The organism is Variovorax sp. KK3, from assembly GCF_001984055.1.
Lineage (GTDB): Bacteria > Pseudomonadota > Gammaproteobacteria > Burkholderiales > Burkholderiaceae_C > Variovorax.
In genome coordinates this window covers 1-49,797 of record NZ_LYVO01000051.1, presented here as the reverse complement: position 1 = coordinate 49,797, position 49,797 = coordinate 1, and the positions used below count along the sequence as shown (strand labels likewise).

Here is a 49,797-nt window from a genome sequence, read left to right as displayed (position 1 = left end):
ACGCAGGCGCGGGGCTGGCTCAGTCGCCGCCTCCGCCGCAGCCCGACCCGCCGTCGCCGCCGCCATCCCCACCGTCGCTGCTCGACTCGCTGCCGCCGAATCCGTCGGCATCGCCTGAGCTGCCTCCGTCCGATTCGCCGAAGGCACTGCCGCAGTAGGCATCGGAGCTGGAGCGGGCGTCGATGTCCTTGCAGTCCGGCACGTAGCGGAAGCCGCCCTCGATGCCGAATTTGGCGTCCAGTGCAAACAGCAGCGGCAGCCGTGCCGGCTGGCGCGGATCGATGCTCTCCTCCTTGCACGACCAGTACCAGGTGCGGCGCAGCCCGTCGTTGCGGCGTGCGTCGCGGCCCAGCACCTCGGCCGGCGTGTGGTGCAGCAGGCCGCCGAAGGCCGCGGCGCACCATCGCTGGTAGCCCTGGGTATGCAGGATGAACTCGTGCCACGCCGCATCGACCACCTTGGACGGCATGGCCACGAACTGGCGCTTGCTGCGCAGGTGCGCCATGAAAAACTGGCGCAGGCCGCGCAGCACCAGGTCGGTGTCGCGATCCTGCAGTTGCGGGTAGGCGGCCCGCAGCTTCGCGCCCAGGAAACGCGGGAAATGCGCCTCGCGCACGAACCGGCGTCGCTCGCTCATCTCCCACGCCTTGAGCGCGGCGGCCAGCACCAGGCCGATGAGCACCGATGCGATCAGCGCGCCGGAGGTGCGGTAGCGCAGCACCACCAACAGCCCGACGACCCAGATCGACCGCCGGCTCCACACCAGCGCCTGGATGCGGCGCCTGAAGTTGAGCTGCAGCAGCTCCGTCACACCACCACGGGCTCGGGCTCGAGCCGGATGCCGAAGCGCTCGTACACGCTGGTCTGGATGGCCTTGGCCAGGGTCATCACCTCACCGCCCGTGGCCGGGTGTGCCTTGCCGCCGCGGTTGACCAGCACCAGCGCCTGCTTCTCGTAGACGCCCGCATTGCCCATGGTCTTGCCCTTCCAGCCGCAGGCATCGATCAGCCAGCCTGCCGCCAGCTTGATGCTGCCGTCGTCCATGGGGTAATGCACGATCTTCGGGTCGCGGGCGATGATGTCGGCGCACTGCTCCGGCGTCACCGTGGGGTTCTTGAAGAAACTGCCGGCATTGCCCAGCACCCGCCAGTCGGGCAGCTTGGCCGTGCGAATGGCACAGATCCAGTCGAATATCTGCTGCGCGCTGGGCGCCTGGTTGCCGGTCTCGGCCATCTTGCGCTCGAGGTCGAGGTAGCCCAGCACCGGCTTCCACGGCCGCGGCAGCCTGAAGCGCACGCGCGTGATCAGCGCCCGGCCCGCCAGGCCGAAGCCGTTCGGGCCGCTGGCGCTGTGCTTGAACACCGAGTCGCGGTAGCCGAAGGCGCACTGGGCCGCATCGAGGGTGAACTGGCGGCCGGTATCGAGGTCGACGGCATCGAGCGACTCGAAGCGGTCTTGCAGCTCGACGCCATAGGCGCCGATGTTCTGCACTGGGGCGCCGCCCACGGTGCCGGGGATCAGCGCCATGTTCTCGAGGCCGGGGTAGCCCCCGTCGAGCATCCAGCGCACGGTGTCGTGCCAAACCTCGCCGGCACCCACCTCCACGATCCAGGCGCGGGGCGATTCTTCGATGAGGCGGCGCCCCTTGATCTCGACCTTGACCACCAGCGGCTTGACGTCGCCGGTCAGCACGATGTTGCTGCCGCCGCCGAGCACGAATTTGGGCGCCGCGTGCCAGTGCGCATCCGCCAGAAGCGCCGCGATGTCGGCCTCGTCGGCAATGCGCACCAGATGCTGGGCGCGCGCGACGATGCCGAAGCTGTTGTGCGGCTGCAGCGGTACGTTGTGCTCCACGATCATGGGAGAATTGTCGCATCCGTACCGTGCCATCCAGGAGAGGCGTCCATGCCGTCATTCGATACCGTCTGCGAACCCAATCTGCCCGAAGTCAAGAACGCCGTGGAGAACACGGCCAAGGAAATCGGCACCCGATTCGACTTCAAGGGCACCGCAGCCGCCGTCGAGCTCAAGGACAAGGAAATCACGATGATCGGCGACGCCGAATTCCAGCTCGTGCAGGTCGAGGACATCCTTCGCAACAAGCTGACCAAGCGCAGCGTCGACGTGCGTTTCCTCGACAAGGGCGACGTCCAGAAGATCGGTGGCGACAAGGTCAAGCAGGTCATCAAGATCAAGAACGGCATCGAGAGCGAAACCGCCAAGAAGATCCAGCGCCTCATCAAGGACAGCAAGCTCAAGGTACAGGCCGCGATCCAGGGCGACGCGGTGCGGGTGACCGGCGCCAAGCGCGACGACCTGCAGGCTGCCATGGCGCTGATCAAGAAGGACGTGCCGGACACGCCCCTCTCCTTCAACAACTTCCGCGACTGAGCCACGCGCCCGATGAAGGCCCAGGCCCATCTGGTTACTGTGCTGCTGGCTGCGGCATGCGGCTTGGCGCAGGCCCAGTCGGTGATGCTGACCGGCACCATCGGCAGCCGCGCCATCCTGATCGTCGACGGCAGCGCGCCCAAGACGGTCGCCGTCGGCGAAAGCTTCAAGGGCGTCAAGCTGCTGTCGCTGACGCCCGAGCAGGCCACGGTCGAGGCGGGCGGCAAGCGGGTGGCGCTGCGCATGGACCAGCCGGTCAGCATCGGCGGCGGCGGTAGCAGCGGCGCAGGTGGCAGCCGCATCGTGCTGCCGGTCGACAGCGGCGGCCACTTCCTGACCCAGGGCAGCATCAACGGCCGTACCGTCAGCTTCATGCTCGACACCGGCGCGACCGCCGTCGCGCTGTCGGCGGCCGACGCCCAGCGCATCGGGCTGGACTACAGCAAGGGCCAGCCGATCCGCATCAACACGGCCAACGGCGTCACGCAAGGCTGGCGGGTGCGGCTCAACTCGGTGCGGGTGGGCGATGTCGAGGTCTACGACGTCGAAGCCGTGGTCTCGCAGCAGCCCATGCCCTTCGTGCTGCTGGGCAACAGCTTCATCAGCCGCTTCTCGATGCGGCGCGATGCGGACCAGATGGTCCTGGAAAAGCGGTTCTGAGAAGGCCCTTCGGCCTTTGACGCGTTTCGCACGCGTAGTGCCCCCTGGAGAGGCGCCGCGGCCGGCTCAGGCAGCCGCAGCCGTCACCACGATCTCGATCTTGTACGCCGCATTGGCCATGGCCGCCTGCACCGTGGCGCGTGGCGGCGTGTTGCCCGCCGGAATCCACGCGTCCCAGACTTCGTTCATGGCGCCGATGTCGCCGATGTCCGCCAGGAAGATCTGCGTCATCAGCAGGCGCGACTTGTCGCTGCCCGCTTCGGCCAGCAACCGGTCGACCATGGCCAGCACCTGCGCCGTCTGGCCGCGGATGTCCTGGGTCGTGTCGTCCGGCACCTGGCCCGCGAGGTAGACGGTGCCGTTGTGGACGGCGGTTTCCGACAGTCGAGGGCCGACGTGGAAGCGTTGAATCTGGGCCATGAAGTTCCTTTCAAGTCTTGGCTTTGGAGCCCAGCCGGGACTCCGTGCCGGCCGCGAGGCGGCGGATGTTTTCGCGGTGGCGCCACACGAGCAGCAGGCTGATCGCGATCAGCGCCAGCATCACCTCGCGGTTCAGCGGCCAGGCGATGCCGCCACCGATCAGGTAGTAGGCCGGTGCAAAGAAGGCGGCCACGATGGACGCGAGCGATGAATAACGGAAGAACACGGCGATGATCAGCCAGGTCACGCCGGTCGCCAGCCCCAGCAAGGGCTCGATGCCCAGCAGCGCGCCAGCGGCGGTCGCTACGCCCTTGCCACCCTTGAAGCCGAAGAACACCGGGTACAGGTGACCGAGAAACGCCGCCAGCCCCGCCAGTGCCGCCGTGCCCTCCCCCAGCCCGTAGGTATCGCCCACGCGATGAATCAGGAACACCGGCAACCATCCCTTGATCGCGTCGAGCAGCAGCGTCGCGAGCGCTGCGCCCTTGTTGCCCGAGCGAAGCACATTGGTGGCGCCCGGGTTCTTGCTGCCGTAGCTGCGGGGATCGTCCATGCCCAGGGCCTTGCTCACGATCACGGCGAACGACAGCGAGCCCAGCAGGTAAGCCAGGACGATCGCGATCAACGAGGGCAGGTACGAACTCACGGTGTCTCCAATCGAGCCGGTCGACGTGGGGGCCGCCGGCGGCCGGCTATTCTGCCAGCGCGCACTGCACCGCCTTGGCGTCCAGCAGGCGCATGCAGACTTGCGGGTCGATGCCGACCAGGTAGCCACGCCGCCCGCCGTTGATGGCGATCTTCGGCAGGTCGAGGATGGTCGACTCGATGTACACCGGCATCGCGCGCCGGGTGGCGAAGGGCGAGGTGCCGCCCACCATGTAGCCGCTGTGCCGGTTCGCCACCTCCGGCTTGCAGGGCTCCACCGACTTGGCGCCGATCTGCCGCGCCAGGTTCTTGGTCGACACCGTGCGATTGCCGTGCATCAATACGATCAGCGGGCTGGCGTCCTGGTCCTGCATCACCAGCGTCTTGACGACGGAGAACGGGTCCAGGCCCAGCACCTCGGCGCTATGCTGTGCACCGCCGTGCTCCAGGTACTCGTACGGATGCTCGGTGAATGCGACGCCTGCCGCCCGCAAAAGCTGGGTGGCGGGTGTCTCGCTGATGTGCGCCTTCTTCCTGCTCATGAAGCCGTCGCAGTGCCCGCGTCAGATCGCCGGGTCGCGCATTTCCCAGCGAAGCTTGTCGACTTCGGCCAGCAGGTCCGCCGACAGCTTGTGCCCCCAGGTGTCGATGTCCTCGTCGAGCTGGGCCAGCGAGGTCACGCCGATGATCGTGCTCGCCACCTGCCACTTGCTGTAGCAGAAGGCCAGTGCGAACTGCACCGGCGTCATGCCGGTCGCGCGTGCCAGCGCGTTGTACCGCCGGGCCGCGGCCAGCGCTTCCGGACGACCCCAGCGCTGTTTGCGGACCGACTCGTAGCGCGTGATGCGCGCGTTCTGCGGTGCACCGGACCCGGTGATGCCGCTGTCGTCGTACTTGCCCGTCAGCAGCCCGAAGCCCAGCGGCGAATAGGCCAGCAGCGAGACGCCGAGCCGGTGCATGCTTTCGTCGAGCCCGTTCTCGAGCCCACGGTGCAGCAGGTTGTAGACGTTCTGCACCGAGGCCACGCGGGGCAGCCCGTGCTGCTCGGCCAGGCGCACGAACTCGTGCACGCCGTAGGCCGTCTCGTTCGACAGCCCGATCGCACGCACCTTGCCCGCCTTCACCAGCCCGGCAAAGGCGTCGAGCTGCTCGTGGATCGAGGTCTTGGAAGTCTCGCGCGACGGGTCGTAGTACATGTTGCCGAAGTTCGGCACATGGCGTTCGGGCCAGTGGATCTGGTAGAGGTCGATCACGTCGGTCTGCAGGCGCCGCAGGCTGGCATCGCAAGATGCCACGATGTCGGCCGCCGTCATGCCGCTGCCTTCGCGCACCCAGGGCATGCCGCGCGAGGGGCCGGCCACCTTGGTGGCGAGCACGACCTTCTGGCGCACGCCGGGGTTCTGGGCGAACCAGTTGCCGATGATGGTTTCGGTGGCGCCGCAGGTTTCCTTTCGGGCCGGTACGGCGTACATCTCGGCCGTGTCGATGAAGTCGACGCCGCGTTCGAGCGCCCGCTGGAGGATGGCATGGGCCGTGGGCTCGTCCACCTGCTCGCCGAAGGTCATGGTGCCGAGGCAGACCGGCGCGACGCGCAGCTCGCTCTGCCCGAGTTGAATCTTTTGCATGCGCGGAATGCTAACGCGGGTCACACTTTGACGGGCGCTGTCCGCTGCCGGACTGCGCCGCGGCCGCGGGCTCCGTATCATCGATCGGTCATGTACCAAGCCCTTCGCCCCTCCCGCAGCGAGTTCGTTCCCGTGCGCACGCTGCGCTACCACGTCCGCACCTGGGGCTCGCCCTCCCCGACGCGCCCGCCGCTGGTGCTGCTGCACGGCTGGATGGACGTGGCCGCATCGTGGCAGTTCGTGGTCGATGCCCTGGCCACCGAACGCCACGTCATCGCACCCGACTGGCGGGGCTTCGGCCTCAGCGACGGCGGCCCGGTCGACAACTACTGGATGCCCGACTACCTGGCCGACCTGGACTGGCTGCTCGACCACTACGCCGGAGACGCTCCGGTCGACCTGGTCGGTCACAGCATGGGCGGCAACATCTCGATGCAATACAGCGGCGTGCGGCCCCAGCGCATCCGGCGCCTCGTCAACCTCGAAGGCTTCGGCATGCCCTTGCTGGAGCCAGCCGAGGCACCCGGCCGCTATGCCAAGTGGATCGACCAGCTCAAGAAGCTGGACCGTGGCGAGATGGCCCTGGCCAGCTACCCCGGACCCGAGGGCGTGGCACGCCGCCTGATGAAGACCAACCCGCGCCTGTCGCATGACAAGGCCGACTGGCTGGCGGCCCACTGGTCGGTGGCGCGGCCGCAAGACGGCGGTACCGAGCGCTGGGAGATCCTGGGCGACCCCGCGCACAAGATCATCAACGCCAACCTTTTCCGGGTCGACGAGGCCCTGGCCCTCTACGCTGCGATCGAGGCGCCGGTGCTGGCCATCGTGGCCTCCGACGACAGCCTGGGCGGCTGGTGGAAAGGCCGCTACACGCTGGACGACTTCCGGGACCGCCTGAAGTCGGTGCGCGATGCGCGCCTGACCCGGGTCGAAGACTGCGGCCACATGCTGCACCACGACCAGCCGCAACGGGTGGCCGCGCTGATCGAGGCTTTCCTCGCATCCGAAGGGCCTTGACGGACCATGAGAAAATCCGCGGTTTCCCCCGAACATCGTCAGGATTCCCCATGGATGCAGAGCAAATCAATCAAATCGGCGCCACCTTCGCGGACCTGAGCGCCAGGGCGGTCGATTTACGGAGGTATCTTTGACTACGATGCCAAATCCGAACGTCTGAGGACGGTCAACGCATCGCTCGAAGATCCCGCGGTCTGGAACGACCCGAAGAAGGCCCAGGAACTGGGCAAGGAAAAGAAGGCGCTCGACGACGTGGTGCTCACGCTCGATCGGCTGGGCAGCAGCCTGTCCGACAACACCGAGCTGTACGAGATGTCCAAGGAAGACGGCGACATCGACGGCCTGCAGGCCCTGCGTGACGACGCTGCCAAACTCGAAGCCGACATCCAGCAGCTCGAGTTCCGCCGGATGTTCAGCAACCCGGCCGACCCGCTCAACGCCTTCGTCGACATCCAGGCCGGCGCCGGCGGCACCGAGGCTTGCGACTGGGCCAGCATGCTGCTGCGCCAGTACCTCAAGTACTCCGAGCGCAAGGGCTTCAAGACCACGGTCGAAGACGAAACGCCCGGCGACACGGCCGGCATCAAGAGCGCCACCATCAAGGTCGAGGGCGAATACGCCTTCGGGCTGCTGCGCACCGAAACCGGCGTGCACCGCCTGGTGCGCAAGTCGCCCTTCGACTCCTCCGGCGGCCGGCACACCAGCTTCGCCAGCATCTTCGTCTACCCGGAAATCGACGACTCGATCGAGATCGAGATCAACCCGGCCGACGTGCGTGTCGACACCTACCGCGCGAGCGGCGCCGGCGGCCAGCACATCAACAAGACCGACTCCGCGGTGCGGCTCACGCATATCCCGACCAACATCGTGGTGCAGTGCCAGGACAGCCGCAGCCAGCACAGCAACCGCGACGTGGCCTGGAAGCGGCTGCGTTCGCGCCTGTACGACCACGAGATGCGCAAGCGCATGGAAGAGCAGCAGAAGCTCGAGGAAGGCAAGACCGACGTGGGCTGGGGCCACCAGATCCGCAGCTACGTGCTGGACAACAGCCGCATCAAGGACCTGCGCACCAACGTCGAAATCTCCGCCACCCAGAAGGTGCTCGACGGCGATCTCGACGCGTTCATCGAAGCCTCTTTGAAGCAGGGGGTGTGATGGGTGCTGCCAGCCAGAGGAGCCTCAGGACCGAGGCCTTCATCTTCGACATGGACGGCACCATGGTCGACTCCATGCCCTGGCACGCCAAGGCCTGGGTCGAGTACGGGCGGCGCAAGGGCCTGTCGATCGACATCCCCGACTTCATGCGCCGGACCACCGGCCGCACCGCCTTCGAATGCGCTTGCGAGCTCATGGGCCGCGAGGTGACGCAAGCCGAAAGCCTCGAGATCACCGACGCCAAGGAATCCATCTACCGCGAGCTGTTCCGCGCGGACTTCCGCGAGGTGGCCGGCTTCAGCGTGTTCGCCCAGGCCGCCGCGGCGCGCGGGTTCAAGATCGCGGTCGGCACCGCGGGCGACAAGCACAACATCGCCTTCGTGCTGTCGCAGTTGCGCATGAACCCGGCGCCGCTCGCCATCGTCGGCGGCGACGAAGGCCTGCCCGGCAAGCCGCAACCCGCCATCTTTCTCGAAGCCGCGCGCCGCATCGGCGTCGCGCCCGAACGCTGCATCGTCTTCGAAGATGCGCCTTTCGGCATCGAGGCCGCACGCCGCGGCGGCATGCGCGCGGTGGCGGTCTGCAGCAGCCATTCCGCGTCCGAACTTGCAGGGCCGCACGTCATCGCGGCCGTGCGCGACTACGACGAACTCGTCAAAACAAACTTTCTGGAGACGCTCGATGTTGTTTCGTGATGCCCAAGCCGAGCCCGTCGCGATCCGTCGCGAGGACTACCGCGCCCCGGCCTACTGGATCGACACGGTCGACCTGACCTTCGACCTGGACCCGGCCAAGACCCGCGTGCTGAACCGCATGCGCCTGCGCCGCAATCCCGAGGTGGCGGCCGAGCCGCTGCGCCTGGACGGCGACGAGCTCAACCTGGCGCGCGTGCTGGTCAACGGCCAGGGCGCCTCGTTTCGCATGGAAGCCGACCAACTCGTGCTGGACAACCTCCCCTCCGCCGAGGAGGGCGCCTTCGAGCTGGAGATCTTCACCACCTGCGCACCGGCCAAGAACACCAAGCTCATGGGCCTGTTCGTGAGCGAAGACACCTTCTTCACCCAGTGCGAGGCCGAGGGTTTCCGCCGCATCACCTATTTCCTCGACCGGCCGGACGTGATGGCCAGCTACACGGTGACCCTGCGCGCCAACCAGGCCGCGTATCCCGTGCTGCTGTCCAACGGCAACCTGGTCGAGCAGGGCGAGCTGCCCGAGGGCCGCCATTTCGCGAAGTGGGTCGACCCCTTCCGCAAGCCCAGCTACCTGTTCGCGCTGGTGGCCGGCAAGCTCGTGGCGCGCGAGCAGCGCATCAAGGCGCGCAACGGCAAAGACCACCTGCTGCAGGTCTACGTTCGCGCCGGCGACCTCGACAAGACCGAGCATGCGATGAACTCGCTGATCAACTCGGTCGCCTGGGACGAAGCCCGCTTCGGCCTGCCGCTCGACCTCGACCGTTTCATGATCGTCGCCACCAGCGACTTCAACATGGGCGCGATGGAGAACAAGGGCCTGAACATCTTCAACACGAAGTACGTTCTGGCCAACCAGGCTACCGCCACCGACGCCGACTACAGCAACATCGAGAGCGTGGTCGGCCACGAGTACTTCCACAACTGGAGCGGCGACCGCGTGACCTGCCGCGACTGGTTCCAGCTCTCGCTGAAGGAAGGCCTCACCGTCTTTCGCGACCAGGAGTTCAGCCAGGATCTCTGCGCCGAGCCCTCGGCCCGTGCCGTCAAGCGCATCGAGGACGTGCGCGTGCTGCGCACCGCCCAGTTCCCCGAAGACGCGGGCCCGATGGCGCACCCCGTGCGGCCCGACAGCTACATCGAGATCAGCAACTTCTACACCGTCACCATCTACGAAAAGGGTGCCGAGGTGGTGCGCATGATGCTGACGCTGGTCGGCCGCGCCGGCTTCGCGCGCGGCATCACGCTGTACTTCGAGCGCCATGACGGCCAGGCCGTGACCTGCGACGACTTCGCCCAGGCCATCGCCGACGCCAATCCCGACTCCGAACTCGCGCGCCTGCTGCCCCAGTTCAAGCGCTGGTACAGCCAGGCCGGCACGCCGCGCCTGTCGGCCCACGGCGTGTACGACGCCGCCCAGCGCACCTACACACTGAGCTTCGTGCAGAGCTGCCCGCCCACGCCGGGCCAGCCCTTCAAGGAGCCCTTCGTCATTCCGGTCAACCTGGGCCTGCTGGGCACCGATGGCCGCGAACTGCCGCTGAAGCTGGAAGGCGAAGAAGCAGCGAGCACGGGCACGCGCACGCTGGTGCTCACGCGCGCGGGCGAGCAGTTCACCTTCGTCGACGTCGACGAAGAGCCGGTGCCGTCGATCCTGCGCGGCTTCAGCGCGCCGGTGATCCTCGACCACGACTACAGCGATGCCCAACTGCTCACGCTGCTGGCCCACGACACCGACGCGTTCAGTCGCTGGGAAGCCGGCCAGCGCCTGGCGCTGCGCGCCGCCATCCAGGCCATCGGCGCGCCGGTCACGGGTGCTGCCGAGGCACCGCTCGGCGAGTCCTGTGTCGAGGCCTTGCGCAGCGTGCTGCGCGACCCGCAGCTCGACGCGGCCTTCAAGGAGCTCGTGCTCACGCTGCCCTCGGAAACCTACATCGCCGAGCAGCTCGACGTGGTCGATCCGCAGCGCGTGCATGCGGTGCGCGAAGCCATGCGCGCTCAGCTCGCCACCGCCCTGTTCGCCGATTGGGAGCAGGCCTACGAGCAAAACCGCGACACCGGCGCCTACAGCCCCGACCCGAAGTCCGCCGGCCGCCGCGCGCTGGCCGGCCTGGCGCTGACCAGCCTGTGCCTGGCGGCACGCGCGTCGGGCGACACCGTCTGGCCCGGCAAGACACTGCAGCGCTTCAAGGAAGCCGGCAACATGACCGACCGCTTCAACGCGCTCAATGCGCTGGTCTCGTCGGGCCATGCGCTGGCGGCCCAGGCATTGGCGCGCTTCCACACGATGTTCAAGGACGAAGCGCTGGTCATCGACAAGTGGTTCTCGCTGCAGGCAGGCGCACCCGACCGCGGCGGCGACATCCTGCCGCTTGTCAAGCAGCTGATGAAGCACGCCGACTTCTCGCTCAAGAACCCGAACCGCGCGCGCAGCGTGATCTTCAGCTACTGCAGCGGCAACCCCGGCGCCCTGCACCGCGCCGATGCCGCGGGTTACGTGTTCTGGTGCGAGCGCGTGATCGAGCTCGACGCCATCAACCCGCAGGTCGCGGCCCGCCTCGCGCGTGCCCTCGACCGCTGGAGCAAGCTGGCCGAGCCTTACCGCAGCGCGGCGCGCGAGGCCATCATGCGCGTCGCCTCCAAGCCCGACCTGAGCAAGGACACGCATGAAGTCGTGACCCGCGCCCTCGCCTCGTGAACAAGGCTCTCCCCCAGGCTTCGCGCACTTCGTGTCGCTTTCGCCAACCCCCTTCCGGGGGCAACACCAGCGGCCCGGCGAAGCCGGTTCCGCGGTGTTCCCCGTGAAGACAAGACGATATTGGAGTTACTGAATGGCTAAAAGCATTTCCCTCACCCGCTACCTCATCGAACAACAACGCGCCGACGGCCTCATCCCCGGCCAGTTGCGGCTGCTGCTCGAAGTGGTGGCGCGCGCCTGCAAGGGCATCAGCCAAGCCGTGAACAAAGGCGCCCTGGGCAACGTGCTCGGCTCGGCCGACAGCGAGAACGTGCAGGGCGAGGTCCAGAAGAAGCTCGACATCATCGCCAACGAGGTGCTGATCGAGGCCAACGAATGGGGCGGCCACCTGGCGGCCATGGCCAGCGAGGAAATGGACAGCATCTACGTGGTGCCCAACCGCTACCCGCAAGGCGAATACCTGCTGCTGTTCGACCCGCTCGACGGCTCCAGCAACATCGACGTCAACGTCAGCATCGGCACCATCTTCAGCGTGCTCAAGAAGCCCGAAGGCTCGCCCGGCGTGCAGGAGTCCGACTTCCTGCAGCCCGGCACCAAGCAGGTGGCCGCGGGCTACTGCATCTACGGCCCGCAGACCACGCTGGTGCTCACGGTGGGCAACGGCGTCTCGATGTTCACGCTCGACCGCGAGCAGGGCTCCTTCATGCTCACGCAGGAAGATATCCGCATCCCGGCCGACACCAAGGAATTCGCCGTCAACATGAGCAACATGCGCCACTGGGACGAACCGGTGAAGCGCTACATCGACGAATGCCTGGCCGGCAAGGACGGCCCGCGCGGCAAGGACTTCAACATGCGCTGGATCGCCAGCATGGTGGCCGACGTGCACCGCATCCTGATGCGCGGTGGCGTCTTCATGTACCCCTGGGACAAGCGCGAGCCCGAGAAGGCCGGCAAGCTGCGCCTGATGTACGAGGCCAACCCCATGAGCTGGCTGGTCGAACAGGCCGGCGGCGCCGCCACCAACGGGCGCCAGCGCATCATGGACCTGGAGCCGACCAAGCTGCACGAACGCGTGGCTGTGGTTTTGGGGTCGAAGAACGAGGTCGAGCGCGTGACCGGCTATCACCCGACGCTATAATCGCGGGCTAAGCCGGTGTAGCTCAGTTGGTAGAGCAGCTCATTCGTAATGAGAAGGTCGGGTGTTCGAATCATCTCTCCGGCACCACATTGAAAAAGCCCCGTTGCACTGCAACGGGGCTTTTTTCATGGCCGCTCTTGCTGAGGCGGCGGCGGGTGAACGATGCGTCAGGCCTGCCCCGGCGGCGGCACGATCCGCCTGCGTTTCTTGATCACCACCACCGCCGTCGACGGCGCCTGGGTCGGAATGCTGTAAGTCGGATTCAGCTCGCGCCTGGCGGTCGGGCCGAGCACGAACTCGACCTTGCTCTTGTTCAGCACTTCGATCACGTCGCCGTTGACCTGCGCGTAGCTGCCGTCCGCCAGCCGGACCAGCGCGCCGATCTGCATGCCGCGCTGCACGGTTCCCAGCATCTCCATGCCGTCCCGCTCGTAGGTGAACGATGACCACCGGGGGCCGACGGAGATGCGAAGGTTCTTCTGGCTTTTCTGAGGTTTCTGGCTCTTTGGACTCATGAGGCGACGGGCGACGGGCGCGTCTGAACGGACGGATGGAAAGGCGGCAGACACCCGCCTATTGTCTCAGCGACCGCAAGTCACATGCGTGACGCGGCGGCGGCGACTCTCCATTTTCCCGCTGCCCCACGGCCGCCGGCCGCCAGCTGCCGGCCGGCGCCTCGCCCATCCCTCAGCGGTAGCGCGCCACCGTTCCGCTCTGGCTGCCGGCCGGGGCACGGCCGGCGCTGCGGCGGAAGAAGGTCGCCCAGTCGCTGCGCTCGCGCGCCGCATGCGCATGGTGCAGGCCGTCGACCTGGGTCACCAGGCGCAGCGCTTCGTCCTTGGGCACCGGCTGCGAGCTGTACAGAAAGCGCAACTGGCAGTCGCCGATCGTGATCGCGTCGCCGTTCTTCAACGGGTGCGACTCGATGCGCTGATCGTTGACGAAGGTGCCGTTGAAGCTCGCCAGGTCGGTCAGCACGAAGCGGTCGCCGGTCCAGTGGATGCTGGCGTGGCGGCGGCTCACGCCCAGGCTGTCGATGTGCACGTCGCACTGCGGATCGCGGCCCACGGACGTGAGCGAGCCCTTGATGTTGACCTGCCGCACGCTGCCATGCCGGGCAAGGATGATGAGTCTGGACATGTTGCTGCTCCTCTTTGAATTGCACTCTGAGAGCTTTACGGCTCACGAGCGCGATTCCTGAAGGGTCGACAGCAAACCGGGGTATTAAATATTTCGCGATTCGTGCAGCGCCCCGCGTGCCGGTGCCTGCGACGGTGCCGGCTCGGGCGCCGCGCTGGGCCAGCTCTCGTAGCGCCGGGGATGCTGCCGAGGCCGGATCTTCTCTTCGGCTTTCGCGGCCAGGCGCATCTCGGTCATCCAGGCCACCACGATCTGCGTGTAGGCCTCGCGCCAGACGCGCTTCGACATCGCATGGTCGACGCCTTCCATCACCCGGTAGGTCATCGATCGCGAATGCTTGAAGGCGCCCAGGTAGTTTTCGATGACCGGGTGCGGCACGATGGTGTCGTTCTCCGATTCGACCAGCAGCACGTCGCCCAGGAAGTCCTCGCAGGCGGCCAGCGCGCGGTTCTTCTCGGGCTCGATGCTGGTCTGGCGATACAGCGTCAGGTCGTCGCCGTTGAGCCGGCGCTTGGGCTGCTCCCAGTTCTCGTCGCGGTAGATCGCAGGCACCCGCAGGCCCAGCCAGCGCACGGGACGCAGCGATGTCAGCACTGCGGCCAGGTAACCGCCGTAGCTGCTGCCGATGACGGCGACGGCGTTCGGGTCGACCGCGGGATGCCCCACCAGCGTGTCGTAGGCGGCCAGCACGTCGTGCAGGTTGTCTTCGCGGGTCACGGCCTCGCGCTGGGAAACGTGGCGCGCATGGCCGCGCAGGTCGAAGGTCAGGCAGATGCAGCCCAGCGCCGCGAGTTCGCGGGCGCGCGTGGCGTCTTGCTGCTGGCTGCCGTCCCAGCCGTGCACCAGCAGCACGCCGGGCACTACGGCCGATGGCGCGATCAGCGTGCCGGCGATGTGCACGCCGTCGACGGGGATGTCGATCAGTGCCTGTCTGGTGGGCATCTAGGAGTTGTATGGCCGCATCGTTCGCGGCATGTCAGGGTTCGACCACGGTGTACTTCGTGATCGGACCGACGCTGGCATCGACACCGTTGAAATACACGCAGGCATTGGGCGGCGGCACCACGCCGTCGCCGTAGAACTCGAAGCACGAGGCGTTGGCCGCGCGGCGATCGGGCTGCTCGTCGAAGATCTCGAGCGCCGCGATCTCGGCGCCGCTCGCGCCGCCGACCCGCCACGACTGCTCCAGCACGCCGGAGCACCAGCGCCCGGCCTCGTTGGCGCCCTGCGCCACGTCGTAGTTGATGCGCGACGCGAAGAAGCCCGGGAACGATGCTTCCACCGCGCGGTGAAAGATACGCGCCTGCTCCACCGCCAGCCGAAGCTCTTCCGGCATGCTCAGCGCCAGCAAGTCGTCGAAGCCGCCGCGCGCCACTGTCAGGTCGGAGCCGCCATAGACCTCCTGGCCGTTGTTGTCGGTGGTCAGGCGCTGCCAGCCGTAGTAGCTGGCGACGGCCGTGCCGACGTGCACCTGGCCCACGCTGTAGGTGACGGGCTGCTTGAGGTTCTCTTCGAGCACCAGGCCGTGCTCGGCGATTTCCGCTGCGTCCATGGCGGCCAGCGCAGTGTCCAGCGCCTGCCGGTCGCGCACCACCTGCTGTCCTCGCCCGCCCGTGGCGCGCGTGGGCTTCAGTCGCACAGGGCCCGTTTCCAGCAGGCGCAGGCCGGCGCGCCGCGCGTCTTCGGGCGAGAAGACCGAGTAGCCCTGCAGCACCGCGTTGCCGACCTGGCCGGCGAAGGCGTGGCACCAGCCCGACGGCGCCGCGGCAGCCGGGTCGACCAGGCCGTGTGAAATGGTCTTGGTCAGCACGAAAGGGTGCGGCACCACGCCGCCGAACAGCGCATGCTGGCCCTGGATGCCCAGGTCGCCGGCCAGCGCCGAGCCCACCAGCGTGTCGCTGGGGACGAAGTACACCGGCGCCGCATAACTTCGCGCCCGGTCGTACTCGCCCTCGAAGCGCGACTTCTTGAGCCGGGCGAGGCGCCACGCGATCTGGGCGCGCGTCGCGCGCTCGTGGTCGCTGGCGTAGGCATGGTGGTCCGCGGTCAGTGCGACGACGGAGCCTTGGAGGCCGGGCTCGACGAGCATCGGTCCTTCACCGGCGAGCATCGAGGCTGCGCCGGGCAACGCGCTGAAGATGGGCGTGTCCATGGCAGCCATGCTGGGTGATCGCGCGACGGAAATCAAACCCCTGCGCGCGGCTCGCGGAGTTTTCCTACAGGGTGCGCAGAATTTGTTGCGGGCTGCTACAGCATGTCCTGCAGCTTCGCCCGCAGCCGGCTGATCGCCTGGCTGTGCAGCTGGCACACGCGCGACTGGCTCACCTCGAGGATGGCGCCGATCTCGCGCAGGTTCAGCTCTTCTTCGTAATACAGGTTCAACAGCAGCTGATCGCGCTCGGGCAGCTCGCCGATCGCCGCCACCAACTGGTGGCGGAAGCCGCTTTCCATCAGCTGGGCCAGCGGGTCGTCGGCGTCACCGCCGCGCTCGCCGCGCGCCTCGCTGGCATGGCGGTCGAGAAAGGGGTTGTCGCCCTCCCCGTCCACCGAAAAATCCTCCACGTAGAGCAGCTGGCAGCCCTGGATCTCCTGCAGCAGGCCCTGGTAGGCCTCGAGCGTCACGTCCAGCTCCTTGGCGATCTCGCCTTCGGACGGCGCGCGCCCCATGCGGTGCTCCAGCGCCTGGACCGCCTGCTCCACCTTGCGCGCCGACTGGCGCAGCCCGCGCGAACCCCAGTCGTTGGCGCGCAGCTCGTCGATCATGGCGCCGCGGATGCGCTGGCTGGCGAAGGTCTCGAACTGCGCGCCGCGGTTGTCCTGGTAGCGGCTCGACGCGTCGAGCAGGCCGATCATGCCGGCCTGGATCAGGTCGTCGAGCTCCACGCTGGCCGGCAGCTTGGCGAGCATCTGCAGCGCCATGCGCCGCACCATCGGCTGGTGCTGCTTGAGCAGATGAGACTTCTCAATGGTTCCCTGGGCGGTGTACACGTCGTCCTTCTTCCTTCTCCTGTGCCGCGGCCTCAGCAGGCCTCGGCGGTGTTCGCAGCCCGCGCCTTGGGCGCGGGTGGCAGCGCCACCAGGCTCGCGCCCGGGCGCCAGGGCCAGTGCCCCATCTCGTCGGCGATGCGGCGAAAGTCGGCCGCCGCCGGGCTCGCGGGAAAGGCCTCGACCACGGTGCGGTTCAGCCGCCGCGCGTCGCGCATGTGGGGTTCGGCGCGCACCCAGCCGGCCGGCTGCAGCGACACCGCCAGGTAGCGGCTGCCGGCCTGCGCGAGGTTGTCGGTCACCTGCTGCGCGGCCCGCGGCTCGGCCACGCCGTTGACCAGAAAGCGCAGCTGCCGCAACCCATGCGCGTAGTGCAGTTGCTTGATGCCCGCATAGGTGGCGGTGATGGAGGCCGCATGCGGCTGCATCACCAGCACCAGGTCGTCGGCCTGCTGCGCCAGGGCCGACAGCCGGCCCTCGCCGTCCAGCTGCGCGTCGATGAGGATCACATCGCCCTGCCACAGGGCGCGCGGGTCGGGGTGGCCCGCCGAAGTAGGCGGCACCGTGGGCGACACCGCGGGCAGCACCTGCACGCCGCAGCCCGCACGCGCGGCGGCGCTCTGAAGGGCCAGCCGCTTGCCGGCCACATCGATCAGCGTGCCGGCCGGCGCCAAGCTCCACTCGGCCGAGGCCGTGCCCGGCCCCGCCCCATGCTCGTCGAGCAGCAGCACCTCGCGGCCTTGCAGCGCGAGGGCCGCGCCCAGGTTCATCGCGGCGGTCGTGCCGCCCAGCCCGCGGCCCATGCTCGCCACGGCGAGCACCCGGGTGCGCGTCTGCGCCAGCAGGCGCCGCAGTCCATCGGCCTGGTCCACCATGCTGGTCACGCCCCGAGCGCCTCCAGCAGCAGGAACAGCTTCGCCATGCCCTCGTAGAGCACGTTGCCCGAAGGTGCGCGGTCGGGGCGAATGCGCCGGCCGGTCAGCTGGCCGAGCAGCGCACGCGTGCGGCCGGCCCATTCGTCCTGTGCGTGCAGCAGGCGCCACACCGTGGTGGTGGCCTGGCCCGCGATCAGCACGCGCTTCATCATGTGCGGGTCGCCCACCTCGCCCAGGCCGCCCACCAGTTGCAGGCCCTGGCGCATCAGGCGGAAGCAGGGCTCGGCCTCGGCGGCCCAGGCCTGCCACTGCGCGAGCTGCGACGCGGCGACCGTGGGGCCCATGTTCGACAGCAGGTAGCTCTGCGCCAGGATCTTGCCGCTCTTCGAATCCATGATGCGGCTGACCACGCAGCGCAGCGCCGGCAGGCCATGCTCGCCGCGCAGCGTCACATCGGCCTGCGCTTCGGCGCGCAGCGCCGGCTTGCCCTTGAAGCGCACCGGTCGGCCCTCGCCGAATTCGAGCGTCAGCCGGGCCAGCGTGCAGTTGCGGCCGGTCTGCGCCTCCGCCACCGCGGTGGCGCCTGCCGCGCGCGCCAGCCACGCCAGGCCGCGTGCCTGCACCTCGGCCAGCGTGTCGGTGCCGGGCAACCGCGGCCACACGTGCACCACCGGCTTGCCGAAATCCTGCTGGGCCAGCCACTGGAGCTGGCGCATGCCACGCCGCTCGGCACCGGCGCGTGCGCCGGCGGTCGACAGCCACTGGTTGGGCGCAGCCAGCGGCAGGCCGGTGCGGTCCGACAGCAGCAGGCTGCCCTCGCAACTGTAGGCATCGCCGCCTTCGTTGGACTTGAGCCCCACCTGCCCGCCCAGCGCCAACGCGTAGCGATCGCAGCCGGTGGCGACTTCGCTCCAGGCATGCGCCTTGAGCGACTGCAGCACGGCCTTGTGCAGCACGTTCTCGTCGCCCGCCATGCGCCACAGCTCGCGCGCCGTGTCGAAGCCCAGGTCGGCGGTCCCCAAGGCCTTGGCGGCCGATGCCACTTCCTGCGCATCGTGTGCCATGGCGTGGATCAGCCGCTGGTAGCGCAGGCGCAGCCGTTCGGTCTCGGCCTGCGCCTCGGCCACCTGGCTGGCTGCCTCGCCGGCCGGCTTGTCCTGCAGGTCGCCTTCGCCGGGCACGAAGAGCGCGCTGGGCGCCTTGGCCTCGAACACGCTGTCGATCAGCGCGGCGCGGTCGGCGGTCATGAGGTTCTCGGGCACCTTCTGGCCGCACGAGACGTAGTGCACCGGCAGCCGGTGGCGGATCACGGTGTCGATCAGCGCACCCGGGTGCGTGGCCTCGTCCACCTTGGTGAAGATGCAGCCGGCCAACCCGCCGGCGCCACCGCCCTGGCGGTAGGCATGCACCACTTCGTTGAGCGTGTCGCCGTGGCTGGCCGCGTTGAGCAGCAGCAGCCGCTTCACCGGCCGCTGGCTGCTCGACAGCATCGCGATCTGCTCCGACACCGCGCGGTCGCGCTGGCTCATGCCCACCGTGTCGATCAGCACCATGTGCTTGTTGCGCAGGTCGTTGAGCACCAGTTGCAGGTCGGTCGCGTCCTTCACCGCGTACACGGGCACGTTGAGGATCTGGCCGTAGATGCGCAGCTGCTCGTAGGCGCCGATCCGGTAGCTGTCGGTGGTGACCAGCGCCAGCTTCTCGGCACCGAAGCGCATCACGCAGCGTGCCGCCAGCTTGGCGGTGGTGGTGGTCTTGCCCACGCCGGTGGGGCCGACGAGCGCATACACGCCGCCCTGGGCCAGCAGCGCGTCTTCGTCTTCCATCAACGGCACCGTGCGCATCAGCTCCGAGCGCACGAAGGCCATGCCCTGGGCATAGCTCTGGCCGGCGGGCAGGTGCTCCAGCATGGCCTTCGACAGGCGCGCGCTGAAGCCGGCGCCGAGCAAGGTGCGCAGCAGGCGGCCGCGCATCGGGTCACGGCGCTGGCGGTCGTTCCAGACCACCGTGGCAAGCTGCTCTTCGATCATGCCGCGCATGGAGTGCAGCTCGTTGAGCACCGGGTCGGCCACCTCGGGCGCAGCCGGCCGCGGCGGCACCATCGAGGGCACGAAGGGCATCGGGGGCACCGGCACCGGGGCCGGCATGGCGGCGGTCGCGGTGGTGACGGCAGGTGCGGCAGCGGTGATGACCGCAGAAGCGGCGGCGACGGCCGGCACGGCAGCGGGGGCCGGTGCCGCTTCGAGCACAACCGGCATCGCCACGGCTACCGCGGGCTCGGCCTGTTCGGCGACCTGCTCCATTTCGTCCGACGCCATGGCGACGATCTCGACGCCTTCGGCCGTGACGCGGTTGGTCAGCACCATGGCTTCGGAACCCAGGGCCTCGCGTGCCAGCCGCAGCGCTTCGCGGCTGGTGGCGGCGACGAACTTGCGTGCGGCGCTGCGCACGTCCGTGATGATGTTCAAACTCTTCCTCCGATGGTGGCGGTGATCTTGATGTGACGGGAATCAGGGATCTCGGCATGCGAGAGCACCTTGAGCTGCGGCAGGCTGCGCCGCAAAAATCTGGAGAGCAGCACGCGCAGCGGGTGCTGCACCACCAGCACCGGCGCCAGGCCCATCTGCTCCTGCCGCGCCATGGCGGCCTGCGTTTGCACGAGCAGGTTGTCGGCCAAGCCCGGCTCGATGCCGCTGTTGCTGGTCATGGCCTGCTGCAGCATGCCGTCGAGCGTGCTGTCCAGGCCGAGCACCTGCATCTCGGCATCGCCCGGGAACAGCTGCTGCACGATCGCGCGGCCCAGGGCCAGGCGGGTGATCGACGTGAGCTCGGTCGCGTCCTTGACGGTCGGCGCATGCTCGGCCATCACGTCGAGGATGGTGCGCATGTCGCGGATCGGCACTTCCTCGTCCAGCAGGTTCTGCAGCACCTTGTGCAGCGTGCTGAGCGACAGCACCTTCGGCACCAGGTCTTCGGTGAGCTTGGGCGCGGTCTTGCCGACCTGGTCGAGCAACAGCTGCACTTCCTGCCGGCCCAGGAGCTCGGCGGCGTGGGTCTGGATGAGGTGGTTCAGATGCGTGGCCATCACCGTGCAGGCATCGACCACCGTGTAGCCGAGCACCTGCGCCTGCTGGCGCTGGCTCGCGTCGATCCACACCGCCGGCAGGCCGAAGGCCGGGTCTTGCGTCGGCGTGCCGGGCAGCGAGCCCGAGACCTGTCCGGGGTTGATCGCCATCCACTGCGTCGCAAAGGCCTCGCCGCGCCCGATCTCCACGCCCTTCAGGCTGACGATGTAGGTATTGGGGCTGATCTCGAGGTTGTCGCGGATGTGGACCACCGGCACCAGAAAGCCCAGGTCCTGCGCGATCTTCTTGCGGATGCTCTTGATGCGGCCCAGCAGCTCGCCCTGTTGCGACTGGTCCACCAGCGGGATCAGGCGGTAGCCCACTTCCATGCCGAGCGGATCGACCAGGGCCACGTCGTCCCAGCTCGCTTCGGCCGCTTCGGCGGCCGCCGGCGCGGCGATGGCAGCCGCCTTGGCCGCCGCGGCCTGCTCGGCCGCCTTCTGCGGCGCCTGCAAAAGCAGCCGGCGGCCGAACCACACCAGGCCGCCCGCGATCAGCAGGAAGGCGATGTTCGGCATGCCGGGGATCATGCCCATCAGGCCGATGATCGCGGCCGTGAGGAACAGCACCTGCGGATTGGAGAACAGCTGGCCGGTGAGCTGGCTGCCCACGTCTTCCTCGGTGGTCACGCGCGACACGATCACGCCGGCCGCCGTGGAGATCACCAGCGCCGGGATCTGTGCGACCAGGCCGTCGCCGATGGCCAGCAGCGTGTAGGTTCTGCCGGCGGTCGCGAAGTCCAGGTCGTGCTGCAGCATGCCCACCACCAGGCCGCCGATGATGTTGATCACCATGATCAGCAAGCCGGCGATCGCATCGCCGCGCACGAACTTGCTGGCGCCGTCCATGGAGCCGTAGAAGTCGGCTTCCTGCGCCACCTCGGTGCGGCGCTTGCGGGCCACGTCCTCGCCGATCAGGCCGGCGTTGAGGTCGGCGTCGATCGCCATCTGCTTGCCGGGCATGGCGTCGAGCATGAAGCGCGCGCCGACCTCGGCGATTCGGCCCGCGCCCTTCGTGATCACCATGAAGTTGATGATCACCAGGATGATGAACACCATCACGCCCACCGCGAAGTTGCCGCCCACCAGGAAGTGGCCGAAAGCCTCGATCACCTTGCCGGCCGCGTCGGGCCCGGTGTGGCCGTGCATCAGCACCACCCGGGTCGACGCCACGTTGAGCGACAGGCGCAGCAGCGTCGAGAACAGCAGCACGGCCGGGAAGGCCGCGAAGTCCAGCGCCTTCATGGTGTACATGCTGACCAGCAGCACCATGATCGACATGGCGATGTTGAAGGTGAACAGCAGGTCGAGCAGGAAGGGCGGCAGCGGCAGCACCATCATGCTCAGGATGAGGATGATGAGGATGGGCCCGGCCAGGCCCTTCATGGCGGCACCGGAGAAACTTTGCGGCGGCAGCCGCAAAAAGCTGGCGATGGCGTTCATGCGGCGCTGGGGTTGTATTCGAGTGATTCGGGAATGGGCAGCTCGCCCGGCGTGCGCGGCGCTTCACCGCCCTCGGCCTTCCAGCGCTTGAGCTGGTAGACCCAGGCCAGCACCTCGGCCACCGCGGTGTAGAGCCCGGCCGGAATCTCCTGGCCCAGCTTCGTGTTCTTGTAGAGCGCGCGGGTCAGCGGCGGGGCTTCGAGCACCGGCACCTTGTGCTCGGCCGCGAGTTCGCGGATGCGCGCGGCCACGAGGTCCATGCCCTTGGCCACCACGCGCGGGGCACGCATCTGGCCGTCGTCGTACTTCAGCGCCACCGCGAAGTGCGTGGGGTTGGTGACCACGATGTCGGCCTTGGGCACCTCGGTCATCATGCGGCGACGTGCCACCGCCTGCTGCTGGCGGCGGATCTGCGCCTTGATGTGCGGGTCGCCTTCGCTTTCCTTGTGCTCCTGGCGCAGGTCTTCGCGCGACATGCGCAGCTTGCGGTAGTAGCTCCACAGCTGGAAGGGCACGTCGATCAGCGCGATCAGCAGCAGCGCGGCGACGATCAGCGCGCAGTTGCGTGCCACCAGCATGATCATCTGCGGCAGCGCGGCGCGTTCGGACTGGGCCATCAGCGCGTTCACCTCCTCGATGCCGCCCATGATCACCATCCACGCCACCCCGCCGATCAGCAGCGACTTGGCCAGCGCCTTGAACAACTCGGCCAGCGACTGTGCCGAGAACAGCCGGCCCAGCCCGGCGATGGGGTTGAGCTTGTCGAACTTGGGGCCGATGGCCTGGGTGGAGAACAGCCAGCCGCCCAGCATGAGCGGCGCCACCAGAGCGGCCACCATGAAGATGCCCATCAGCGGCGCCAGGGCCACCAGCGCCTTCATGGCCTGCAGGCCGGCCTGGCTCATCATGTAGTGCGGATCGAAGGCCGCTGCGCGCTCGAAGCGCAGCCCGTGGCTCAGCGACGCGCGAAAGGTGTGGCCCAGCGGCCCCGCCATGGCCCACAGGCCCGCGACCGCAGCGGCCAGCAGAACGAAGGTGACCAGCTCACGCGAGCGCGCCACGTTCCCCTCTTCGCGCGCCTTCTCCAGGCGCCGCGGTGAGGCTGGTTCTGTCTTTTCGAGATCGCTTTCTTCAGCCATTCATGCCCCGGAGGGAGCTTCGGCGGACATCGCCGAGTCGTGGCTGGATTATTCGGTCGACCCCCTTCGAACAATCGATCGATCAGGGGGCGGATTGCCCTCCTTCTCGGCGGTTGGAGCTTGCTCGATACCCCGAACGGGTTAGTCGGCGGAAGGGCCGCCGACGAGTGATATCCTCCGCGCCGTTACAAAATCAAACATACAAGAAGAATGGTGAAAACCTTCCTCAGGGTCGCCGTCCGGGCCGGCTTGCCGTGGCTGTTGCTGGCGCTGGCCATGGCTTCGCATGCCCAGGCGCAGCGCGCGGCGCCAGCCACTTACGCGTCCGACTTCCGTACGGTTCAGGCCCTGCTGAAGCAGCCCGAGTCGCAGATGGACCGGGTGCCATCAAGCTGACCGTCGATCACATGATCGATCCGTCCCTGGACATCAAGGCTTCCGTGAAGCAGATCGACGATCTGGCCGCCGCGATCCGCGCCACGATTCCGGCAGGTGCCTCGAACCTCGAGAAGTTCAAGGCCCTGCGCGACTACCTGTACCGGCCGCCCCTCGTCGGTGGACGCCAGCCGTACCTCTACAACTTTCAGGATGACCGCAGCCTCCGCGCCAAGCTGCTGCCCGTGTACCTGAACACGCGCCGCGGCAACTGCGTTTCCATGCCGACGCTGTTCGTGATCCTCGGCCAGAAGCTCGGGATTCCGGTGGCCTTGGCCTCGGCACCCGAGCACCTCTACCTGAAGTTTCGCGGCGACAACGGCCTGTGGTACGGCGTCGAGGCGACCAATGGCGGCGGTTGGGCCGACGACGCGTGGCAGCGCAAGAACTTCCCGTCGATCACGCCTGAATCCATCGCGAACGGGGTCTACCTGCAGCCGCTGACGCGAAAGGAAGCGGCCGTCGTCGCCATCGACTCGCTGCTGGAGCAATACGAACTTCAGAACTCCGACGAGGCCGACGAGGCGCGAATCAAGCTGGCCCTGCTCCTCGTCGAGCACTACCCGAAGGACATGGTGGCGATCCTCCATGCCTATCTTGGCTACAAGGGCCTGCGCCAACGGCAATTCATCGAGAAGTACCCACGGCCATCGGACATCCCGGTGCACATGCGGCGTCGCTTCGAACAACTGAGCGACGGCTGGCAGTACTGGGGCCACAGGGCCAAGGCGCTGGGCTTCAAGGCGCCGACCGCGGCGGAGCAGGCTGCGTACCGCGAGCGGATCAAGCAGGCCAGGGCCGGCATCGACCGCTGATGTCACAACGAATCCAAACCAAGGAAGCAAGCGATGGGTGAATGGGTAAGAAAGGTCGGCGCGTCGGTAGCGCTGTTGATGGGCTTGGTGGGTGGAGCACATGCTGTCTACGCCGACGCGAATCCGCTCATGTATGTCGATCCGGATGGATTGCAGCAGACACGACCTGGGCGCCCCCTTGAGAATCAGCTGCTCGAGGGCGGCGGTGGAGTTGGCGGGCCCGCCACTGGGGGTGGAAGCGCCGGCGCTGGCAGGGGCACCATGGGGTTGCCAAATTGCCCACCTGTTACTTCCGATGCAGCGCGAAGAGAGGTCATGCGCGATGTCGGGGTTCCAACAAGCCAGCAGCCGATCTCGCAATCTCGAAATGCGTCGGGCCGCGAATATTCCTATGAAGTGCCCGCTCCAGGCGGCGGATCTCAGATCATGTCGGTGCAACAACAAACGATGGACAGAAGCCATCCGGGCCAAGCTCACTGGGAAGCGGGGCAAGTGAAGGTCGACAAAGAAACCGGCTCCGTGCTCCAGAACGCTTATGGACGCCCGGCACTGCGAAACGGCAAGTCAAAAGTCAACTACTGAGGGAGCCATGTCCCAAAGCCGACAAAAGTTGATCGCGAAAAAGATCCACATGAAACTGCATCTCGAAGAACTGCAGGTGCTCCTTGGTCGCCGGGTCGCAGCGGAAGAGCTCTTGAGTCTCGAGCAAACCGAGCAGTTGCGGCAAGCCTCCCAGCATTTTCGAGCCGCCCCGATCACGGCGTACGAGATCGACTTCTGCGAGAAGATGACCGGGCGATTCCACGCCCTCATTGACAGGCTGGCCATCTCGAATCCTTCACCGGTCTACCTATGGGCAACCTACTCCGTCGAGTGTGGAACGCTTGCGGTACCGTCTCTCCACGACATTCACTTCGACTTCGACTTCGCGGTCGGCGACATGGAGCTTTTATCGATGACGACAAGTGATTTCCAGGATCGACTGCTGCTGAACTGGTTCGAATCTGATGATGGCGCTCGGCGACTGAGCGTCCAGACGCAAGGCAAACATTGGGCGGCCATCAAATATTGATCAAGTGCGGTGGCCGTCACTGGGACATCAGACGTCGGGAGGCGGCCAAAGCAATCGTCGCCCTGAGAGGCAATAAGGAGCATCGTGTTGTTGTCCATAGACCTCATGGAAGCGCTCGCCATGGAGGATGGCGGCGACATCGACTTCGAGCCGCCCAAGGGCGACATCCAGCTGCGAATTCCGACGCTGGATGACAACGATGACAGTTAGCCAGGCATCTGTACGAACCCGCGCGGCGTAGCGCTCAGAAGCCCAGGCTCTCCAGCAAATCATCCACCTGCGCCTGGTCCGTCACCGCCTCGGGGTTGTTCGCCTTGATCTGCGGCCCGTTCATCAGCCCGGCTTGCTCGCTCGACGCGAAATCGGCCCGCTTCTCGGCCGGCGCGTTGTCGATCAGCACCTGCAGCAGCTGCGTCTCGACCTCGTTGACCACGTCCATCATCTTCTTGATGACCTGGCCGGTGAGGTCCTGGAAGTCCTGCGCCATCATGATCTCCATGAGCTGCGAGTTGATGGCGCCGGCGCGTTCGGGCACCTGCTGCAGGTAACCGCGCGTGTCCATCACGAGCTCGCGCGCATCGTTCAGCTCGATCGGGTTGGCGAACCACTGGTCCCAGCGGCCGCTCAGGTCCTTGGCGCCGTTCGACAGCGCCTCCTGCATGGGCTGGGCGACGTCGATGGCGTTGAGGGCGCGGTGCGCGGCCCGCTCGGTCATGGTGGCGACGTAGCTCAGGCGGTCGCGCGCATCGGGGATGGCCTGGGCGGCGCGTTCGACCTGCTTGTCGAGGCCCAGCTCGCGCAGGCCCTCGCGCAGCTGGCGCGTCAGCTGGCCGATGCGGCCCAGCAGTTCGTCGTGCGTGTTGCCCTGATTGGTTTCGGCCATGGTGTATGTCATGTCGTTTCCTCCATCGCGCGGCGAAGCGATGCGCAGTTCGGGGACCACCGCGGAACCGGCTTTGCCGGGCCGCTGGTGTTGCCCCCGGTGAGGGGGTTGGCGGACCACACGAAGTGGGGGAGCCTGGGGGAGAGCAACATCCTATGCGGCCTCTTTTTGAAGTTTTTCGAAGATCTTCGTGAGCTTCTCTTCGAGCGTCGCCGCCGTGAATGGCTTCACCACATAGCCGTTGGCACCGGCCTGCGCCGCGGCGATGATGTTCTCCTTCTTGGCCTCGGCGGTGACCATCAGCACCGGCAGCCTGGCCAGCTCGGGGTCGGCGCGGATGGTCTTGAGCATGGTCAGGCCGTCCATGTTGGGCATGTTCCAGTCCGACACCACGAAGCCGAAGTTGCCGCCGCGCAGCTTCTCGAGGCCGGCGGCGCCGTCCTCGGCCTCGTCGACGTTGAGGAAGTCCAGCTCCTTCAGCAGGTTGCGCACGATGCGGCGCATGGTCGGGAAGTCGTCCACGACCAGGATCTTGATGCTCTTGTCAATCACGTGTTCTCCAGCTTCAGCAGTTCAATGTTTCAGGGTGGGACTCGGTTCAGACCCGGTTGGCGCGCTCGCCGAAGGTCCGCAGGTGCGCCATCACGCGGCGCGTCATTTCGCTCAGGGGGGCGACTTCATCGACGGCGCCCAGCAGCATGGCTTCGCGCGGCATGCCGTAGACGACGCAGCTCGCCTCGTCCTGCGACAGGGTGTGGGCACCGGCCCGCTTCATGCGCAGCAGGCCTTCGGCGCCGTCTCGGCCCATGCCGGTCAGGATCATTCCGATCGCGTTCTTGCCCGCATGCCGGGCCACCGAATCGAACAGCACGTCGATCGACGGGCGGTGGCGGTTCACGGGCGGGTCCTGGTCGAGCTGGGCCACGTAGTTGGCGCCGCTGCGGGCCAGCGACATGTGCCAGCCGCCGGGCGCGATGTAGGCATAGCCCGGCAACACCCGTTCACCGTGTTCGGCTTCCTTCACGTGGATGCGGCACAGGCCGTCCAGCCGCTGCGCGAACGAACGCGTGAAGCCGGGCGGCATGTGCTGTGCGATCAGCACCGCCGGCGCATCGGGCGGCAGCGGCTGCAGCACTTCGCGGATGGCTTCGGTGCCGCCGGTGGAGGCGCCGATGATGATCAGCTTCTCTGTCGACAGCAGCGGGCTGCGCAGCATCGGCTCGTGCACGCCCTCGGCGGCGGCGCGCTGCGCTGCCGCAGCCCGCGCAGGCATCAGGCGCGCTTGAGAAGCGGCGCGGACCTTGCCGGCGATCAGCTCCGTGTATTGCATGAGCCCGTCGCGCACGCCCAGCTTGGGCTTGGTCACGAAGTCGATCGCGCCCAGCTCCAGTGCGCGCAGCGCGATTTCAGAGCCGCGCTCGGTCAGCGACGACACCATCACCACCGGCATGGGCCGCAGCCGCATGAGCTTTTCGAGGAAGTCGAGCCCGTCCATGCGCGGCATCTCGACATCGAGGGTCAGCACGTCGGGGTTGGTCTGCTTGATCAGGTCGCGCGCCTGCAGCGGGTCGGCCGCGGTGGCCACCACGGTCATGTCGGGCTGGCTGTTGATGAGCTCGGTCATCACGCTGCGGATGAGCGCCGAATCGTCGACGCAGAGGACCTTGATCTTCTTCATGACACGCAGCTCCCCTTGTTCTTGCGGTCGACGGCCGCGAGCTTGCGCAGCAGCTCGCCCTCTTCGCGCTGCACCGACAGCATGTCGACCTGGGTGCGCAGTTTGCGCACCACCGCCTTGCCGCTGTGCGGCAGCAGGCACACGCGGCGCGCATGCTGGCCGCGCAGGTCCTGCGCGGCGATGGCGATGCGCTCCTGCGCCAGGTAGCGCAGCACGAAGTCGGCGTTGCGGTCGCCGATGTTGAGCGTGGTCATGTTGGCCAGCACCGCCGCCCCGCCGAATACCTTGGCCTGCAGCCGGTCGCGCCGTGCGCCGGCACGCAGCAGCTCGCGGATGAGCACCTCCATCGCGTAGGTGCCGTAGCGCATCGATTCGGCCTGGCCGCGCGTGCCCGGCTCGGCGTCTTCGGGCAGCATGAAGTGGTTCATGCCGGCGACACCGGCTTCGCGGTCGAGCAGGCAGGCCGCCACGCAGGAGCCCAGCACGGTGCTCATCACCGTGTCGGTGGCGGTGACGTAGTACTCGGAAGGCAGCAGCTTCACGGCCATGCGGTCGAAGTCGCGGTCGAAGTAGTGGTGGCTCGCGATGGAGCCCGGCGCGGTAGCGGTCATGGGGCTCATGCCCTGCCCTTCCCACCCGTCACATACACCGTCTGCCCGATGGTCCTGAAGCTCGGGCTGACCAGCGAAGCGTTCTCCGAGTGCCCTGCGAACAGCAGCGCCCCGGGCTTCAACAGCGGCTCGAAGCGGTCGAGGATCTTCTTCTGCGTCGGCTTGTCGAAATAGATCATCACGTTGCGGCAGAAGATCGCGTCCACCGGCTCCTTCACCGGCCACACCGGGTCCAGCAGGTTGAGCCGCTCGAAGCGCACCATCGAGGCGAGTTCGGGCCGCACGCGCACCTTGCCGGCGTTGGTGCCGGTGCCCTTGTTGAAGAAGCGCCGCAGCCGCTCGGCCGGCAGCTTGGCTACTTGCTCCATGGTGAAGACGCCGGCCGAGGCCTTGGCCAGCACGCCGGTGTCGATGTCGGTGGCGATCACGCGCGCCGTGGCGGCGCGTTCGCCCAGCGCCTCGGCCAATGTGATGGCGATGGAGTACGGCTCTTCGCCGGTGGAGGCCGCCGCGCACCAGATGGTCACCGGCTGCTTGCTGCGCTTCACGTGCTCGGCCAGCACCGGAAAGTGATGCGCCTCGCGGAAGAAGGAGGTCAGGTTGGTGGTCAGCGAATTGATGAAGGCCTGCCACTCCTCGCCGTCGTGGCTCGACTCCAGCATTTCCAGGTAGCGCGAGAACTCGGGCACCTGCAGCTCGCGCAGGCGGCGCGACAGCCGGCTGTACACCATCTGCCGCTTCTGCTCGCCCAGCGCGATGCCGGCGCGGCGGTGGATCAGCGTGCGGATGCGGGAAAAATCGTGGTCGGTGAAGACGAACTCGGCGTTCACGACCGGCGCGCGCGCCTGAGCTTCAACCACCATGTCGCTCACCTGCTTCGAAACAAAAAAATCGATCGATCGGAAGAAGGCTTTGCATCTCGCGTGCCTTCTTCACTCGGCCACCACGGGCGCCAGGTCCTGCGCCCAGGCCAGCGCCGCCAGGTGCGCGGCGTTGACCTGGTCCGCGCTCAGGAACAGCGACTCGGCGAGGCTCGCGGCGCGCGCGCCATCTTCCTCGCAGCTCTCGGCGAGCGACAGGAAGGGCCCGTAGGCGCCGTCGCGCGACAGGATCGCCTGCAGCACCGCCTCGTTCAGCTGCACCTTGCGCACCACTTCCGCCATCGGCACGCCGAGCAGGCGGTCGATCAGCGAGAACATGCCGACCACGAACAGGTTGTCGGCGTCGCCGGACGACAGCATGCCCTTGCCCATCAGCTCGACGAAGCGGCCGCGCATGATGGCCTTCTTGGTCATGAACGGCGGGCTGGCCTTCGCATTGCTGGTGGCCAGCAGCACCGACAGCCAGCGCAGCAGCGGCGCGTAGCCGAGCATCGTGACCGCGTGGCGGAGCGAATGGATTTCGACGCCCGCACCGATGGCCGGCGAATTGATGTAGCGCAGCAGCCGATAGGTGAGCACCGCGTCGCGCTTGAGCACGGACTCGATGTCGCGCAGCTCGTCGTTGCGCTGGATCATCTGCATGAGGTTCACGATCGCCATCGCCTCGGGCTGCAGCGTGCGGCTGCCGGGCTCGTCTTCTTCGCCCGCAGGCACGAGGGCCTGGCCCTCCACGAACACGTCGATCTGCTGCGCGGCGCAGGCGTCGAAATCCTGCCAGTCGCCGACCTGCGTCGCGATGAACTGGATCGGCGGGTGCCCCGGCTCCAGCGCGGCGCGCAGGCTCTGCACGCGCTGCGGCTCGCCGGTGCCGACGTCGAAATGGGTGATGAGCGAACGCGCTTCGTCGTCCTGCGGCAGCGCATCGGCACCGCACAGCATGAAGCCGAAGCCCTGCTCGCGCATGAACAGAAGGATCGGGCGCAGGTCTTCGCTGTCGAGCACGTTCGAGCCGATGCACAGAACGACGTTCTCGGCCGGCAGCATCTGCAGCTCGCCGGCCACGATGGTCTCGAAGCTCATGTCGAAGAACAGCAGCGTGCGGCCCAGCGCCCAGCCGCCGCGGCCGTCGTTGAGGTGCTCGCCGACGCAGGTGGCGAGCGCCTTGAACCGCGACACGGCGTCGCTGCCCGCCCCCGGTGCGGCCGGCCGCCAGCCCATGCGGTAGCCCATGACCCGGCGGGCCGGGTCGAGCAGCTGGGTGTAGGTCACGTAGCCGCCGGCGTCGGGCTCGGGCAAGGGCATCGGCGCGGTGTCTTGCGTGTGGCGCCGGAAGATGTCGAAGCGCATGACTCGGTTCCCCTGGTTCAGGCGGCCAACGCGCCCAGTCTCGATGCACCTGCCAGCGCCGCCACGCTCGCGGCCTGCGCCCGCTGGATGCGCGGCATGGCGCCCACGTCGATGATGAAAGCCACGCTGCCGTCGCCCAGGATGGTGGCGGCCGAGATGCCGGGCACCTTGCGGTAGTTGGTCTCGAGGTTCTTCACCACCACCTGGTGCTGGCCGAGCAGTTCGTCCACCAGCAGCGCGAAGCGCGTGTCGTCGGCCTGCACGATGACCAGGATGCCCTGCGTGGGCTGGGTCTGCGCGTTGGCCACGTCGAACACGCGGTGCAGCTCGATCAGCGGCAGGTATTCGCCGCGCACCTTGATCACGTGCCCGTCGGCGGTGATCGAGTGCAGGTGCTCCGGCAGCGGCTGCAACGACTCGATGACGTAAGACAGCGGCAGGATGTAGGCCTCGTCGCCCACCTTGACCGACATGCCGTTGAGGATGGCCAGCGTGAGCGGCAGAACGATGCGCGTGGTGGTGCCACGCCCTTCGCGCGAGGCGATCTCGACGTGGCCGCCCATCTCCTGGATGTTGCGCTTGACCACGTCCATGCCGACGCCGCGCCCCGAGATGTCGGTGACCTGCTCGGCGGTGGAGAAGCCCGCCGCGAAGATCAGCTGCCAGACCTCGTCGTCGGGCATGGCGTCGCTCACGGCGAGGCCCTGCTGGCGGGCCTTGGCGAGGATCTTCTCGCGATTGAGGCCGGCGCCGTCGTCGCTGACCTCGATCACGATGTTGCCGCCGTGGTGCTGCGCCGACAGCAGCAGCTGGCCGGTCGCGTCCTTGCCCTTGGCCAGGCGCTGCTCGGGCGTCTCGATGCCGTGGTCCAGGCTGTTGCGCACCAGGTGGGTCAGCGGGTCGACGATGCGCTCGATGAGACCCTTGTCGAGCTCGGTTTCCTTGCCGTAGGTGTCCAGCCGCACCTGCTTGCCCAGCTTGGCGCTGACGTCGCGGATCACGCGCGGGAAGCGGCTGAACACGTAGTCCATCGGCATCATGCGGATGGACATCACCGATTCCTGCAGGTCGCGCGCGTTGCGCTCCAGGTGGCCCAGGCCGCTGAGGAAGCGTTCGTAGGCCACCGGGTCGAGCATGGTCGAGGCCTGCGTCAGCATCGACTGCGTGATCACCAGTTCGCCCACCAGGTTGATCAGCTGGTCGACCTTCTCGACGTCGACGCGGATCGAGCTGGACTCCTTGGCCGTCGCCGAGGCAGCGGCGGCCTTCGGTGCGGCGGCCTGTGCGGGTTCGATGGCGTCGGCGGCCGATCGATCCGGCGCCGGCGCAGCCGCCTCGGCAAGAGGCGCTTGCACGGGCTGAACTTGCCCGGCCTCGGGCTCGGCATGCGCGGTGTGCGCGGTGGGCGTGGCGGAAGTGATGTGAATCTGCGACTCGTCGATCACGAAGCAGCACACGGCCACGATGTCGTCCGGGCTGCAGGTGGTGTCGAGCACCACGGTCAGCTGCTCGCCGCTGCGCGTGCGCGAGCGCACCTGCCCCAGGTTCGCGAGTTCGTCCGCCAGCAGGTCGCATTCGCTGTCCGACAGGCCGGAGAAGCGCACGTCGAGGGCGCCCTGCCCTGCCGGCTCAGCGGATGCGGCCTGGACGGTCGCTGCCACGGCGACCGGTGCCGGCTTGGACGCGGGTGCGGTCGCGTGGTCGGCGGCCTCGTTCTCCATCGCCAGCTGTTGAAGCACGGCGCAGATCCGCGCCACCCGTTCAGGCTCGGGTTCATGGCCCGCCTGGTAGGCCGTCAGTTGTTCTTGCAAGGCGTCCTTCGTTTCCAAAAAGGCGTCGACCATCGGCGCGCTCAGGCGCAGCTGGCCATGGCGCGCGCGGTCCAGCAGGGTCTCGAGCAGGTGCGTGGTGTCGGTGAGGGCGGTGAAGCCGAAGGTGGCGGCACCGCCCTTGATCGAATGCGCGGCCCGGAAGATGGCCGCGACGTGCTCCGCATCGGGCGCGGTGACGTCGAGTTCGAGCAGCAGCTGCTCCATCTCCGACAGCAGCTCCACCGCCTCGACGAAAAATGCCTGTGTGAATTGACTGAGATCCATGGATTGCTCGGTTGCCGGCTTCTCGGAGCCGTGTCAGTTCGTCGCGAGTGCCGGGCCCTTGTAGGCCGTCACCTTGACGTTGTCGGTCGGTGGCGCGGCGCGCTGCGGCCGGCCGGCGCGCGTGGTGCCGTTGCCGTTGCCGCTGTTCTCGCGCTCGATCTGCTGCTGCGTGCGGTGGTTGAGCACGACGATGCTGATGCGCCGGTTGATCGGGTTGCGCGGCTCGGCCTTGTCCATGTGCTGGCTGTCGGCCAGGCCGACCACGCGCAGCACCTTGTTCTCGACCATGCCGCCCATCACCAGCTCGCGGCGCGAGGCATTGGCGCGGTCGGCCGACAACTCCCAGTTGCCGTAGGCGCGGTCGCCGTTGGTGTAGACGATGGCATCGGTGTGGCCCGACAGCGTGAGCTTGTTGGGCAGCTCGTTGAGCGCCGGCCCGATCTCGCGCAGGATCAGCCGCACGTGCGGCAGCAGCCGCGCGCTGGCCAGGTCGAACATCGGGCGGTTCTCGTTGTCGACGATCTGCAGGCGCAGGCCCTCGGTCGTGATGTCGATCAGGATCTGCGAGCGGAACTGCTTGAAGACCGGGCTGCTCTCGATCAGGTCGTCGAGCCGCTTCTTCATGCTCTCCAGGCGGTCGTTGTCGGCCGTGTCTTCCGAGTTCTCCGTGTCGGCCTGGGCCAGGCGCACCTCGCCGTCGTTGGTGGTCGACGGGTCCATGCCGCCGCCCGGGATCACGCTCGCGCTGGTGCTGCTCTTGTCACCGCCGGTGAGCGCCACCTTCAGCGGCATCCGAAAGTGTTCGGCAATGCCTGCGCGCTGCTTGGGCGATGCGCTCGACAGCAGCCACATCACCAGGAAGAAGGCCATCATGGCCGTCATGAAGTCGGCAAAGGCGATCTTCCAGGCGCCGCCGTGGTGTCCACCGCCGCCGCCCTTGACCCGCTTGACGACGATGCGCGCTTTTCCTTCGCTCATGATCGTGCTCCCGCGCCGCGCTCAGCGCGCCTTGACGCCACGCACGTGCGCGTCGAGCTCGGTGAAGGTGGGGCGTTCGGACGAGAAGAGCACCTTGCGCCCGAACTCCACCGCCAGTTGCGGTGCATAGCCGTTGAGGCTGGCCAGCAGCGTCACCTTGGCGCACTGGTAGACCTTCATGCCCTCTTCCACCTTCTGCTCGATCACGGTGGCCAGCGGTGCGACGAAGCCGTAGGCCATCAGCACGCCGAGGAAGGTGCCGACCATGGCGTGGGCGATCAACGCGCCCATTTCAGAAGGGGGAAGATCGGCCGAGGCGAGCGCATGCACCACGCCCAGCACGGCGGCCACGATGCCCAGCGCGGGCAGCGCGTCGGCCACGCGGGTCAGGCTGTGGCTGGGCACTTCGGCCTCGTGCCGGATGGTCTCGATCTCGTGGTCCATCAGGGCCTCGATCTCGAACGCGTCGGTGTTGCCGCTGATCACCAGGCGCAGGTAGTCGCACAGGAACTCCATCACCTCGTGGTCGGCCATGATGCTCGGGTAGCGCTGGAAGATCTCGCTCGAAGCCGGCGCCTCGACGTCGGACTCCAGCTTCATCATCCCTTCCTTGCGGGCCTTGGCCAGCAGCTCGTACAGCAGGGCCAGCAGGTCCATGTAGAGCTGGCGGTTGTGCTTGGAAGTGCGCAGCAGCAGCGGCAGTTCCTTGATCGTCGCCTTGATGGTCTTGCCGTTGTTGCCGGAGATGAAGGCGCCGAGCGCGGAGCCTCCGATCATCAACAGCTCGATCGGCTGGAAGAGTACGCCGAAGTGCCCGCCCATCAGTGCATAGCCGCCGAAGACGGCGCCGCACACCACCAGATACCCAACCAGAACGAGCACGAGCTACCCCTTTCGCCCCTCAGGGCGTCACACCGAGAACCTGTCCTCCGGACAGGGCCGCCTGCGACGCCCTGCCAACGGGTGCCGCAACCGGTATATCGGCAGGGGAAGTGCTTTCCTTGAGTGCCGGCGCAGATTCTTCCGAAGAAGTCGTGCGACGGGGGGCGCGGACCTTGCCGGCGCGCGAAGGCGGGCGGCAGAGCACGCAGACATAGCCGTGACGGCTGTCGTGGGCATGGGCCACGAACTTGCCGCCGCAGCGGGTGCAGCCGTTGAGCTGCAGCATGTCGCTGTCGAAGAAGCGCACCATGGTGTAGGCACGCGTGAAGTCGAGGACGAGTTCGCCGCCCTGGGCATCGACCTGCTCGGCGTAGAGCCGGTAGCTCTTGATGAGCGCCTGCAGGCCGCCCTCGTTCGCATGCTTCAACATGAACTGGTACATGTTGTAGAACATCGACGAGTGGATGTTGGCCAGCCAGGTCATGTACCAATCGGTGGAAAAAGGCAGCAGGCCCTTGGGTGGCGACACGCCCTTGAGCTCCTTGTAGAGCCGGATCAGGCGCTCGCGGCTGAGGTTGACCTCGGCCTCCAGAAACTGCAGCCGGGCCCCGAGCTCGATCAGCTCGATGGCCAGCTGGACCTCGCGCACTTCGGCGAGGACGCTCTTTTGTGACATGCGGTGCTCAGGCGAGCATCTGCAGGCGGCGCGCCGACATCAGGATCGACATGTGCGCCAGTTGCAGGGTCGGGTCCTTCGCCTCGCCGACCACCGCCGACATCGACGGGTGGTCGTCGATGCGGAAGCTGCACAGCAGGAAGTTGGACGTCGCCAGCTTCAGGATCTGGCCCAGCGACATGTTCGCGAGCATGTCGGCCAGTTCGCTGCTGACCCCCAGCTTGAACATCGCGGCGGCCCGGTCCTGCTTGACCAGCTTTTGCGCCAGCAGCATGTAGGCCAGGTTGATGTCGCCGATTTCTTTGGAAATATCGCCGCCGGCAGCAGCGTTGTTGAGCTTCTCTGTTTCCACCTCGTACTCCGTTCCGAACTTTGCTTGAGTGTACGGAGGTCGCTTATCGTTTGTAACGTTTGTCGCTTTATGTCGCAGGAAATGTGGAATAAATAACAGTCTTTGTACGAAACGTCCTACAGAGACCACAGAGGGCGGAGGACGCTTAAGACGAACTCATGCATTTTCATAAGTACCGTGGCGTTCAATTCGGTAGAAAGAAGTAGTAATTTCCAGTTACACGAATAAAACCGATTTGGACAGCCGTAATAAAGTACTAGTCCAAAAAGACTGAATACCCAATTCAAGTGCCGGCTTGCGCGCCCTGCAGGGCGTCCAGATCGTGAATCCAGGCCATGACTTCGGCCACCGCGACATAGAGCTCGGGCGGAATCTGCCGGTCCAGGTCGACCTGCATGAGCAGGCGGATCAGGTCCGGCGAGGCATGCACATAAAGGCCATGCGTGCGCGCCTCGCGCATGATCGATTCGGCCACCGTGCCATAGCCCTTGGCCACCACGATCGGTGCACGGGTCTTGTCGAGGTACGACAAGGCCACGGCGCTGGGGCGGTGTTCCTCTGTCACGGCCGGCTCGTTTCGCTGACGCGCAAGGCGTCGAGCCGCAGCCCCGCAGCCTCGAAGCGGCGTTCGAGCGCGTCGCCATCGGCGCGCAGGCGTGCGGCGGTGGCGTCGCGGCTGGCCACCATCTGCGCCTGCACGGCGGCACCGGACAGCGACAACCGAAGCTCCACCGGCCCCAGGCGCGGCAAATCGAGCGAGACCGTCGTGCTCCAACGCCGCGGCTGTGGATCCTGCGCGTCGTCCCCCTGCGGATGGGCCTGCTCCTCGTGGATGGACCAGTCCATCGGAACTTCCGGCCAGGCCTGGCCGTTCCAGCGGAACACCGCGGTGGCCAGCAGGTCGAGTTGCTGGTGCACCACCGTCACGGCCTGCGGATGGATCATCTCTCCGGCCTGCGGCATCGGCGCTGCAAGCGCCGTTGCCGCCGAGGCCGCGAGACGCCGCACGCCGTCGATCTCCATGCGGTGGCGCTCGGCGTCATCGGGTGCGGAGGGCGCGCCGCCCTCCCCCGCGCGGTACGCCGCCCGCATGCGCTGTGCATCGGCCGTCGGCGCGGTACCGCTGTCGAGCGGCGGCGGCACCGTCGTGACGGCTTCTCCCCCCGCAGGCCGCGGCGCGGCGGGCAGGTGCCCGGCTGGCGCGCCCCGGGCTTGGGCATGTTCGTGTGCCTGCGCCGGTGTCCCGCCGACGCTCGCTGGCGTCGGCGCGAGCGGCAGCGAAGCCGGCAGCGCAACGGGCCGCGCGCTCTCGACCTCCGTAGCCGGCGCGGCGGCAGCGGGCGCCGCAGCAGGCGCCGCCCCTGCCTCGTGACGCGCGAAGGCTGCCGGCGCCCAGCGCGCCTGCGGCTCCTGCGCCATCTGGCCCAGCGTGCGTGCGCCGGCGGCGAACTGCGCCAGGTGCGATTCATAGAACAACCCGCTGCGGTCCACCACCTGCGCCAAGGCGCTCGCCAACGCCGATGCACCGACGCCCTGCGCCGACGCGGGCCACAGCGGCGCCGCGCCGCGCAGCGGCCCGGCGTCGGGCAGCTCGGCCAGCAGCGCGCCGATCAGGCGTGCCGTCGACGACAGGCGCGCCGCCGCGGGCGAGGCCGCGTCGGGCGCAGGCGCTGTCCCGGGCGATGCCGCCGGCAGCTGCCGCTCGAGCGCGATGTGGGATGGCAGGCGGACTTCATTCGCGACCTTTTGAACCTCGACCACGGGCCCGGCCGCGGCATCGGTCGCGACCTGGCCCTGCTGCAGCGCGACCAGTTCCAGCCGCGGCGCGAGCTTGGCAGCCAGCAGCGCGTGGTCGGGGCCCGAGCCGAGCTTGTTCATCGCCGGGTTCGTTTACACCTTCGTCGTCAGGCCTCAGCGCGACAGGCCGTAGGCCCGGTCGATCTCGCTGCGCTTCTGCAGGTCGGCCATGTGCGCGACCAGGCTGGCGAGCTGCGGCTTGACGAGTTCGCACACCGTCTGTTGATCGGCGCGGATGCGCCGCATCAGGCCGCGCGCCTCTTCCACCTGCGCCGGGTCCAGCGTCTCCTGCGGTGAAACCACCCGCAGCCGGTCGACCAGCGCGTTGCACTGGGCCTCCAGCTCCGGCAGGCGATCCCATTCCCTGGCGCGCGCGAGCGTCACCATCAGCGACAGCGTCGACGCCAGTTGGGCATAGCAATGAACGACTTCGCTCGAGGCTGCCATGTTCATCTCCCTTCCTTGATCCGTGATGTTGTTGGTGTGTCGTTCAGCGATCGGCCGTGCCGATCTCGCGCCAGGCCGAGGCCAGGCCCTGCAGCAGCGATTCGACTTCGTCGAGCGCGCCGGCGTCGTCGTGCAGGTTCGCCTGCAGCAGGCGCCGCACGACGTAGTCGTACAGGCCCGACAGGTTGGCTACCAGCGCGGCGCCGGCTTCGCCGCCCGCCTTCGCGTCCAGCCCCGCCTTGAGGCCGTTGTCGACGATGCCGACCGCCTTCGAGATCGCCTGGCCCTTGGCCACGATGTTTCGCGCCGCCATGTGGTGCCGCGCCATGCCGACGGCGGTGATCGCGCCGTCGAACAGCATGCTGATGAGCTGGTGCGGCGATGCGCTCATGGCCTGGGTTTCGACGCCGAGGCGGGCATAGGCGCCGGCGCCGGCGCGATGGGTGTGGGGCGTGTACATGGTGCGCTGCTGCGTTGTGTCGGTCGTTTCGGGCGTTGTCGGTATTACTTGCTGCTGTTCGACATGCTGGCGAACTGCTGCGTGAGATAGGTGCTGGTGCTGTTCATCCGGCTCACGAGCAAGTCGAGCTGCGTGAACTGGGCGCGGTAGATCGCCATCTTGGCGTCCACGCGCTCCTGCATGTCGTCGTATTGATCGTCCAGGTCCTTGATCGAGGCCTTCATGCCCTCGGTGGCCGCCTGCAGTGCACCGCCGGTGGACGTGAGCTTGTCCACCAGGGCGCTCAGCTGCTTGCCGTAGCCCTCGGTGCTGCCGGTCGCGCTGGAGAACAGGCCGGCCACGCCTTCGAGGTTGTCCGCCATGGCCTTCCTGAGCTTGTCCGAATCCAGCGCCAGCGTCCCGTCCTTGGTGAAGCCGACGCCGATTTCCGACATGGTCTTCATCACGCCGGACTGCGGGTTGGTCAGCACCTGGCGGATGGCGACCTGGATGTTGCGCAGGGTCGAATCCCCCATCAGGGCCGCGCCCGACTTGGTGCCGGCGTCGTAGGCGGTCAGCGAGCCGGCGGTGGTCTGCAGCGCGTTGTAGGCCTTGACGAAATCGTTGATGGCGGTCTCGATGGTCGCCGTGTCGCGCGTCACGCCCAGGCTGCTGGTGCCCACCTTCAGCAGGTTGAGCGTCACGCCCTGGATCGATTCCTTGACCGTGTTGCTCTTGCTCGTGACCGCGATGCCGTTGACGGTGAGCTCGGCGTTCTGCGCCTGGATGGTCTGCTGCAGGCTCTGAGAGCCGGCCGGGTCGTGCGACACCAGGTTCGCGAGCGCGGCATCGCCGGCCACCGCGATGCGCATGCTCGACGCCTTGCCCGTCTCCGTGGAGCTCAGCACCAGCCGGTTGGGCGTGCCGCTGCCGTCGTTCACGATGCTGGCCGTCACGCCGGCCTTGGCCGCGTTCACCGCATCGCGGATGTCCTCGAGCGTGCTCTTCGCGGGGTCGATGGTGATGCTCTTGGCCGTGCGCTCGGCGTCCGGCGTGAAGCTGGCGCCGCTGTATTTGCCGGTCACAGCGTCGTAGGTGCCGCCGCCGATGGTGCCGAAATCGATGGTGATCGTGCCGCTGCCGATGGCCGTCTTGGCGCTCGCCTGGCCCGTTGCGACCAGCGACTGCGCCTGGGCCATCTGCGTCACGTTGATGTTGTAGGTGCCGGGCGCCGCCGTGCCGCCCGCGCTCGCGGACAGCACTTCCGCCGTTCCCGCGGCCGCCTTCACGCCCTGGAAGAACACCGGATCGCCCAGCTTCTTGGCGGACGCCTGCAGCGTGGTCAGCGCGCTCTGGAGCTGGCCGTAGGCCGACAGCTTGCTCGTGTAGCTCACCTGCCGCTGCTGCAGCTGCAACAGCGGCTGGCTCTCCGCCGTCTGCAGGTTGGTGAGCAAGGTGCTCAGGTCCAGGTTGGAGCCGATGCCCAGGCTGCTGATCGATGCCATGAATGCGTTCCTTGCTTTTCTTGTTGCTCGTGGTTCAGGCCGACTGGTCCATCAGAAGCCCCGGCGTGCGGCCCAGCACCTTGGCGATGCGCAGCGCCTCCTCCGTCGGGATCTGGCGGATCAGCTCGCCGCTGTCGCGGTCGACCACCTTGACGATGACCTTGTCGATGTCCTGGTCGACCTCGAAGCGCAAGCCGACCGAGCGCATCTGCAGCGTCGCGTTGACCTCGCTCACCGCGCGCTCGACCTGCACGGGCGTGGCGGCTTCCACCGCGTCCGCAGGCGCGTTGACCTCTTCGGCCGCAATCGCGGCACCGGTGCGGCTCGGCACCAGCTGCGCCCACCGGGCGTTGTGGTCTGTCGCGGCGGCGACGGGGATCGACATGGCTGTCACCTTCGTGTTGTTGATTCGCTGTCCGCTGCGGCCTGGCACGGAGCCAGGCCGCAGGGGACAGCGCAGGCGCTGCCGGGCTTTCGCCCGAAGGCCTGCGATGCCTTTTCCTTCTGTGCTCTCTCGATCAGCGCAGCAGCGACAGCACGTTCTGCGTGGTCTGGTTGGCCTGAGCCAGCACCGAGGTACCGGCTTGCTGCAGGATCTGCGCGCGGGTCATGTTCGACACTTCGGTCGCGTAGTCGGCGTCTTCGATGCGCGAGCGCGACGAAGAAAGGTTGGTCACCGTGGTGCCGAGGTTGGCGATCGTGGAGTCGAAACGGTTCTGCACCGCACCCAGCGAGCTGCGCAGGTCGTCGACCATCTTCAGCGCCGCGTCGAGCTTCTTCATCGGGTCGACGGTGGAGGCACCGGCGAACTCGGCGGTGGCGGTCGTGGCGCCGGCGCTGCTCAGTTCGATCGTGGCGGGCGACGTGCCCGTCGTCACGGTGGTGGAGTCGGCGTCGACCAGGGCGTCGTTGTTGGTCGTGTAGTTCTTGCCTTGCACGGTCACGTAGGCTTGCGCGGCGCCGTTGGCGTCGGCACCGACCTTGACCAGCTGGCCCGTCAGCGTCACGGCGTCGGCGGTGGCGATGCCGTTGGCAGCGTCCGCGAAGTCGACGTCGACCGTGTTGATGTCCACGCCACCGGTGGCGGAGTCGACCGAGGCAGCGTAGTAGTCGTCGCCGTACTTGACCACGAACTGGTCGGTGGCGCCGCCGTTGGCGTCCTTCACGTTGTGCAGCGACAGGTCGCCGGCGCCCACGGTCTTGCCGGTCGCGGTCGACAGCGCGGTGGCGGCAGCGCCGAGGTCCACGGCAGCCGGTGCACCCGTGCCCGGGTCGACGGAGAGTTCAGCGGCGCCGACGTTGAGTGCCTTCTTCGAGATCGAGAAACCTTCGAGGCCGAGCGAGGCCTTGTCGATCTTCTTGAGGTCGATGTCGATCTTTTCGCCGTCGTTCGCGCCGACCTGCACCGACAGCTTGCTGTTGTTCGACAGAACCTTCACGCCGTTGAAGTCGGTCTGGGCCGACACGCGGTTGATTTCGTCCAGGCGCTGGTTGATTTCGTCCTGGATCGACTTCAGGTCGCTCGACGAGTTGCTGCCGTTGGCCGCTTGCACCGACAGTTCGCGGATGCGCTGCAGGTTGTTGTTGACTTCCTTCAACGCGCCTTCCGTCGTTTGCGCGAGCGAGATGCCGTCGTTGGCATTGCGCTGGGCTTGCGTCAGGCCCTTGATGTTGGCCGTGAAGCGGTTGGCGATGGCCTGGCCGGCCGCGTCGTCCTTGGCACTGTTGATCCGCAGGCCGGAGGACAGGCGCTGGATCGCGCTGTTCAGCGACGACTGCGACGCATTGAGGTTGTTTTGCGTGAGCAGCGAGAGGCTGTTGGTGTTGATGACTTGCGCCATTTCAAACTCCTGATGACAAAGGTTGTGGAATCCGGCCCTGCGGCCGCAACGCTGGACCCGATCCCACAGTGAGAGTCAAGCCATCGTTGTTGAAGTTATCGGCAGCGGTTTCCAAACCTTTAGGGGGGAGTACGAACTTCGTGCTGTGCACTTTTTCACGAACCCGGCGCAACGTGCGCAGATGAGCGATGTGGCGTCAAGCCGGCAGGCTCATCACCTCCTGATAGGCCTGAACGAGGCGGTTGCGCACCTGCAACCCGGTCTGGAAGGCCAGGCCGGCCTTCTGCATGTCGACCATGACGTCGTTGAGCGCCACGCCCGGCTTGCCGAGCTCGAAGGCCTCGGCCTGGGCGCTGGCGCCGTTCTGTGCGGCACTGATGCCCTCGAGCGAGCGCTTGAGTTCGGCGGCGAACCCGCCTTGCGGGGCCGATGCCTCGGCAACGCGCGGCGCGATGCCGGTCTGAAGCGCGGTCACGCGCATCTGCTGCAGGACGGATTCGATGGCTGAAATGGACATTGAGAACCTTTGGGTACGTTGAGGTACGTTCTTGAAAGCAGGGACAAGCAGCGGGGTCGCTACAGAGAGGTCGTGGCTATCCCGCATGCTTTCAGCGTAACCGCGGGGGCCGGGAACGGAAGCGCGCAACTGATGGCAAAAACCCCGGCTGTTCGGCCAATCGATTCGCGAGGGTCTGCAGAGAATCAGATCGAACAAAAAGCCTCGCTGCATCTCTCGGCATGACCCAACTTTTCCGACGACTTCCCCCGGCCCCCGTGGTTGGAGTGCACGCATGACCGCCGCGGCCGCGTCCGTTGGCGCCGCGCCGAACGCTCCGGCTGCGCCCGCATTGCTGGAGCGCCTGCGCGGCCAGCCCAAGCTGGCGTTGATCGTGGGAGGCGCCGCCTTGGTGGCCGTCGCCGCGGCCTTCATGCTCTGGAGCCGCGCCCCTGACTACAAGGTGCTCTACACCAACGTGTCGGACCGCGACGGCGGCGCGATCATCGCGTCGCTGACGCAGATGAACGTGCCCTACAAGTTCGCCGAGGGCGGCAACGCGATCCTGATCGCCGGCGACAAGGTGCCCGAAGTTCGGCTCAAGCTCGCTGCCCAGGGCCTGCCCAAGGGCGGGGGCGTCGGCTTCGAGCTGATGGACAACCAGAAGTTCGGCACCAGCCAGTTCGCCGAGCAGGTGAACTACCAGCGCGGGCTCGAAGGCGAACTGGCCCGCTCCATCGAATCGATCGGCACCGTCGAATCGGCCCGCGTGCACCTGGCGCTGCCCAAGCCCTCGCTGTTCGTGCGCGACCAGAAGAAGCCGTCGGCCTCTGTGGTGCTCGCCCTGCACCGCGGCCGCAGCATCGATGAAGGCCAGGTCAGCGCCATCGTCCACATGATCTCCAGCAGCGTGCCGGAGCTCGACCCCAAGAGCGTGACGGTGGTCGACCAGCGCGGCAACCTGCTGTCGGCCGCCAACGCCGGCGCGCGCGGCCTGGACGTGAGCCAGCTCAAGTACGCGCAGGAAATCGAGCAGGGCTACATCCGCCGCATCGAGGCGATCCTTCAGCCCATCCTGGGCGCCGCCAATGTGCGCGCCCAGGTCGCGGCCGACATCGACTTCTCGGTGGTCGAGCGCACCGAAGAGAAGTTCGCCCCCAACCAGGACCCGCGCAACGCCGCGGTGCGCAGCCAGCAGTCGAGCGAGTCGAGCCAGCAGGGCACGACGCCGCCGGGCGGCGTGCCAGGCGCGTTGTCGAACCAGCCGCCTGCCACGCCGAGCGCGCCGATCACCACGCCGCGGGCGCCGGGTGCGCCCGGTGCGCCTGCTGCCCCGGGCACGCCCGCAGCAGGCGCCCCCGGAGCACCTGCCAACGGCGCTGCGGCAGCCGCCACCACGAACACCACCTCCAGCGCCAGCGCCGCGGCCACCGGCCCCAGCAGCCTGCGCAAGGACGTCACCACCAACTACGAACTCGACCGATCGATCCGCCACATCCAGCAGGCGGCCGGCGGCGTGAAGCGCGTGTCGGTGGCCGTGGTGGTCAACCACCTCGCCGGCCCTGACGGCAAGCCGCGCGCGCTGACACCGGCCGAACTCGAGCAGGTGCGCAACCTGGCCAAGGAAGCCGTGGGCTTCAGCCAGGAGCGCGGCGACTCGCTCAACGTGGTCAACAGCGCCTTCGCCCGCGACGGCCAGGACGAGCAGAAGGCCGAAGTGCCCATCTGGAAGGACCGCGACAACATCGAGCTCGCCAAGAGCGTCAGCTTCTACCTGCTGATCGCGCTGCTCGCGCTGTTCGCCTGGTTCTCGGTGCTGCGCCCGCTGCTGCGCAAGCACCTGGCGCCGCCGGCCGCGCCGGTCGTCGAGGCACCCGCCTTCGCGGAGCCGCCGATCGACCCGAACGACGAAGCCCAGGTCGCGGAGCAAAGCGCCCGCCAGCGCGAGGCCGATCGCCGCAAGGCCGACCTCGACTACGCACAGCAGGTTGCCGAACAAGACCCGCGCCTGGTCGCCTCCCTGGTCAAGCAATGGATGAATCCGTGATGCGCGAAATCAACGACCACACCACCAGCCCGAGCGAGGCACTCCGATGAGCGAAGCAGGAACCCGAAAAGCCGCCATCCTCCTGATGGCCCTGGGCGAAGACCGCGCGGCCGCCACGCTGCACCATCTGCCCACCACCGATGTTCAGGCCCTGGGTACCGCCATGGCCAAGTTGACGCAGGTGTCGAAGGAAGAGTTGGCCGCCGTGCTCGGCGAATTCCGCATGGAGACCGAACAGCAGTCGGCGCTGCACCTGGGCTCGGGCGGCTACATCCGCGCCGTGCTGCGCAAGGCGCTGGGCGACGACCGTGCCAGCAACCTGCTCGAAGACATCCTGCAGCCCGAGGAGCCGCATGGCGGCCTCGAACGCCTCAACGACCTGGAAGCCGGCGAGGTGGTGGAGCTGATCCGCGACGAGCATCCGCAGATCCTCGCCACGCTGGTGATCCACCTCGACCGAAAGAAGGCATCGGAAGTGCTGGAGAAGCTGCCGGCCCGCCTGCGGCACGACGTGATCCTGCGCGTGGCCACCTTCGGCGGCGTGCAGCCCGCGGCGCTGGCCGAGTTGACCGACGTGCTCACCGAAATGCTGTCGGGCGAAGGCCTGAAGCGCAGCCGCCTGGGCGGCGTGCGCACCGCGGCAGAGATCGTCAACCTGATGACCACCTCGCAGGAAGAAGAGGCCATCGCCCACGTGCGCGAGCACGACGAGGGGCTGGCGCAGCGCATCGTCGAGGAGATGTTCGTCTTCGAGAACCTGCTCACCCTGGAAGACCGCTTCATCCAGCGCCTGCTCAAGGACGTGGAGTCGGAGTCGCTCATCATCGCGCTCAAGGGCTCCACGCCGGAGCTGCGCGACAAGTTCCTCAAGAACATGTCGCAGCGTGCCGCCGAGACACTGCGCGAAGACATCGAACTGCGCGGCCCGGTGCGGGTCTCGCAGGTCGAGGCCGAGCAGAAGGCCATCCTGCAGGTGGTGCGCCGCTTGGCGGATGGCGGCGAAATAACGATCTCGGCCCCAGGCGCAGATGAATTCGTATGACCTGGCTCTCCCCCAGGCTTGCCCACTTCATGTGGCCGCCAACCCCCTCACCGGGGGCAACACCAGCGGCCCGGCAAAGCCGGTTCCGTGGTGTTCCCCGGACAGGCCTCGCTTCGCTAGCCATGGGGCATTGATATGAACCTGTCGAGAAGCAATGCCTTCGGCGGTACGCGGCTCGCCGCGGCCTATGCCGATCCGAAGCCCGCGGCCGCACCGAAGCCCACCCTCTCCGCCTGGCAACGCTGGGAGATGGGCGTGCTGGAAGACGAGGCCGTTGCGGCCGACACCGTCCACGCATCGGTCGTTCCGCGCGTCGACCCCGAGACGCTGGCGCGCGACAACGAGCTGTCGCGCCTGCGCCTCGCCGCACGCAACGAGGGCCGTGTCGAAGGCCATCGCGAAGGGCTGGCACTGGGCCACGCGGAAGGCCATGCAGAAGGCTTGGCCACCGGGCTCGCCGCCGCCACCGCCCATGCCGAACGCTTGCGCGCGCTGGCCGCCAGCCTGCCGGCCGCTTTGCGCCATGCCGAGAGCGAGCTGGCCGACGCCATCCTCACGCTGGCGCTCGACGTCGCGCGCCAGGTGGTGCACCGCACGCTGCGCGCCGAGCCCGAATGGGTGCTGCCGCTGGTGCAAGACCTCATGCATGCCGAGCCGGCGCTGCAGGGCGAGCCGCGCCTGATGCTGCATCCCGACGACGTGGCACTGGTCAAGAACAGCCTGGGCAACGAGCTGCAGGTCGCCGGCTGGCAGGTTCGTGCCGACGACACGCTCGCGCGCGGCGGCTGCCGCGTGCAGTCCGCCAGCGGCGAGATGGATGCCAGCCTCGAGTCGCGCTGGAAGACCGTTACCGCTGCCCTGAGCCGCGACGTCGACGCCGCGGAGTTCTGACCGATGTCCACCGCCGCCGCCAACCCCCATCTCCAGTCCTGGCTCGGCACGCTGAACCAGGCGCGCGCCGAGATCGCGCGCACGGGGTCCACCGTGGTCCAGTCGGGCCGCCTCACGCGCGCCGTGGGCCTGGTGCTCGAAGCCGTGGGCCTGCAAGTGCCCGTCGGCAGCGACTGCCTGGTCGAGCTGCCGCCCGGCTATCCGCAGCGCCATGCCGAAGCCGAAGTGGTCGGCTTCGCCGGCGACCGCCTGTTCCTCATGCCGCAGAGCGAGGTGTCCGGCCTGCTGCCCGGCGCCCGCGTGTTCGCCCGGCCCGGCACCGGCGCCAACGCCGGCGACGCCCACGGAAAGCGCCTGCCGGTCGGCGAAGGCATGCTCGGCCGCGTGGTCGATGCCGTCGGCCGCCCACTCGATGGCCTGGGCCCGCTGGACATCGCGCGCCGCGTGCCGCTGTCGGCGCAGCCCATCAATCCGCTGACGCGCGCACCCATCGACTCGGTGCTCGACACCGGCGTGCGCGCCATCAACGCCATGCTCACCGTCGGCCGTGGCCAGCGCATGGGCCTGTTCGCCGGCTCCGGCGTCGGCAAGAGCGTGCTGCTCGGCATGATGGCCCGCTACACCAGCGCCGAAGTGATCGTGGTGGGCCTGATCGGCGAGCGCGGCCGCGAGGTGAAGGACTTCATCGAGAACACCCTGGGCGAGGAAGGCCTGGCGCGCGCCGTCGTGGTGGCCGCCCCCGCCGACAACTCGCCGCTGCTGCGCCTGCAGGGCGCGGCCTACGCCACCTGCCTGGCCGAGTACTTTCGCGACCTGGGCAAGGACGTGCTGCTGATCATGGATTCGCTCACGCGCTACGCGATGGCGCAGCGCGAGATCGCGCTGGCCGTGGGCGAACCGCCCGCCACCAAGGGCTATCCGCCCTCGGTGTTCGCCAAGCTGCCGGCGCTGGTGGAGCGCGCGGGCAACGGGGCGAAGGGTGGAGGCTCGATCACGGCCTTCTACACCGTGCTCTCCGAAGGCGACGACCAGCAGGACCCGATCGCCGACTCGGCGCGCGCCATCCTGGATGGCCACGTGGTGCTGTCGCGCTCGCTGGCCGAGGCCGGCCACTACCCCGCCATCGACATCGAGGCCTCGATCAGCCGCGCGATGACCGCGCTGATCCCGTCCACGCAGTTCGACAGCGTGCGCCGCTTCAAGCAGATGCTGTCACGCTACCAGCGCAACCGCGACCTGATCAGCGTCGGCGCCTACGCGGCCGGCAACGACCTGCAGCTGGACCAGGCCATCGCCCTCTATCCCAAGATGGAAGCCTTCCTGCAGCAGAGCATGGACGAGCGCACCGACTATGCGGCCTCCGTGGCGCGCATGGCCGGCCTCTTCGATTGACCCACCGACCCAACGCAAGGAGCCGACGATGCCCACGAAGCTGCCCCTCGAAACCCTGCAGGAGCTGGCCCGCAAGCGCAAGGAAGAGGCGGCCCGCCGGCTCGGCGTGCTGCAGACCGCGCAGGTCAGCGCGCACCAGAAGCTCGACCTGCTGCTGCAGTACCGCCAGGACTATGCAAACCAGCTGCAGGCGCTGATGGCCGACGGCCTGCCCGCTTCGCAGTGGCGCAACTTCAACAACTTCCTGGGCACGCTCGATGGCGCCATCGAGCAGCAGCGCGCCATCGTCAAGCAGGCCGCCGCGCGGCTGGACCGCGGGCGCGGCGACTGGCAGCACCAGGCGCGGCGCCTGAACTCCTTCGACACGCTGGCCGATCGGCTGCGGCGCCAGGAAAGCCTGATGCAGGCCAAGCGCGAACAGCGCGACAGCGACGAGCGCGCGGCGCGCAAGTTCATCGACCGCGCTGCGCAAGCGAACCACTGACCTTTTTGCCAGAGAACGTGATGCCTACCTTCATCCCCTCCGCCACCGTCGCGGCCACCTCCACGCAGACCTCCACGCAGACCTCCGCGCCGCAAGGCGCACGCAGCCGCGGCGGCGACGACGACGGACGCGGCTTCGGTGCCGCGCTTGAGCGCTCGCGTGCCGGCGCGCGGCGCACGCAGGACGGCTCGCAGGAAAGCGCGCAGGCGGGCCAGGCCGAAACGACGCCGCAGAAGCCCGGTCGTGGCATCGCACGCAAGGACGACGAGCCCGGCTCCGAGCTGCTGACCATCGCCCTCTTCACGCCGCAGATCCAGGCCAATTCACCCGCAGCGGCTGCCGCAGCCGCAGCCGGCAGGGCAGGCGCCGCCGCGAAAACGGCGCCCGCGACGGCGCTGGCGACGGCGACCGACGCGGGCCTGTCCGGTGCCGCGCCGAGCGCGGCACCGGCGACCGACGCAACGGCCATCCCCACCGCGAGTGCACTGCCAGCCACCGGCGACGCCGCGCTCGCGCAGGTCCAGGCGCCCACCGACGCGAGTACGGCTGCTACGCCGTCCGCGGACGCAAGCGCCGAACCGGAAGCCGCAGTGGCGGCGCTGGCGCTCGCACAGCCGACTACGAAGACCGACCCTGCCGTGCCGGCGCCTGCTGCGTCCGTCGCATCTGCCGAAGCGCCCCAGGCCGCCTTGCAAGGTGCACCGCGTGCAGCGGCGGCGAGCGATGCCACCACCCCGGCCACGTCCACGGACATGGCACGGACACAGGCCGAGCCCGATGCCGCAAGCGCGCTCGAAGCCGCACAACCCGCGACGGCCGGTTCCGCTGCCGCCACGCAGCCATCCGATGCGCCGTCGCCTGCCGCGCCTACCGTGATCACGGCCGCGAGCCCGATGCAGCCGGCCCTCGACCGCGCCCCGGCCGCCGCACCCGCCGCTGCCGCGCAGACCCTCGCCCCGCCGGTCGGCACGCCCGAATGGGCACCGGCCCTGGGGCACCAGATGCTGCGCATGCGCGCCGGTGGCCAGCAAGTCGCCGAACTCAGCCTGAACCCCGCCGGTTTGGGTCCGCTCAAGATCACGCTGGGCCTCGGCGACAACCAGGTGCAGGCCATGTTCGTCTCGGCCCACGAGTCGGTGCGCAAGGCAGTGGAAGCCGCATTGCCGCAACTGCGCAGTACGCTGGCCGAGCAGGGCATCAGCCTGGGCCAGACCTCGGTGGGCGCCGACGCGCGCCCCTGGGCCGGCATGGCCGGCGGCTTCGAGCAACAACAACAGCAGCAGCGCCAGCCTTCGTCCGGCAGCGCAGGCAGCTATGCGGGCGCGGCCCGTGGCGCCGATGCGCAGGCGTTGCCGCCGACGACCCGCGCCCCGGCTGCAGCGCGCAGCAGCGGCATCGACACCTTCGCCTGATGCGACGCACCGCGCAGGTCGAGCGCGTGCCCGGTGCATCCGCGCAACGCGCGATCTGAGGCCCTTTCCCCCGCTTGATCGGGCCTTCGCCCAGCGGCTGCTCGCTGAAGAATAGCAACCACACCAACGCTGAACCATGGCCACTTCCACC

At 67.8% G+C, this 49,797-nt stretch carries 52 protein-coding genes and 1 tRNA gene; 19 read left to right on the top strand and 34 right to left on the bottom strand.

Features of this window, described 5'->3' with window-relative positions; all coding sequences use genetic code 11:
• Positions 1-19: 19 nt before the first annotated feature.
• A complete protein-coding gene (locus B0W80_RS22285; protein WP_373038928.1) occupies positions 20-802 on the bottom strand; it encodes a hypothetical protein in 783 nt (260 codons plus the stop codon).
• A gap of 5 nt (positions 803-807) precedes the next feature.
• Positions 808-1,860 carry a UDP-N-acetylmuramate dehydrogenase gene (murB, locus tag B0W80_RS22280; protein WP_077001346.1) on the bottom strand — a complete coding sequence of 351 codons (1,053 nt, stop codon included), beginning with the start codon at positions 1,858-1,860 and terminating at the stop codon, positions 808-810.
• A 45-nt stretch (positions 1,861-1,905) separates the two neighbouring features.
• Between murB and B0W80_RS22275 the strand changes: the two genes are divergently transcribed.
• A complete protein-coding gene (locus tag B0W80_RS22275; RefSeq protein WP_077001345.1) occupies positions 1,906-2,391 on the top strand; it encodes a YajQ family cyclic di-GMP-binding protein in 486 nt (161 codons plus the stop codon).
• Between the two features lie 12 nt (positions 2,392-2,403).
• Positions 2,404-3,051, top strand: coding sequence for a TIGR02281 family clan AA aspartic protease (locus B0W80_RS22270; protein WP_077001344.1), 648 nt, complete (start codon positions 2,404-2,406; stop codon positions 3,049-3,051).
• Between the two features lie 66 nt (positions 3,052-3,117).
• Here the strand turns inward: B0W80_RS22270 and B0W80_RS22265 are convergent, their stop codons facing one another.
• Genes B0W80_RS22265 through B0W80_RS22250 form a run of 4 tightly spaced genes read right to left on the bottom strand, consistent with a single transcriptional unit; the run spans position 3,118 to position 5,741 of the window.
• Entirely contained in the window at positions 3,118-3,471 is a 354-nt protein-coding gene (locus tag B0W80_RS22265; protein WP_077001343.1) for a RidA family protein, read from the bottom strand.
• 10 nt (positions 3,472-3,481) lie between these two features.
• On the bottom strand, positions 3,482-4,117 hold the full coding sequence (gene plsY, locus B0W80_RS22260; protein WP_077001342.1) for a glycerol-3-phosphate 1-O-acyltransferase PlsY: 636 nt from the start codon (positions 4,115-4,117) through the stop codon (positions 3,482-3,484).
• 46 nt (positions 4,118-4,163) lie between these two features.
• Positions 4,164-4,658: an aminoacyl-tRNA deacylase gene (locus B0W80_RS22255; RefSeq protein WP_077001341.1), complete on the bottom strand. Its 495-nt coding sequence runs from the start codon at positions 4,656-4,658 to the stop codon at positions 4,164-4,166.
• A 21-nt stretch (positions 4,659-4,679) separates the two neighbouring features.
• Positions 4,680-5,741: an aldo/keto reductase gene (locus B0W80_RS22250; RefSeq protein WP_077001340.1), complete on the bottom strand. Its 1,062-nt coding sequence runs from the start codon at positions 5,739-5,741 to the stop codon at positions 4,680-4,682.
• Positions 5,742-5,831: 90 nt separating this feature from the next.
• Here B0W80_RS22250 and B0W80_RS22245 point away from each other — a divergent pair, with 90 nt between their 5' ends.
• The 6 genes from B0W80_RS22245 (at position 5,832) to B0W80_RS22220 (ending at position 12,528) form a co-directional block, all read left to right on the top strand.
• Complete coding sequence (locus B0W80_RS22245; protein WP_077001339.1) at positions 5,832-6,758, top strand: alpha/beta fold hydrolase; 927 nt, start codon at positions 5,832-5,834, stop codon at positions 6,756-6,758.
• Between the two features lie 50 nt (positions 6,759-6,808).
• Positions 6,809-7,913, top strand: a protein-coding gene (gene prfB, locus B0W80_RS22240; protein ID WP_143684732.1) for a peptide chain release factor 2 whose coding sequence is annotated in 2 segments (ribosomal slippage) — positions 6,809-6,889 and positions 6,891-7,913 — 1,104 coding nt in all. Because the reading frame shifts where the segments join, the coding sequence is not laid out codon by codon here.
• Entirely contained in the window at positions 7,913-8,608 is a 696-nt protein-coding gene (locus B0W80_RS22235) for an HAD family phosphatase (protein WP_077001338.1), read from the top strand. The genes prfB and B0W80_RS22235 overlap by 1 nt, the downstream gene beginning before the upstream one ends.
• Positions 8,595-11,300 (top strand): aminopeptidase N, encoded by a 2,706-nt coding sequence (pepN, locus tag B0W80_RS22230; protein ID WP_077001337.1) that lies wholly within the window; start codon positions 8,595-8,597, stop codon positions 11,298-11,300. The genes B0W80_RS22235 and pepN overlap by 14 nt, the downstream gene beginning before the upstream one ends.
• 133 nt (positions 11,301-11,433) lie before the next feature.
• Positions 11,434-12,441, top strand: coding sequence for a class 1 fructose-bisphosphatase (locus B0W80_RS22225; RefSeq protein WP_077001336.1), 1,008 nt, complete (start codon positions 11,434-11,436; stop codon positions 12,439-12,441).
• An 11-nt stretch (positions 12,442-12,452) separates the two neighbouring features.
• Positions 12,453-12,528 (top strand) — tRNA-Thr (locus B0W80_RS22220).
• Between the two features lie 80 nt (positions 12,529-12,608).
• Here B0W80_RS22220 and B0W80_RS35950 read toward each other — a convergent pair.
• From B0W80_RS35950 to flhB, 9 genes are all read right to left on the bottom strand, one after another.
• Positions 12,609-13,010, bottom strand: a complete 402-nt coding sequence (locus B0W80_RS35950) for a hypothetical protein (RefSeq protein ID WP_218668934.1) — start codon at positions 13,008-13,010, stop codon at positions 12,609-12,611.
• Between the two features lie 118 nt (positions 13,011-13,128).
• Complete coding sequence (locus B0W80_RS22210) at positions 13,129-13,581, bottom strand: FHA domain-containing protein (protein ID WP_077001334.1); 453 nt, start codon at positions 13,579-13,581, stop codon at positions 13,129-13,131.
• An 84-nt stretch (positions 13,582-13,665) separates the two neighbouring features.
• Positions 13,666-14,523 (bottom strand): S9 family peptidase, encoded by an 858-nt coding sequence (locus B0W80_RS22205; protein WP_077001333.1) that lies wholly within the window; start codon positions 14,521-14,523, stop codon positions 13,666-13,668.
• Between the two features lie 34 nt (positions 14,524-14,557).
• Positions 14,558-15,733: a DUF3182 family protein gene (locus B0W80_RS22200; RefSeq protein ID WP_256856652.1), complete on the bottom strand. Its 1,176-nt coding sequence runs from the start codon at positions 15,731-15,733 to the stop codon at positions 14,558-14,560.
• Positions 15,734-15,828: 95 nt separating this feature from the next.
• Complete coding sequence (locus B0W80_RS22195; protein WP_077001332.1) at positions 15,829-16,569, bottom strand: RNA polymerase sigma factor FliA; 741 nt, start codon at positions 16,567-16,569, stop codon at positions 15,829-15,831.
• Positions 16,570-16,601: 32 nt separating this feature from the next.
• Positions 16,602-17,441 carry a flagellar biosynthesis protein FlhG gene (locus B0W80_RS22190; RefSeq protein WP_077001350.1) on the bottom strand — a complete coding sequence of 280 codons (840 nt, stop codon included), beginning with the start codon at positions 17,439-17,441 and terminating at the stop codon, positions 16,602-16,604.
• Between the two features lie 5 nt (positions 17,442-17,446).
• Positions 17,447-19,909 carry a flagellar biosynthesis protein FlhF gene (flhF, locus tag B0W80_RS22185; protein ID WP_077001331.1) on the bottom strand — a complete coding sequence of 821 codons (2,463 nt, stop codon included), beginning with the start codon at positions 19,907-19,909 and terminating at the stop codon, positions 17,447-17,449.
• Positions 19,906-22,008 (bottom strand): flagellar biosynthesis protein FlhA, encoded by a 2,103-nt coding sequence (gene flhA, locus B0W80_RS22180; RefSeq protein ID WP_077001330.1) that lies wholly within the window; start codon positions 22,006-22,008, stop codon positions 19,906-19,908. Before flhA ends, flhF begins: the two co-directional genes overlap by 4 nt.
• A complete protein-coding gene (gene flhB, locus B0W80_RS22175; protein WP_077001329.1) occupies positions 22,005-23,147 on the bottom strand; it encodes a flagellar biosynthesis protein FlhB in 1,143 nt (380 codons plus the stop codon). Before flhB ends, flhA begins: the two co-directional genes overlap by 4 nt.
• Positions 23,148-23,360: 213 nt before the next feature.
• On the opposite strand from flhB, the gene B0W80_RS35625 reads away from it, so the two are divergent.
• The 5 genes from B0W80_RS35625 to B0W80_RS36250 all read left to right on the top strand — a co-directional run bounded on the left by B0W80_RS35625 (position 23,361) and on the right by B0W80_RS36250 (position 25,679).
• Positions 23,361-23,543, top strand: coding sequence for a hypothetical protein (locus B0W80_RS35625; RefSeq protein WP_179106996.1), 183 nt, complete (start codon positions 23,361-23,363; stop codon positions 23,541-23,543).
• 11 nt (positions 23,544-23,554) lie between these two features.
• Positions 23,555-24,397, top strand: coding sequence for a transglutaminase family protein (locus B0W80_RS22165; RefSeq protein WP_077001327.1), 843 nt, complete (start codon positions 23,555-23,557; stop codon positions 24,395-24,397).
• Positions 24,398-24,430: 33 nt separating this feature from the next.
• Positions 24,431-24,979: a hypothetical protein gene (locus B0W80_RS35620; protein WP_179106995.1), complete on the top strand. Its 549-nt coding sequence runs from the start codon at positions 24,431-24,433 to the stop codon at positions 24,977-24,979.
• 49 nt (positions 24,980-25,028) lie between these two features.
• Positions 25,029-25,469 carry a hypothetical protein gene (locus tag B0W80_RS22155; RefSeq protein ID WP_143684731.1) on the top strand — a complete coding sequence of 147 codons (441 nt, stop codon included), beginning with the start codon at positions 25,029-25,031 and terminating at the stop codon, positions 25,467-25,469.
• 84 nt (positions 25,470-25,553) lie between these two features.
• Positions 25,554-25,679: a hypothetical protein gene (locus tag B0W80_RS36250; RefSeq protein ID WP_256856651.1), complete on the top strand. Its 126-nt coding sequence runs from the start codon at positions 25,554-25,556 to the stop codon at positions 25,677-25,679.
• Positions 25,680-25,713: 34 nt separating this feature from the next.
• Here the strand turns inward: B0W80_RS36250 and cheZ are convergent, their stop codons facing one another.
• From cheZ to fliE, 19 genes are all read right to left on the bottom strand, one after another.
• On the bottom strand, positions 25,714-26,352 hold the full coding sequence (gene cheZ, locus B0W80_RS22150; protein WP_077001349.1) for a protein phosphatase CheZ: 639 nt from the start codon (positions 26,350-26,352) through the stop codon (positions 25,714-25,716).
• 153 nt (positions 26,353-26,505) lie between these two features.
• Positions 26,506-26,901 (bottom strand): chemotaxis response regulator CheY, encoded by a 396-nt coding sequence (gene cheY / locus B0W80_RS22145; RefSeq protein WP_179106998.1) that lies wholly within the window; start codon positions 26,899-26,901, stop codon positions 26,506-26,508.
• A 49-nt stretch (positions 26,902-26,950) separates the two neighbouring features.
• Positions 26,951-28,030 (bottom strand): chemotaxis response regulator protein-glutamate methylesterase, encoded by a 1,080-nt coding sequence (locus B0W80_RS22140; protein ID WP_077001324.1) that lies wholly within the window; start codon positions 28,028-28,030, stop codon positions 26,951-26,953.
• On the bottom strand, positions 28,027-28,641 hold the full coding sequence (gene cheD, locus B0W80_RS22135) for a chemoreceptor glutamine deamidase CheD (RefSeq protein WP_143684730.1): 615 nt from the start codon (positions 28,639-28,641) through the stop codon (positions 28,027-28,029). The genes B0W80_RS22140 and cheD overlap by 4 nt, the downstream gene beginning before the upstream one ends.
• A 5-nt stretch (positions 28,642-28,646) precedes the next feature.
• A complete protein-coding gene (locus B0W80_RS22130) occupies positions 28,647-29,504 on the bottom strand; it encodes a CheR family methyltransferase (protein WP_077001322.1) in 858 nt (285 codons plus the stop codon).
• 69 nt (positions 29,505-29,573) lie between these two features.
• Positions 29,574-30,869 carry an EAL and HDOD domain-containing protein gene (locus B0W80_RS22125; RefSeq protein WP_077001321.1) on the bottom strand — a complete coding sequence of 432 codons (1,296 nt, stop codon included), beginning with the start codon at positions 30,867-30,869 and terminating at the stop codon, positions 29,574-29,576.
• 17 nt (positions 30,870-30,886) lie between these two features.
• Complete coding sequence (gene cheA, locus B0W80_RS22120; RefSeq protein WP_077001320.1) at positions 30,887-32,965, bottom strand: chemotaxis protein CheA; 2,079 nt, start codon at positions 32,963-32,965, stop codon at positions 30,887-30,889.
• 33 nt (positions 32,966-32,998) lie between these two features.
• Positions 32,999-33,943 carry a flagellar motor protein MotB gene (gene motB / locus B0W80_RS22115; RefSeq protein ID WP_077001319.1) on the bottom strand — a complete coding sequence of 315 codons (945 nt, stop codon included), beginning with the start codon at positions 33,941-33,943 and terminating at the stop codon, positions 32,999-33,001.
• Between the two features lie 21 nt (positions 33,944-33,964).
• Positions 33,965-34,825, bottom strand: a complete 861-nt coding sequence (gene motA / locus B0W80_RS22110) for a flagellar motor stator protein MotA (protein ID WP_077001318.1) — start codon at positions 34,823-34,825, stop codon at positions 33,965-33,967.
• A gap of 19 nt (positions 34,826-34,844) precedes the next feature.
• Entirely contained in the window at positions 34,845-35,501 is a 657-nt protein-coding gene (gene flhC, locus B0W80_RS22105; protein WP_077001317.1) for a flagellar transcriptional regulator FlhC, read from the bottom strand.
• Between the two features lie 7 nt (positions 35,502-35,508).
• A complete protein-coding gene (flhD, locus tag B0W80_RS22100; RefSeq protein ID WP_077001316.1) occupies positions 35,509-35,853 on the bottom strand; it encodes a flagellar transcriptional regulator FlhD in 345 nt (114 codons plus the stop codon).
• 283 nt (positions 35,854-36,136) lie between these two features.
• Positions 36,137-36,418 (bottom strand): EscU/YscU/HrcU family type III secretion system export apparatus switch protein, encoded by a 282-nt coding sequence (locus tag B0W80_RS22095; RefSeq protein WP_077001315.1) that lies wholly within the window; start codon positions 36,416-36,418, stop codon positions 36,137-36,139.
• Positions 36,415-37,731 (bottom strand): flagellar hook-length control protein FliK, encoded by a 1,317-nt coding sequence (locus B0W80_RS22090; RefSeq protein WP_077001314.1) that lies wholly within the window; start codon positions 37,729-37,731, stop codon positions 36,415-36,417. The genes B0W80_RS22095 and B0W80_RS22090 overlap by 4 nt, the downstream gene beginning before the upstream one ends.
• Positions 37,732-37,764: 33 nt before the next feature.
• Entirely contained in the window at positions 37,765-38,097 is a 333-nt protein-coding gene (locus B0W80_RS22085; RefSeq protein WP_256856649.1) for a flagellar protein FliT, read from the bottom strand.
• Between the two features lie 43 nt (positions 38,098-38,140).
• Positions 38,141-38,557: a flagellar export chaperone FliS gene (gene fliS / locus B0W80_RS22080; RefSeq protein WP_077001313.1), complete on the bottom strand. Its 417-nt coding sequence runs from the start codon at positions 38,555-38,557 to the stop codon at positions 38,141-38,143.
• Between the two features lie 44 nt (positions 38,558-38,601).
• The gene (gene fliD / locus B0W80_RS22075; protein WP_077001312.1) at positions 38,602-40,041 is read right to left on the bottom strand and encodes a flagellar filament capping protein FliD; all 1,440 of its coding nucleotides are present in this window, start codon (positions 40,039-40,041) and stop codon (positions 38,602-38,604) included.
• A gap of 34 nt (positions 40,042-40,075) precedes the next feature.
• On the bottom strand, positions 40,076-40,426 hold the full coding sequence (locus B0W80_RS22070; RefSeq protein WP_077001311.1) for a flagellar protein FlaG: 351 nt from the start codon (positions 40,424-40,426) through the stop codon (positions 40,076-40,078).
• Positions 40,427-40,559: 133 nt separating this feature from the next.
• Positions 40,560-41,882 (bottom strand): FliC/FljB family flagellin, encoded by a 1,323-nt coding sequence (locus B0W80_RS22065; RefSeq protein WP_077001310.1) that lies wholly within the window; start codon positions 41,880-41,882, stop codon positions 40,560-40,562.
• A gap of 196 nt (positions 41,883-42,078) precedes the next feature.
• Positions 42,079-42,399 carry a flagellar hook-basal body complex protein FliE gene (fliE, locus tag B0W80_RS22060; protein WP_077001309.1) on the bottom strand — a complete coding sequence of 107 codons (321 nt, stop codon included), beginning with the start codon at positions 42,397-42,399 and terminating at the stop codon, positions 42,079-42,081.
• A gap of 274 nt (positions 42,400-42,673) precedes the next feature.
• Between fliE and fliF the strand changes: the two genes are divergently transcribed.
• The 6 genes from fliF (at position 42,674) to B0W80_RS22030 (ending at position 49,646) form a co-directional block, all read left to right on the top strand.
• Positions 42,674-44,425: a flagellar basal-body MS-ring/collar protein FliF gene (gene fliF / locus B0W80_RS22055; RefSeq protein ID WP_077001308.1), complete on the top strand. Its 1,752-nt coding sequence runs from the start codon at positions 42,674-42,676 to the stop codon at positions 44,423-44,425.
• Between the two features lie 46 nt (positions 44,426-44,471).
• Positions 44,472-45,467, top strand: a complete 996-nt coding sequence (gene fliG / locus B0W80_RS22050) for a flagellar motor switch protein FliG (protein WP_077001307.1) — start codon at positions 44,472-44,474, stop codon at positions 45,465-45,467.
• Between the two features lie 135 nt (positions 45,468-45,602).
• Entirely contained in the window at positions 45,603-46,358 is a 756-nt protein-coding gene (fliH, locus tag B0W80_RS22045) for a flagellar assembly protein FliH (RefSeq protein ID WP_077001306.1), read from the top strand.
• Between the two features lie 3 nt (positions 46,359-46,361).
• A complete protein-coding gene (gene fliI / locus B0W80_RS22040) occupies positions 46,362-47,750 on the top strand; it encodes a flagellar protein export ATPase FliI (protein WP_077001305.1) in 1,389 nt (462 codons plus the stop codon).
• 28 nt (positions 47,751-47,778) lie between these two features.
• Positions 47,779-48,234 carry a flagellar export protein FliJ gene (gene fliJ / locus B0W80_RS22035; protein WP_077001304.1) on the top strand — a complete coding sequence of 152 codons (456 nt, stop codon included), beginning with the start codon at positions 47,779-47,781 and terminating at the stop codon, positions 48,232-48,234.
• Positions 48,235-48,254: 20 nt separating this feature from the next.
• A complete protein-coding gene (locus tag B0W80_RS22030; protein WP_083745548.1) occupies positions 48,255-49,646 on the top strand; it encodes a flagellar hook-length control protein FliK in 1,392 nt (463 codons plus the stop codon).
• The last annotated feature ends 151 nt before the right edge of the window (positions 49,647-49,797 follow it).

Bases quoted from the DNA above. Each gene is read 5' to 3' on its own strand.
- murB (WP_077001346.1), bottom strand. From the start codon at position 1,860: ATGATCGTGGAGCACAACGTACCGCTGCAGCCGCACAACAGCTTCGGC.
- B0W80_RS22275 (WP_077001345.1), top strand. From the start codon at position 1,906: ATGCCGTCATTCGATACCGTCTGCGAACCCAATCTGCCCGAAGTCAAG.
- B0W80_RS22270 (WP_077001344.1), top strand. From the start codon at position 2,404: ATGAAGGCCCAGGCCCATCTGGTTACTGTGCTGCTGGCTGCGGCATGC.
- B0W80_RS22265 (WP_077001343.1), bottom strand. From the start codon at position 3,471: ATGGCCCAGATTCAACGCTTCCACGTCGGCCCTCGACTGTCGGAAACC.
- B0W80_RS22255 (WP_077001341.1), bottom strand. From the start codon at position 4,658: ATGAGCAGGAAGAAGGCGCACATCAGCGAGACACCCGCCACCCAGCTT.
- B0W80_RS22250 (WP_077001340.1), bottom strand. From the start codon at position 5,741: ATGCAAAAGATTCAACTCGGGCAGAGCGAGCTGCGCGTCGCGCCGGTC.
- B0W80_RS22245 (WP_077001339.1), top strand. From the start codon at position 5,832: ATGTACCAAGCCCTTCGCCCCTCCCGCAGCGAGTTCGTTCCCGTGCGC.
- B0W80_RS22235 (WP_077001338.1), top strand. From the start codon at position 7,913: ATGGGTGCTGCCAGCCAGAGGAGCCTCAGGACCGAGGCCTTCATCTTC.
- pepN (WP_077001337.1), top strand. From the start codon at position 8,595: ATGTTGTTTCGTGATGCCCAAGCCGAGCCCGTCGCGATCCGTCGCGAG.
- B0W80_RS22225 (WP_077001336.1), top strand. From the start codon at position 11,434: ATGGCTAAAAGCATTTCCCTCACCCGCTACCTCATCGAACAACAACGC.
- B0W80_RS22210 (WP_077001334.1), bottom strand. From the start codon at position 13,581: ATGTCCAGACTCATCATCCTTGCCCGGCATGGCAGCGTGCGGCAGGTC.
- B0W80_RS22205 (WP_077001333.1), bottom strand. From the start codon at position 14,523: ATGCCCACCAGACAGGCACTGATCGACATCCCCGTCGACGGCGTGCAC.
- B0W80_RS22200 (WP_256856652.1), bottom strand. From the start codon at position 15,733: ATGGACACGCCCATCTTCAGCGCGTTGCCCGGCGCAGCCTCGATGCTC.
- B0W80_RS22190 (WP_077001350.1), bottom strand. From the start codon at position 17,441: ATGGTGGACCAGGCCGATGGACTGCGGCGCCTGCTGGCGCAGACGCGC.
- flhA (WP_077001330.1), bottom strand. From the start codon at position 22,008: ATGAACGCCATCGCCAGCTTTTTGCGGCTGCCGCCGCAAAGTTTCTCC.
- flhB (WP_077001329.1), bottom strand. From the start codon at position 23,147: ATGGCTGAAGAAAGCGATCTCGAAAAGACAGAACCAGCCTCACCGCGG.
- B0W80_RS22165 (WP_077001327.1), top strand. From the start codon at position 23,555: ATGATCGATCCGTCCCTGGACATCAAGGCTTCCGTGAAGCAGATCGAC.
- B0W80_RS35620 (WP_179106995.1), top strand. From the start codon at position 24,431: ATGGGTGAATGGGTAAGAAAGGTCGGCGCGTCGGTAGCGCTGTTGATG.
- B0W80_RS22155 (WP_143684731.1), top strand. From the start codon at position 25,029: ATGAAACTGCATCTCGAAGAACTGCAGGTGCTCCTTGGTCGCCGGGTC.
- cheZ (WP_077001349.1), bottom strand. From the start codon at position 26,352: ATGGCCGAAACCAATCAGGGCAACACGCACGACGAACTGCTGGGCCGC.
- B0W80_RS22140 (WP_077001324.1), bottom strand. From the start codon at position 28,030: ATGAAGAAGATCAAGGTCCTCTGCGTCGACGATTCGGCGCTCATCCGC.
- cheD (WP_143684730.1), bottom strand. From the start codon at position 28,641: ATGACCGCTACCGCGCCGGGCTCCATCGCGAGCCACCACTACTTCGAC.
- B0W80_RS22130 (WP_077001322.1), bottom strand. From the start codon at position 29,504: ATGGTGGTTGAAGCTCAGGCGCGCGCGCCGGTCGTGAACGCCGAGTTC.
- B0W80_RS22125 (WP_077001321.1), bottom strand. From the start codon at position 30,869: ATGCGCTTCGACATCTTCCGGCGCCACACGCAAGACACCGCGCCGATG.
- cheA (WP_077001320.1), bottom strand. From the start codon at position 32,965: ATGGATCTCAGTCAATTCACACAGGCATTTTTCGTCGAGGCGGTGGAG.
- motB (WP_077001319.1), bottom strand. From the start codon at position 33,943: ATGAGCGAAGGAAAAGCGCGCATCGTCGTCAAGCGGGTCAAGGGCGGC.
- flhC (WP_077001317.1), bottom strand. From the start codon at position 35,501: ATGTCACAAAAGAGCGTCCTCGCCGAAGTGCGCGAGGTCCAGCTGGCC.
- B0W80_RS22090 (WP_077001314.1), bottom strand. From the start codon at position 37,731: ATGAACAAGCTCGGCTCGGGCCCCGACCACGCGCTGCTGGCTGCCAAG.
- B0W80_RS22085 (WP_256856649.1), bottom strand. From the start codon at position 38,097: ATGGCAGCCTCGAGCGAAGTCGTTCATTGCTATGCCCAACTGGCGTCG.
- fliS (WP_077001313.1), bottom strand. From the start codon at position 38,557: ATGTACACGCCCCACACCCATCGCGCCGGCGCCGGCGCCTATGCCCGC.
- fliD (WP_077001312.1), bottom strand. From the start codon at position 40,041: ATGGCATCGATCAGCAGCCTGGGCATCGGCTCCAACCTGGACCTGAGC.
- B0W80_RS22070 (WP_077001311.1), bottom strand. From the start codon at position 40,426: ATGTCGATCCCCGTCGCCGCCGCGACAGACCACAACGCCCGGTGGGCG.
- B0W80_RS22065 (WP_077001310.1), bottom strand. From the start codon at position 41,882: ATGGCGCAAGTCATCAACACCAACAGCCTCTCGCTGCTCACGCAAAAC.
- fliE (WP_077001309.1), bottom strand. From the start codon at position 42,399: ATGTCCATTTCAGCCATCGAATCCGTCCTGCAGCAGATGCGCGTGACC.
- fliF (WP_077001308.1), top strand. From the start codon at position 42,674: ATGACCGCCGCGGCCGCGTCCGTTGGCGCCGCGCCGAACGCTCCGGCT.
- fliG (WP_077001307.1), top strand. From the start codon at position 44,472: ATGAGCGAAGCAGGAACCCGAAAAGCCGCCATCCTCCTGATGGCCCTG.
- fliH (WP_077001306.1), top strand. From the start codon at position 45,603: ATGAACCTGTCGAGAAGCAATGCCTTCGGCGGTACGCGGCTCGCCGCG.
- fliI (WP_077001305.1), top strand. From the start codon at position 46,362: ATGTCCACCGCCGCCGCCAACCCCCATCTCCAGTCCTGGCTCGGCACG.
- fliJ (WP_077001304.1), top strand. From the start codon at position 47,779: ATGCCCACGAAGCTGCCCCTCGAAACCCTGCAGGAGCTGGCCCGCAAG.
- B0W80_RS22030 (WP_083745548.1), top strand. From the start codon at position 48,255: ATGCCTACCTTCATCCCCTCCGCCACCGTCGCGGCCACCTCCACGCAG.